Origin of the sequence: Anaerococcus lactolyticus ATCC 51172, assembly GCF_000156575.1 — a bacterium.
In the GTDB taxonomy this organism is placed as follows: Bacteria; Bacillota; Clostridia; order Tissierellales; family Peptoniphilaceae; genus Anaerococcus; species Anaerococcus lactolyticus.
Window position 1 is genome coordinate 382,487 of the sequence record NZ_GG666044.1, and the last position, 46,715, is coordinate 429,201.

39 protein-coding genes, 1 pseudogene and 1 riboswitch are annotated in these 46,715 nt (G+C 37.8%); of the genes and pseudogenes, 5 read left to right on the plus strand and 35 right to left on the minus strand.

Annotated elements, in window-relative coordinates:
* The 22 genes and pseudogenes from HMPREF0072_RS12125 to argF all read right to left on the minus strand — a co-directional run.
* A pseudogene (locus tag HMPREF0072_RS12125) lies at positions 1–308 on the minus strand (energy-coupling factor transporter transmembrane protein EcfT); the annotation flags it as partial.
* Positions 305–2,014, minus strand: a complete 1,710-nt coding sequence (locus HMPREF0072_RS01770; RefSeq protein ID WP_004827036.1) for an ABC transporter ATP-binding protein — start codon at positions 2,012–2,014, stop codon at positions 305–307. The gene HMPREF0072_RS01770 and the pseudogene HMPREF0072_RS12125, both read right to left, overlap by 4 nt.
* A 5-nt stretch (positions 2,015–2,019) precedes the next feature.
* Positions 2,020–2,571, minus strand: a complete 552-nt coding sequence (locus HMPREF0072_RS01775; protein ID WP_004827038.1) for an ECF-type riboflavin transporter substrate-binding protein — start codon at positions 2,569–2,571, stop codon at positions 2,020–2,022.
* Positions 2,571–3,407, minus strand: a complete 837-nt coding sequence (locus tag HMPREF0072_RS01780) for an SAM hydrolase/SAM-dependent halogenase family protein (protein ID WP_004827040.1) — start codon at positions 3,405–3,407, stop codon at positions 2,571–2,573. The genes HMPREF0072_RS01775 and HMPREF0072_RS01780 overlap by 1 nt, the downstream gene beginning before the upstream one ends.
* Before the next feature lie 88 nt (positions 3,408–3,495).
* Positions 3,496–3,609: riboswitch (SAM riboswitch) on the minus strand.
* A gap of 263 nt (positions 3,610–3,872) precedes the next feature.
* Positions 3,873–5,060: an amidohydrolase gene (locus HMPREF0072_RS01790; RefSeq protein ID WP_248601157.1), complete on the minus strand. Its 1,188-nt coding sequence runs from the start codon at positions 5,058–5,060 to the stop codon at positions 3,873–3,875.
* A gap of 143 nt (positions 5,061–5,203) precedes the next feature.
* The gene (locus HMPREF0072_RS01795; RefSeq protein ID WP_004827045.1) at positions 5,204–7,354 is read right to left on the minus strand and encodes an ABC transporter substrate-binding protein; all 2,151 of its coding nucleotides are present in this window, start codon (positions 7,352–7,354) and stop codon (positions 5,204–5,206) included.
* A 596-nt stretch (positions 7,355–7,950) separates the two neighbouring features.
* A complete protein-coding gene (locus tag HMPREF0072_RS01800; RefSeq protein ID WP_004827048.1) occupies positions 7,951–10,395 on the minus strand; it encodes an ATP-dependent Clp protease ATP-binding subunit in 2,445 nt (814 codons plus the stop codon).
* Complete coding sequence (locus HMPREF0072_RS01805) at positions 10,385–11,362, minus strand: ATP--guanido phosphotransferase (protein ID WP_004827049.1); 978 nt, start codon at positions 11,360–11,362, stop codon at positions 10,385–10,387. Before HMPREF0072_RS01805 ends, HMPREF0072_RS01800 begins: the two co-directional genes overlap by 11 nt.
* On the minus strand, positions 11,359–11,943 hold the full coding sequence (locus tag HMPREF0072_RS01810) for a UvrB/UvrC motif-containing protein (protein WP_004827054.1): 585 nt from the start codon (positions 11,941–11,943) through the stop codon (positions 11,359–11,361). Before HMPREF0072_RS01810 ends, HMPREF0072_RS01805 begins: the two co-directional genes overlap by 4 nt.
* A gap of 1 nt (position 11,944) precedes the next feature.
* A complete protein-coding gene (locus tag HMPREF0072_RS01815) occupies positions 11,945–12,406 on the minus strand; it encodes a CtsR family transcriptional regulator (protein ID WP_004827056.1) in 462 nt (153 codons plus the stop codon).
* Between the two features lie 258 nt (positions 12,407–12,664).
* On the minus strand, positions 12,665–13,366 hold the full coding sequence (locus HMPREF0072_RS01820) for a zinc metallopeptidase (protein ID WP_004827057.1): 702 nt from the start codon (positions 13,364–13,366) through the stop codon (positions 12,665–12,667).
* 556 nt (positions 13,367–13,922) lie between these two features.
* Positions 13,923–14,561 (minus strand): hypothetical protein, encoded by a 639-nt coding sequence (locus HMPREF0072_RS01825; RefSeq protein WP_004827059.1) that lies wholly within the window; start codon positions 14,559–14,561, stop codon positions 13,923–13,925.
* Positions 14,562–14,617: 56 nt separating this feature from the next.
* A complete protein-coding gene (locus tag HMPREF0072_RS01830; protein ID WP_039930953.1) occupies positions 14,618–15,049 on the minus strand; it encodes a GNAT family N-acetyltransferase in 432 nt (143 codons plus the stop codon).
* A gap of 19 nt (positions 15,050–15,068) precedes the next feature.
* Positions 15,069–15,950: a radical SAM protein gene (locus HMPREF0072_RS01835; RefSeq protein WP_004827061.1), complete on the minus strand. Its 882-nt coding sequence runs from the start codon at positions 15,948–15,950 to the stop codon at positions 15,069–15,071.
* 92 nt (positions 15,951–16,042) lie between these two features.
* A complete protein-coding gene (locus HMPREF0072_RS01840) occupies positions 16,043–16,390 on the minus strand; it encodes a hypothetical protein (RefSeq protein WP_004827062.1) in 348 nt (115 codons plus the stop codon).
* A gap of 155 nt (positions 16,391–16,545) precedes the next feature.
* Positions 16,546–17,472: a carbamate kinase gene (arcC, locus tag HMPREF0072_RS01845; RefSeq protein WP_004827063.1), complete on the minus strand. Its 927-nt coding sequence runs from the start codon at positions 17,470–17,472 to the stop codon at positions 16,546–16,548.
* A gap of 21 nt (positions 17,473–17,493) precedes the next feature.
* On the minus strand, positions 17,494–18,588 hold the full coding sequence (locus tag HMPREF0072_RS01850) for a putative NPN-dependent ornithine cyclodeaminase (protein WP_004827064.1): 1,095 nt from the start codon (positions 18,586–18,588) through the stop codon (positions 17,494–17,496).
* Positions 18,588–19,763 carry a putative NPN-dependent ornithine cyclodeaminase gene (locus HMPREF0072_RS01855; protein ID WP_004827066.1) on the minus strand — a complete coding sequence of 392 codons (1,176 nt, stop codon included), beginning with the start codon at positions 19,761–19,763 and terminating at the stop codon, positions 18,588–18,590. Before HMPREF0072_RS01855 ends, HMPREF0072_RS01850 begins: the two co-directional genes overlap by 1 nt.
* A 4-nt stretch (positions 19,764–19,767) precedes the next feature.
* On the minus strand, positions 19,768–22,299 hold the full coding sequence (locus tag HMPREF0072_RS01860) for an ATP-dependent Clp protease ATP-binding subunit (protein WP_004827068.1): 2,532 nt from the start codon (positions 22,297–22,299) through the stop codon (positions 19,768–19,770).
* 6 nt (positions 22,300–22,305) lie between these two features.
* Entirely contained in the window at positions 22,306–23,481 is a 1,176-nt protein-coding gene (locus HMPREF0072_RS01865; RefSeq protein ID WP_004827070.1) for a CD0519/CD1768 family membrane protein, read from the minus strand.
* A 121-nt stretch (positions 23,482–23,602) separates the two neighbouring features.
* Positions 23,603–24,967 carry an alanine/glycine:cation symporter family protein gene (locus HMPREF0072_RS01870; RefSeq protein ID WP_004827072.1) on the minus strand — a complete coding sequence of 455 codons (1,365 nt, stop codon included), beginning with the start codon at positions 24,965–24,967 and terminating at the stop codon, positions 23,603–23,605.
* A gap of 134 nt (positions 24,968–25,101) precedes the next feature.
* Complete coding sequence (gene argF, locus HMPREF0072_RS01875; protein ID WP_039930956.1) at positions 25,102–26,094, minus strand: ornithine carbamoyltransferase; 993 nt, start codon at positions 26,092–26,094, stop codon at positions 25,102–25,104.
* A gap of 271 nt (positions 26,095–26,365) precedes the next feature.
* Between argF and HMPREF0072_RS01880 the strand changes: the two genes are divergently transcribed.
* Positions 26,366–27,622, plus strand: coding sequence for an AraC family transcriptional regulator (locus HMPREF0072_RS01880; protein WP_004827079.1), 1,257 nt, complete (start codon positions 26,366–26,368; stop codon positions 27,620–27,622).
* 60 nt (positions 27,623–27,682) lie between these two features.
* Here the strand turns inward: HMPREF0072_RS01880 and HMPREF0072_RS01885 are convergent, their stop codons facing one another.
* From HMPREF0072_RS01885 to HMPREF0072_RS01920, 8 genes are all read right to left on the minus strand, one after another.
* Positions 27,683–28,303 carry an ABC transporter ATP-binding protein gene (locus HMPREF0072_RS01885; RefSeq protein ID WP_004827081.1) on the minus strand — a complete coding sequence of 207 codons (621 nt, stop codon included), beginning with the start codon at positions 28,301–28,303 and terminating at the stop codon, positions 27,683–27,685.
* Positions 28,297–29,100 carry an ATP-binding cassette domain-containing protein gene (locus HMPREF0072_RS01890; protein ID WP_004827082.1) on the minus strand — a complete coding sequence of 268 codons (804 nt, stop codon included), beginning with the start codon at positions 29,098–29,100 and terminating at the stop codon, positions 28,297–28,299. Before HMPREF0072_RS01890 ends, HMPREF0072_RS01885 begins: the two co-directional genes overlap by 7 nt.
* Positions 29,101–29,104: 4 nt before the next feature.
* Positions 29,105–29,992, minus strand: a complete 888-nt coding sequence (locus HMPREF0072_RS01895; protein WP_004827084.1) for an ABC transporter permease — start codon at positions 29,990–29,992, stop codon at positions 29,105–29,107.
* Positions 29,976–30,959, minus strand: a complete 984-nt coding sequence (locus HMPREF0072_RS01900) for an ABC transporter permease (protein ID WP_004827087.1) — start codon at positions 30,957–30,959, stop codon at positions 29,976–29,978. Before HMPREF0072_RS01900 ends, HMPREF0072_RS01895 begins: the two co-directional genes overlap by 17 nt.
* A complete protein-coding gene (locus HMPREF0072_RS01905) occupies positions 30,960–32,633 on the minus strand; it encodes an ABC transporter substrate-binding protein (protein ID WP_004827090.1) in 1,674 nt (557 codons plus the stop codon). It lies immediately after the preceding gene.
* Positions 32,634–32,831: 198 nt separating this feature from the next.
* Entirely contained in the window at positions 32,832–33,236 is a 405-nt protein-coding gene (locus HMPREF0072_RS01910) for a DUF3842 family protein (protein WP_004827091.1), read from the minus strand.
* A gap of 333 nt (positions 33,237–33,569) precedes the next feature.
* Positions 33,570–34,229, minus strand: coding sequence for a potassium channel family protein (locus HMPREF0072_RS01915; protein WP_004827095.1), 660 nt, complete (start codon positions 34,227–34,229; stop codon positions 33,570–33,572).
* 9 nt (positions 34,230–34,238) lie between these two features.
* Positions 34,239–35,585, minus strand: coding sequence for a TrkH family potassium uptake protein (locus HMPREF0072_RS01920; protein ID WP_004827096.1), 1,347 nt, complete (start codon positions 35,583–35,585; stop codon positions 34,239–34,241).
* Between the two features lie 137 nt (positions 35,586–35,722).
* Here HMPREF0072_RS01920 and HMPREF0072_RS01925 point away from each other — a divergent pair, with 137 nt between their 5' ends.
* Complete coding sequence (locus HMPREF0072_RS01925) at positions 35,723–37,426, plus strand: DUF2207 family protein (RefSeq protein WP_004827099.1); 1,704 nt, start codon at positions 35,723–35,725, stop codon at positions 37,424–37,426.
* 1,079 nt (positions 37,427–38,505) lie between these two features.
* Here HMPREF0072_RS01925 and HMPREF0072_RS01935 read toward each other — a convergent pair.
* Positions 38,506–40,032 carry an AbgT family transporter gene (locus HMPREF0072_RS01935; RefSeq protein ID WP_004827105.1) on the minus strand — a complete coding sequence of 509 codons (1,527 nt, stop codon included), beginning with the start codon at positions 40,030–40,032 and terminating at the stop codon, positions 38,506–38,508.
* Between the two features lie 228 nt (positions 40,033–40,260).
* On the opposite strand from HMPREF0072_RS01935, the gene HMPREF0072_RS01940 reads away from it, so the two are divergent.
* Together HMPREF0072_RS01940 and HMPREF0072_RS01945 are read left to right on the plus strand one after the other, a co-directional pair.
* The gene (locus HMPREF0072_RS01940) at positions 40,261–40,701 is read left to right on the plus strand and encodes a LytTR family DNA-binding domain-containing protein (RefSeq protein WP_004827106.1); all 441 of its coding nucleotides are present in this window, start codon (positions 40,261–40,263) and stop codon (positions 40,699–40,701) included.
* Between the two features lie 9 nt (positions 40,702–40,710).
* Positions 40,711–41,136, plus strand: a complete 426-nt coding sequence (locus HMPREF0072_RS01945) for a DUF3021 domain-containing protein (RefSeq protein ID WP_004827108.1) — start codon at positions 40,711–40,713, stop codon at positions 41,134–41,136.
* A 36-nt stretch (positions 41,137–41,172) separates the two neighbouring features.
* On the opposite strand, the gene HMPREF0072_RS01950 is transcribed toward HMPREF0072_RS01945, so the two are convergent.
* The 4 genes from HMPREF0072_RS01950 to HMPREF0072_RS01965 form a co-directional block, all read right to left on the minus strand.
* Positions 41,173–41,790, minus strand: a complete 618-nt coding sequence (locus HMPREF0072_RS01950; RefSeq protein WP_004827109.1) for an ABC-2 transporter permease — start codon at positions 41,788–41,790, stop codon at positions 41,173–41,175.
* Entirely contained in the window at positions 41,771–42,637 is an 867-nt protein-coding gene (locus HMPREF0072_RS01955) for an ABC transporter ATP-binding protein (RefSeq protein ID WP_004827111.1), read from the minus strand. Before HMPREF0072_RS01955 ends, HMPREF0072_RS01950 begins: the two co-directional genes overlap by 20 nt.
* On the minus strand, positions 42,630–43,007 hold the full coding sequence (locus HMPREF0072_RS01960) for a GntR family transcriptional regulator (protein WP_004827114.1): 378 nt from the start codon (positions 43,005–43,007) through the stop codon (positions 42,630–42,632). The genes HMPREF0072_RS01955 and HMPREF0072_RS01960 overlap by 8 nt, the downstream gene beginning before the upstream one ends.
* A gap of 144 nt (positions 43,008–43,151) precedes the next feature.
* Positions 43,152–44,384: an aminopeptidase gene (locus HMPREF0072_RS01965; protein WP_004827115.1), complete on the minus strand. Its 1,233-nt coding sequence runs from the start codon at positions 44,382–44,384 to the stop codon at positions 43,152–43,154.
* Between the two features lie 530 nt (positions 44,385–44,914).
* On the opposite strand from HMPREF0072_RS01965, the gene pepF reads away from it, so the two are divergent.
* Positions 44,915–46,714: an oligoendopeptidase F gene (gene pepF / locus HMPREF0072_RS01970; RefSeq protein WP_004827117.1), complete on the plus strand. Its 1,800-nt coding sequence runs from the start codon at positions 44,915–44,917 to the stop codon at positions 46,712–46,714.
* Position 46,715: the final 1 nt, after the last annotated feature.

A 46,715-nucleotide genomic window follows, 5' to 3' on the forward strand; every position in this document is an offset into this window, starting at 1 on the left:
CCAGTGCCTAAAATAAGTGTCCTTGACCCATAGAGTCCCACTCCATAGGCTGGCTCAAAAATATAAATTGCAAGGATATTGATTAGGGAAAAGACTGCGACAATTTTTATCAAAAATGCCACATCTTCCCAATGAATTTCTGCAATTTTCATTGCCAATAGCGATAGGCCCATAACGAGGATTAGAAATCTTGTATCATAGCTAGTCATGACTATTACAGAAAGGAGGATAAAAGCAAGTAGTTTTGTTGTGCCAGAAAGTCCGTGAATAAATGTATCGTTCTTGATATATCCGAGGGTCTTATTCATCTCTTGCTCCTTTCATAACCAATAAAGGTTTCTATAAAGTCAAGGGCATCCATACTTTTAAGCCTCTGACCAAGTTTAAAAAGCGATGTCTCGGCAAGATTTGCCCTGTCAATTAATTCACTTTGACTAAAAAGCTCAGCTGGAGTAGTATCAGCTAGGATTTTCTTATCACCGATTACAAGCGCCCTATCTGTATATTCCTCAATTAGGTGCATATCATGGCTAATCATTAGGATGGTTAGGTCATATTCTTTGTTGATTTTCCTTATAAATTCCATCATTTTTGTATAGTGGTGGAAGTCTTGACCGGCTGTCGGCTCATCCATAATAATCACTTCTGGGTCCAAAACTAAAATCGAAGCTATAGTGACCCTTCGTCTTTGCCCGTAAGAAAGAGCGGAAATCGGCCACTTCCTAAAGGAATATAGGCCACAAATCTCAAGAGCATCGTGAACTTTCTTCTCGATTACATCTTCGGCTACTCCCCTCACCCTCAAACCAAAAGCGACTTCATCAAAAATCATAGTCTTTGAAATCATAGCGTTTGGATTTTGGAGGATGAAGCCAACCTTATCGGCAATTTCTTTTATAGATAGGTCTTTCGAATCCTTCCCTGCAAGGATTATTTTCCCAGAATCTGGTCTTAAGAACCCACACATAAGCTTGGCGAGTGTTGATTTTCCTGCTCCATTTGGACCTAGAATCGAAATTATTTCCCCCTTATCAATCTCTAGGGAAAGATTTTCCAAAATATTTTCCTTTTCATAGGAGAAGGTCAGATTCTCTATTTTAATCACTTCTTCGTTAGTTTTTTTGATTTCTTTGCCAACCTGCCCCTTAGCCCATCCTTCTATCTTGGCTAGGTCACTTGGGGATATTTCAACTTCATCAAAGTCTCCAAGCTTTTCGTAGCCAGAAATATCTATGCCAGCGTATTTCATAGCATCGATATAAAGAGGTCTTCTAATACCGATTTTCTCCAAAATATCTGACTTTAAAAGGTCAGTCGGACTCATATCCGCAAGAATTTTCCCACCATCAACAGCAATTATCCTATCGGGATCAAGTAAAAGGGCCTCTTCAAGCCTATGTTCAATTACAATAACTGTATAACCAAGCTTATCAGCGAGCCTTTTTAATAACTCCATAGTCTTTCTGCCAGACTTTGGATCAAGATTTGCCAGAGGTTCATCAAGTAATAAAATCGGCACATCTGAAACCAAGACCCCGGCTATGGAGACCGATTGCTTTTGTCCTCCCGAAAGCTCTCCAGGTTTCATTTCTAAAAGCTTAGAAAGATTCAATTCTTTCGCCCACTTCTCAACGATTTTTTTCATCTCTTCCTGGTCTACATTGTCATTTTCTAGAGAGAAGGCAATGTCTTCGGCAACAGTAAGGCCTACGAATTGACCGTCTGTATCTTGAAGAACTGTGCCTACCGATAGGGATAGGTCAAAAATAGACGAATCAAGTAAATCTTTTCCATCAATTAGACAAGAGCCTGTTATATCCCCAGGAAAGGTGTTTGGAATCTGTCCATTTAGGCTTTTGGCAAGGGTGGACTTGCCAGAGCCAGATGGGCCCACAATTATTATTTTCTCGCCCTTTTTCACTTTTAAATCTATGTCAAAAAGCGAAGGTTCGACCTGGGACTTGTATTTAAAATTGTACTTGTCAAAAACTACCAGGTCCTGTCTATTTCCCATATATCCTAATCTCTTTTTAGTGAATTATCTGCTGTTCTTGTCTTAGCATAAGCTGCGATTAAAATTGTACCTAAGATACCAACTGCTACTGAATTTAAGCCTGCTGATACAAAACCTTGGGCAAAAACCTTGTTAGCTGGTTCTGAATAGATTAAAATATCTAAAATTGGTGCAATGATTCCCCAGCAAAGAACATTTACAATTATTTGGCCAACATTGAATTTAACCATATCTTTTTTTGTAAAAGTGCCTTGAGAAATGTCAAGTTTAGAACCGACTAGGCCATAACCAAAGCCTGTGATGCCTGATGTTACAACCCATGACCACCATAGACCATAAGTTAGAAGGTCCTTAATAGCATGGCCAATAAGACCGATTAGACCGCCTGCTACTGGTCCAAAAAGAACTGACATCAAAGCCAAGAATGGATAGGTTGTTTCAACTGATGTGTTTGGTATAAAGCCAACTGGTATAGATAAATACCTACCTAGGATAAAAAATACAGCAGCGCCAATACCGATAGCTACAATTGTAGTAATAGAATTATTCTTTTTCATTATTGCTCCTTTTTAATAAAAATACTCCAATCTGCCCCTGTACCGATTTGGTAGGTAGCAGAAAATGACGCTTGGTTAATTGCGATACCAAGATTGATTAACGAATTGATATAGGCTACGGTTTCACCCAAACCTACATCTGCAAAGGAATGGCCAAAGGTCATCTGATTTTCATATTTTTTGATGCCCTTATAGTAGATAATGACCTTAATCATATCCCCTTGTTTGATACCAGCTTCGTTTAGCATATCGAGGCTGATATTTGTCCATAAAGATCCAAACCTAATATCTAATATGTCAACAGTGCCTTCTATGACTCCATCAGTGATTTTTGCATCTTTTATGGTTTCATAGCAAAGCTCATCTAGACTAAGCTCATCTAGAAAATCATAATAAGAAATATCACCGGCAAGTTTTGCCCCGTTGTAGGCATAGACATCTCTACCATGGAAGGTGTGAGAATTTTCGGAAAAAGGAAGTCTATCCTTTATCTCGTCTATAATCCTTGCAGACTCAAGGCCTATATATTTTGCCACATGAGAAATGGTGCCATTATCTGGTGTGACTATATAGTGACCTGACTTGGTTTTTACCACTATAGAATGGCGACTAGAGCCAACCCCTGGGTCAACTACTGATACAAAAACTGTGCCCTCTGGCCAATACTTGATAGTTTGTAAAAGCCTATAAGACGCTTCAAAAATATTGTAGGGCATAATTTCATGAGTCAAGTCATCTATGGTTAAGTCTGGATTTACCATAAAACTTACTCCGTGCATAGCGGAAACTGCTCCGTCTCCTAAACCGAAATCTGATTGAAAAACTAATGTGTTCATATAAATTCCTTTCAAATTATTACTAGGATATTATATCAACATAATTCTATCAGTCAATTTCCATAAATAAATTTTAGGCACGAAAAAACACCCATCGCCCTGATGGATGTGAAAAAACTCCATCAGCCAAGCTTTAGCACCTTACAAAAAGTAGGTTGCTGAAGGATCACAGAGCTTGTCTCTCCCCTTCTCTTTATGGTAGTTTTATTATACTGTTTTTTATGGAATTTGCTATTTTTAATTAAATAAAGTCTTATCTTATATTTATAGGATTCCTCGTTAACTCCTTCGGAGTTTTTGTCGGAATGACAAGATAAATAAATATTATATAAAAGGAAAAAGACAGGAGTTAGTCTGACCTCCTGTCTTTTTTGTCTTCCCATTGGGAATACTATCTTTCTAGTCGTTTCTATTATACATCCAAACGGATAAAATCAACCTATACTAGGTTTAGCCAATCATATTTCATTCTTCCCCTAAATACTTCACAACAACAGCCGCCATTGACTTGGCGCAGATTTTCATAGCATCTTCTCTGATATCAAATTTTGGGTGGTGGTGTGGATATGGGGCGTCTTCCTTCTTTGCTCCTACATAGAAAAAGCAAGATGGCCTTTCTTTTGCATAGTAGGAAAAGTCTTCAGATGGTGGTTGAGGACCACAGTCTATTATATCGGTTACTTCCCCAATTTTGGCTTCTTTAACAGCGTCCACAACCAGCTGGGTCATCTCAGGGTCGTTGTATAAAACTGGATAATCATCAGTGTATTCTATTTCAACTCCTACCTTAAAAGTTTCCCCAATTCCCTTAGCTATGGTCTTGATTTCTTCTTCGATAGTTTTCTTAGTCTCATCTGCCATGGCCCTAACGTCACCTTCAACAGTTACAGAATCCTTGATAATATTAAAGGTACCCTTGCCGTCAAAAGAACCAATGGTTACAACTCCAACCTCGTATGGAGAAAGTCTACGGCTTACGACAGTTTGAACAGCTGTCACAAAATGACTTGCGGCAACAATTGAGTCGTTTGATAAGTGAGGCATAGATCCATGGCCACCCTTGCCTTGGAATTTTATCTTAAACATGGCCCTGCCCGTCTGGGTGTTGCCCTTGTGGTATTGGATAGTGCCATAATCCATGGCACTCATGACGTGGATACCAAAAACATTATCAACCCCCTCGAGGACTCCTGCCTCAATCATCCCCTTGGCACCTCCAGGTGGGACTTCTTCTGCATGTTGGTGGATTATCACAATTTTACCAGCAAGCTTATCTTTTTTCTCACGGAGAATATCTGCAAGCACCATGAGATAGGCTGTATGGGCATCGTGGCCACAAGCGTGCATGACACCCTCGTTTTTGGAAGCAAAGGAAAGCCCTGTTTCTTCCTTGATAGGAAGGGCATCAAAGTCAGCCCTAAGTCCAATAGTCTTGCCAGGCCTACCTGTATCAATTACCACCCTAAGTCCATTGCCACCCATGTGACTCGTTATCTTAACATCCTTATCCTTATAAAAATCCTCAACAAAATCAGCAGTCTCCACTTCCTTGAAAGAAAGCTCAGCATTTTGGTGAATATGCCTACGACAAGCAACCATCTCATCAAAATGATTGTCTATTTCACTAAATATTTCTTCTAATAATTCATTCACTAAACTCACCTCTGATATAATTTTACCCAAAAATTTAAGAGGAAATAAAAATTAAATGAATTTTATCGCTCGGGACATAGAAAAAAAGGCGATGGCAGAATAGCCTTGACTATTCTTAATCATCACCTTATATTAATTCAATTCTATTTTTCAAGTGTCATTGCGTTTATTTGGTCGCAGGCTTGCCATACTGGCGTAATTACATCAAAGCCTTTAATCCTGTTTGAATATCCTGTGTGGAATACATTTGAATATAGTGGGATTTCTGGTAGGTAGTCATTATACCATTTTTGGAATTCTTCCCATTTATCTAGGTAGCCTTCTTTATCAGAAGGATCTGTTTTTCTTAAGTTTGCTGTAACTTCATCAGCCTTTGGATCTTTTACCTTGCTTCTGTTGAATGGTCCTTGAGATGAATAGTAGAACCATGGGTCAAATGGAGTTGAAAAGTCTGAAGCCATTGAAAAAGCAGTATATTGTGCGTCTTCTTTTGGGAAACTTAAATAATCCATTAGGGTTGAGAAGGAACCGGCTGTGACATTATATTCCATACCTGCTTGTTTAGCATTTGGAGGGAGTTGGTTTGATATTAGGCTTGTGATTGGAGATTGTTCTGCTCCATATTGGTTGACAACAAGCTTATTTCCCTTATCATCATACCTATAATAGTCAAAGACTTCTTGGTTTTTGTTAAATTCATCAAGAGCCTTCGCCTTATCCCATGGTGTTTTGCCATCTTTTTCAAACTTATAAGGAGTCTTGTCTAATAAGTCATTTGCCTTATCAATATTAAAAACCCAGTTTGTAAGTTTTTCTTGTAGGTCTGCCCCTCTTTCCTTATACATCCATTGGCTTTGGCCGTACATACCATTTGTCACAACACCATAACCACCTAGAAAGGCTTGGACAAATTCATTTCTATCCATTAGGCTTGCTATAGCTTGTCTTACTTCCTTGTACTTGGTAGCTCCCCTGTCTGTTAAAAAGATTATATTTCCATAACCATTTCTTTCATAAGAAGATAATTGGATTTTTCCTGCTTCTTCAGCTTTTTTGAGTTGGTCAATTTTTGCGCCGTCAGTTTCTCCTTCCCAAATATCGATGTCTCCATTTTCTAGAAGGTCTGGTCCTATATTTCTATTTACCAATTGGATGATTATGTGAGGAATGCTTGCTTTTTGGCCCTTGAAATTACCTTGGTAATTCTCGTTAAGGTCAAGAACCACCATGTTATTTTCAAATTTGTTAAACTTATATGGTCCACAAGTCACAGCAGGATTAAACCTATAATCACTAGTTTCTTTTATCATTGCTTCTTCAATTAGAAGTCTTGTTGGATCCACATCACCATTTTTGCGAGCTTCTAAATCTTTTGCTTTTTTGTCTAATTCTTCCTTAGCTTTTTTGTAATCTTCGCTTCCCTTATCCTCTCCTTCGTTGTCCTTTTCAAAGTTTTCTTTTAGGAGGGCAATTTGGTTATCTATAGATTTTTTGTAATTTTCCTTATCTTTGTCTGTCACCTGATAACCATCTTTTACAACAAGTTTCTTGCCGTCTTTTGCTAGCCCTAGATTTTCTCCAATATAATGAAGTGGAGTAGGACCTGCATTTGATAAGGCTTGAACTTCAAAGTATGGCAATTGAGATGCATCGACTGTAAGAGAGAAAGTATAATCATCAATCTTATCAAGACCTTCAAACGAATCTGTATCCCCCTTCTTAAAGGCCTCGTAACCCTTTAAAGAATCTGCACCTACATTTAAAGATCCTGTAAGCGTATTAAAATCCTTATCAGATTCTAGAAGGATTCCAAAAAGATAATCATCAGCTGTAATAGGCTTACCATCTGACCATTTCAAATCTTTTTTGATGGTAAATTTAGTAGTTCTAGACCCATCTTTATTCATAATAACTTCTGGATCTTTATCAAGGGCTGCAGTGTTTGCTTGAAACTTACCAAACTCATCAATTACATAGCAAGAATAGCCGTTGTTTCCTTCAATACCCATAAACCTTCTAGCATTTACATCGTTGGCGTCATTATTGTAACCTTGGATGAAGTCTCCATTAATAGTGCTTACACCCAAAACGATGGTGTCATCAGCTGTTTGCTTTTGAAAATCATCAAGATTGTCTCCTTGATCACCTTTAGAAGAACTAGCTTCTTTGTTTTCTTCCTGTCCGCTTGTTTGGCTTCCCTTATTTCCTGTAGAATCTGTATTAGATCCACAAGCCGAAAGACTCAGAACTAAAGCCAAAGCCATTAGGGATGAGTAAATTTTTTTGTTTTTCATACTAACCTTCCTTTTCTATATGTATATTTTTAAAAATATTTTAAACTCTACCCCCATTATTCATCCCGGTCAAAGATTTTTGTATATATATTAATTTCCTTTTTTCAGTTTTGTAGATTTCTAAGTGTGGTAATATCAAGCTAAAGGACTTTGTACCCCAAAGTTTTTCATTTCCTAAAGTGTTTTTATTCATAAATTATTCGCAAATTATTCGCATTAACATAATGGCAAAAAAGCCAAACCCAAGAAAATCCAGACACCTTTTCCCATTTATTAGAGGATTTAAAATCCCTAGCTACCGTTTAAAAAATTGATTGTCTGAGCGTAGCGAGTTATCAATTTTTAGGTAGCTAGGGATTTTAAATCATTTAGGAAATAATCAATCTTAAACAAAGGGCTAAACCATATCTAAAAAAGCTTGCCGAAAGGCAAGCTTCATTATCCGCACTCCGCTTAAGGAGCCGCTCGGGGGGTGTAGCCGAGAGGGGTCTAAGGGGAGGCGAGTGAGGGACCCTGCGGAAGGTCCCTTGGGCCTCCCCTTAATACGGAGCAGTCATGTAAATGACTAAGATTTTTTTAATATTTAATTAAATGAATTATTTAACATTAACCTCTTGCCTAGCTTCTTTAGAAGCTTTCCTACCCTTAGTAATGTTTCTAAAACATAATTTATCGTTTTGAACGTAAAGCCTAATAGTCATTTCCTTATCAAGCTTATTATCCAAAATATCTTCGGCTAGCCTATCGTCTATCATCTTTGTGATGTGGCGTTCTAGTGGCCTTGCCCCGTATTCGGAGTTGAAACCTTCCTTTGCAAGTAAGTTTACTACCCTTTCATCAAAGGCGATTTCTATGCCGATTTCATTAAGTCTATCCCTAGTTTTTTCAAGCATAAGACCGGTTATTTCCTTGATATCAGCTTCGCTTAGGGAATTAAACATAATTGTTTCATCAAGTCTGTTTAAAAATTCTGGTGCAAAGGAATCTTTTATGGCCTTGGTAATTATTTCTTTGTTGCGTTCGTTGTCAGCCTCTTGCTTATCTTCTGCTAGATCAAAACCAATTGATGTGGCCTTGGCTAGACTTGATACGCCAACATTTGAAGTCATGATTATAATTGTATTTTTAAAATCAATAGTCCTGCCCTGGCCATCTGTGAGCCTACCGTCATCTAAGATTTGAAGAAGGAGGTTGAAGACGTCTGGATGGGCCTTTTCGATTTCATCAAAGAGAATTACAGAATATGGATTTGTTCTTACTGCTTCAGTAAGTTGACCACCTTCCTCATAGCCTACATAGCCTGGAGGAGAGCCTACCATACGGCTTACGGCAAATTTTTCCATATATTCACTCATGTCCATCCTAATCAACCTATCTTCTGAACCAAATAGGGATTTTGCCAAACTTTTGGCAAGGTAGGTCTTGCCTACACCTGTAGGTCCTACAAAAATGAAGGACCCGATTGGTTTTTTAGGATCTTTAAGGCCAACCCTCGCTCTTTTGATAGCGTGGGCAACAGACTTAATCGCTTCGTTTTGGCCTATAACAGTGCCAGCTAAAATCTTATCAAGCTTAGCATACTTGGCCTTTTCATCTTCGGTAAGTCTTTCAACTGGGACTTTGGACCAAGATGCTACAATATTTGCTATATCGTCATAAGTTATAGCTAGCTTATAGCCTTCGCTTTCTTCTTCCTTTTCTTCTTCAAGGTCAAATTTCTTTTGGTTTATGATGTCACGAAGTTTTGCTGCCTTTTCAAAGTCTTGGTCAAGGACTGCCTGGTCTTTTTCCGCCTTCAATTTTTCCAAGATGTCCTCGTGGGTATCTATATCCTCTTGCTCATCATCAAAGGCCAAAATCCTTAGCTTTGATGATGCTTCATCAATAAGGTCTATTGCCTTATCTGGCAAGTACCTATCAGTGATATACCTATCAGATAGGTCCACAGCTGCATTTATGGCTTCTTCTGTTATTCTTACCTTATGGTGGTCTTCGTACATGGACTTGAGGCCTTCAATTATTTTTTTAGAATCCTCAAGACTTGGTTCATCGACCATCACTTCCTGCATACGACGGGCAAGAGCAGAGTCCTTTTCTACGTGTTTTCTGTATTCATCAATGGTTGTAGCGCCAATTATCTGTATGTCTCCCTTGGCTAGGATTGGCTTTAGGATATTGGCCGCATCCATAGAACCTTCGGCGGCACCAGCTCCTAAAACCATGTGGAACTCATCTATAAACAAAATCAAATCATCACGATTAGAGGCTTCTTCAAATAACTTCTTAAGTCTGTCTTCAAAATCTCCCCTATACTTGGTGCCGGCTATCATTGATGCCAGATCAAGGCTCAAAATTGTTTTGCCCTTCATAATGGCAGGAAGGTTGCCTTTTACAATCTCGCTTGCAAGTCCTTCTGCAATGGCAGTTTTACCAACGCCTGGTTCACCAATTAGGATTGGATTATTTTTTGTCCTTCTCATTAGGATTTGGATTATCCTTTTGATCTCATCTTCCCTGCCAATTACTGGGTCAATTTTTCCCGCTTCGGCTAAGTCATTGAGGTTTGTGCAATAATTTGTGATATTTTCGCTAAATTTAGAATTTGCGACTCCCTCTGACTTTTCTTGCCTCACCATAGATAGGAGTTGTTTTTTAATATTTTCTTTTTCCACTCCTGAGAGCAAGAACATTATATTTGTGAAGGAATCTTCGTCGTTTATGATAGCTAGAAGGACATCTTCTTCGCTAGTTGCAAGGGCACGCCTGTTGTTGGCATAAAACCTCGCAGTTTCCAAAATTTTCCTTACTTTTTTGCTATATTCTGTAGCAGGTCTCACTGCTGTGCCCCTGCCAATGTTGTTTATGACAATGGACCTCAAAAGCTCATAATTTGCTCCTGCCGCCTCCAGGGCCTTTGTCGCTTTTGACCCTGTTTTCATGAGGGCAAGAAGCAAGTGTTCGGTGCCTATATAGTCATGGTTTAGACTATAGGACTCACGCCTAGCCTGTTGGGTCAATTTATTTAATCTATTATTCTCCATGGCTTTCCCCCATTTCTTTCATCAAAAATTCATACCTTCCGGCATCGAAATTTTCCTTATACTTGTGTGAAGAAAGATTTTTAATCAAATCGTTAATTTCTTCTTCACTAAACTTTGTCTTAAAGCCTAGAATCTGGTATTTTTTTAGCCTGTAAAGAGCCTTCATCATCTTATCTAGACTCTTAACCATCCCTGTTTCTAAGCTTTTTTCTATCAAATCTATCTCTTCTTCAATTTCCCTATCATCAATATTGTTTATAATCCTATAATCTCTCCTAAATCTCTTTTCGTTTTTTACTAGGGTTTCTAGATTTTTTTCTACCTTTTTAAGGTAGGCTTCAGGATTTTGCCTATAGTTACCGTAATTTTTTAACAAATAAAGGTCATCTGCATAAGACTTAAGACCTTTTGGCACAAATTTCTGTGGGTAAAGGCCCGCATAAACCATCGCCTGCTCAAAGCCAGCATAGGTTTTTGGATTATCAATTAAACCAAATAAAAATAACTTCATCCAAACTTCTAGGCCACCTCCTACATTTCTTGCCCCACTTGTGAGATATCCATATTCACTAGAAAAGGCAAAATCCAAGTGGTCATCAAGGATTTTTTCAATTTCGGTTGCCTTTTTATAAGCACCTATCAGATTCAAACCGAAATTTGAAATATTGATGGATAGGTGGTCTCTATCGTTAATTACAAGAGTGGTGTCACCCTCAAAAATAATGCCGACCTGGGCAAGTTTACCTGGAGCATCAGGACTTAAAACCATTTCGGAAATTAATTTATCAATAGTTCCATCATCCAAATCAGAAAGTAAAACCAGCCTGTCTCCAAAAATATCCCTTGCCATATCCATCACAACCAAACTCTCATCATAGGTCATAGTTGTCGGAAAATCATAACCCTTTATGTTTCGTCTTAAAGATAGGTTTGTAGAGATTAAAACATCTTTTGCATAATCTATCAATTTTTCACCTGCATATTTAATTTATCAATTTTTTCCTTAAGGTCTGCTGCCAACTCATAATCCTCTGTTTCTACAGATTCGTTGAGTCTTTGAGATAGGTTTTTTATCTCGTCAGCCACTTCCTTAAATTCTCTTTCTGCCCTTGGGTAAGCACCCTTGTACTCACTAAGGTTGTTGTAGGTCTTTAAAACCTTATCTGTCAGATTCTTATCGAGCTTATAGCAATAGGCACATCCAAAAACTCCATTTCTTATATTTGACCTTAAATTGCCACAGTAGGGGCAAGATTTTTCGTCAACATTTAAGATATAAGATAGGTCCTTGTTAGCTTGATTATATTTATATTCATAAAATCCATCAATAACTTCCTCAAGGCTAGGAATAAACTTTTGCAAAAGTCCCTCCAAGTCCTTAGGATTAATAGAAATATTTTGTGAACTAATTTTCCCTAGGTCTGAGCCCTCAGGTATATCTGCATATTTCTTCATACAATCCGAACAAAGATTTATATTATGACTGTTGCCATTAAAAATAACCTTCAGGCTTACGCTGGCTTCCTTGCCGCATTTATCACATTTCATACTAACTCCTTGCCAAAATACTCAACAAAAGGCTCTTAACAATCGATGACCTTACGGTGTTTCTCCCCTTGGCTTCTATATCTGCAAGGGTCTTATCACTTGCTGCATACCTTGCCATCAGGTATTCGTTTTTGTTAAAATATTGCCTCTCGTATAAGTCTCTAAAGAGATTATTTGCCCTTGATTCACTCATTTCTTTAGCCAAATTCCTAAGTAAATAGGAAATATAGTCATCTTCTTCAACAATGGTTATTATTTTTATAAACCCATTGCCACCACGTTTGCTCTCAATCAAGTAGCCGTTGTGAGGGGTAAACCTGGTTGAAAGAACGTAATTAATTTGGCTTGGCGAACAATCAAACTGACTCGCCAACTCATTTCTACCGATTTCTAAGGCTCCATCAACGCTATCTTCGAGCATGAGCTTTAGAAATCTTTCTATTTGATTAGTTAAACCTGCCATAATCTCCTGTCTTTCTCTATTTTTAGGTCAAAGCTTACTGACTATCTCTGACCATTGCCTTTAAAATAAAAGAAGCCTCGCTTCCTAAATAAACTATACTGGTTTAGTCGGAATTTACAATACCAATTTGTTTTATAAAAAAGTGCCCTAGAAAATTTCCGGGCACTTGGCTTATAATTTGCATTGATTCAAATTTTTCTAGCTTGTTCTAAATATTACGAGTATAACTACTTGTTTTAAACTTAGATTTAATAAATCCTAGTCACGCCTACTCCTATTGCCAAATAAGAGAAAGAGTCTTAACAATTGAAGGGCTGTGGCAAGGGTAGCTGCCACATAGGTAAGGGCTGCTGAACCAAGCATATCCTTAGCTCCCGGGATTTCACTTTCATCTAGGATATGAGTCTTTTCAAGGGCAAGGATAGCTCTTCTTGACGCATCAAATTCCACAGGTAAAGTTACGATTTGAAATAAAAGTGTGAGTGAAAATAGGGCAAGACCTATGGTTACTAGCTTAGGTTGGGATAAAAATACCCCTACCAAAAGAATTGGAAAAGATAATCTTGATCCAAAATTAACTGCTGGCACAATAAAAGATTTAACCCTAAGAGGGATATAGCCTTCCTTAAATTGGATAACGTGGCCAATCTCATGGAGAGCCACAGCCAAAGAAGCAATTGAGCTATCCTCAAAAGAAGTAGCAGAAAGGGCGACTTCCTTGGTCATAGGATTAAAATAATCTGACAAGGACCCACCTACCCTCTTGATAGAAATATCCCTGTAATTGTTGTAATCAAGCACCATCTGGGCAGCCTCAGCCCCAGTCAACCCACGTTTAGACCTGATTTTTCTGTATTTATTAAATTTTGCATTTATATTAGCCTGGGCAAACATTGAAATCACAAGGCCTATCAAGACTAAAAAATAAGTTCTATCAAAATAAAATCCGTATGGATACATAATCTTCCTCGTTTCTATTTTCAAAAAATTGGTATTAAATCTATTATATTCAGGTTTTCTCAAAAGTCAAAGAAGGTCAGTTTTTCACTAGTGAGTCTATTATTCCAGGAATATTTTCTTTCAGCTTTAGTTTTAAATTTATTTTTATCTTATATTATTTCTTAGTCATTTACATGACCACTCCGTAAAAAGGGGACCCCAGGGGAACGTTCCGCACGTTCCCCCATCGGGTCCCCTTAAACCCCTTCCGTTACCCCCTCCGAGCGGCCCCTCTCGGGGGACAATGTGTTTACCTTCGGCAAACTGTTGGTAATAAGAATACCTTGTTTTAGTTAGTTTATATCCTTACTGATTTCTAATCATCAGGTTGCTAAAAATCGCAAACTCGCTTACGCTCAAACATGCGATTTTTTAACGCAACCCTTGATTAGAAATCTTTACCCGATAAAGGAGAGAATTAGTCTCGGGGTTCCAGAATTTGCCTGGCTAATTTGGCTTTGCCAGGCTTTGCTTATATTAGTTTTCTTCTTTGGTTTTTATTTTTCCAATTTTTTATCTATTTATATTTGATATAGGTATCAAAAGTAGGGTCGAATTTTTCTAGAAATTTATTCTTAAGCTTTGTGGCCAAAGGGTCTGTGTTGTCGGCTTCGAAGAAAATTTCTTTGTATTTTCCAAATAAATAAATTAACAAGTCATTTATAAAGTCATCTGCAAGTTTTTCCTCAAAACCTGCTAGGTAGGCGATTTCTTCGTTTTCTTGAAAGGCCGCCAGTATCATTTCTCCATTTTTTTCATAATAGAAAGCTTGATCTGGGAGGATTTCTTTGAATTTTTCATATTCTACAGTCAGAGGGCTTACTTGTTCGTGGGTTTTTTTGTAGTATCTAAAAACCAAGTTGCTTGCCTTTTCATAAGCCATTTCTCCCTTGTTTGTTAGCTTTGTTTCAAATCTTTTTGGCCCTAGGGGATTTTTCAAATCTTCTCTGCTTACTTCTACCTCGTAACATTTTCTTTTAAGGATAAAACCAGCCTTTTTCAAAAGCTCAATTAAGTCTATCTGATTAGAATCAACTCCTATTTGAAGAGGCTTCTCCTTGGCCAAAGCCATAAAATCATCCAAACTCACCTTTTTTATATCATTTATTTTTATATATGTATGCTTGTTGTGAAATTCATTTGTAAAAATTTCCATAATTAACCTCTCATACTCATAATTTTCAAAATGAAATGTAGATATGCACCCCCAAATTATTTTATTTCCAACACCATCTTCACATGTTCAATCCCATCGAGCAAAAAGATCTCAGAGTCTTCCACAAAGCCAGCCTTGGCATATAAATTTTTGGCGTAGGTTTGAGCTTCGATTTTGATTTCCTTGGTATTATAACACTTTTTCGCTGCCTCTATTGCCTCTTTTAAGATCAAACTGCCGAGGCCTTGTCTTCTTTTTTTTGCAATTACCCTGCCTAGATGGATATCGCCAGCTTCCTCATAAAGTCTAGCGTAGGCTAATATTTGACCACCATCCTTAAAGTAAATGTGAATGGCATCAAGGTCTTTGCCGTCTATTTCCTGATATGGGCAAGCTTGTTCTACAACAAAGACATCTACCCTGAGCCTTAGGATTTCGTAAAGATCAAAGGTAGTTAGTTCTCCAAATTTTTTTACAAAAATTTTCATATTAAAATCTCCTCGATTTTTATATGGCCCTACCCTGGTTTTTGCCATCCAAAATATAATCAGGCAAACTTTTAAGGGCATCTTTCAATTTCTCTATCATTTTTTCCTTATTTCTCATGTGGCTTGTGACTTTTACCAAGTTTACGATATGACCAGAGGAATAGAGAACGTCACCAGGGACTTCCAAATTTTCCAAAAGAGTAATTTGCTCTTCAAGATTTTCCCTGTTGGTGGTCTCTGTAAACTCGCTCCTTTCTCGCATTTTGTATAACTTAGACCCGTGCTGGACATCTGTCGACATTATAAAAATCCCCTTGGCAGGATAATAATTTAAAAATTCTGCAGTGGCAAGGGCGTTTTCATAAGATTTACCAGCTCCTTTTATACCCTGCATGACAATGGCAAAGTAATCCATGCCGGCGGCCTTCATCTTATCAAGTCCTTCGTAATAGTCGCCAAGGTCTGCACCCTTATTAATCCAAAAAAGGACCTCCGGGTCCCCTGTCTCAACTCCAAACCAGAGCTCATTGTAGCCCGCTTTTTTTAAGAGCTTCATATCTTCAACCGACTTGTTTTTTAGGTTATAAAAACTAGCGTAGGACGTAATAGTTTTGACTTCTGGCAAGTATTTATGAATTAAATTTGACATTTCTAAAAGCCTTTTTGTAGGTAGGACAAAAGGGTCTCCATTTAGCAAGTAAATCCTCTCAATAGGCATTGGATAAGTCTTGCTTATCTCGATAATGTCGCTTTCTATATGGCGAAGGGGTGAGATGCCAAATCTTGTGTTATGATACATCGTACAAAAAGCACAAGCATTGTGCGAACACCCATAAGTCACCTCAAGTAAGGGAGTGTAGGCTTCGAGAGGAGGCCTATAAACTTCTCCAGTATAATGCATAAAGTCTCCTTTCCTTTTATCTACTATACCTGATAATACTTTTTTACATTATCAAAAAACACACATAAAAATGACCCAAAGGCCGGGTCATTTTATAAATTTATAAGTCCAAAAGTCAAAAACATGAGATATTCTTTAATGAAATCCATGAACGTCTTATCAAATCCAATTCCAATTACTATATAAAATACGTGCACTGCAGCAAATATCACCACGAAGAGCAAAATGAGGTTGTCGTATTTTTTTCTTAAGAAAATCCCAATAATAATCAGCCACAAGGACAGGCTTAGGGGCAAGAGGACTGGGTTTAAAAAAGTATTTTCAAAATCATATCCAAGACCAAAGTCTTCCCCAAGAAAGATAAACAAAACAGTATAAGCGATTACAAGTAGGCTTGCTAGACAATATAGGTTTCGTTTTTTGTCATAATTCTTATCCATATCAGATCCTTTTATTACAAAATTTAATCAGGTTTTCTTATATCTATTATATCACATTTATAACTAAAGTATGTTTTTACATAAAAAGAAGTGGGCATTGTGCCCACCATCTTTTTCAGAAGTCTATTGATTTTTAAATTTTAAGCAATGCTTTCCTAACCAATATAAGTTCCTGTTTCGCCTTTTAGGCCGTCTAGAGCTTTTTCTAGAGATGTTATCAAAGCTTTTGCGCCTTCTTTTGATTTTACAAAGGATAGGGCTGCTTCTATTTTTGGCTTCATTGATCCTTCTGCAAATTCACCGTCTGCTAGGTATTTTTCAGCTTCTTCTACTGATAGGTGACCTAGCCATTCTTGGTTTTCTTCACCAAAGTGGATGGCTACTTTTTCTACTGCTGTGAGGATTACAAGTATGTCTGCTCCTACTAGTTCAGCAACTTTTGCAGATGTGAAGTCTTTGTCGATTACTGCGTCAACACCGATTAGTTTGCCATCTTCTTTGATTACAGGAATTCCACCACCACCTGCTGCTACTACGATCATTCCATCGTTGTAGAGTTTTTCAACTGCTTTTTTCTCAATTATATCGATTGGTTTTGGGCTTGGTACTACTCTTCTGTAGCCCCTGCCTGCGTCTTCTTTGAAGGTGAAGCCTTTAGCTTCTTGTTTTTCTGCTTCTTCTTTAGAATAGAATGATCCAATTGGTTTGGTTGGATTTTGGAATGCTTTGTCTTCTTTGTCTACCAATACTTGGGTTACAAGTGATACTACAGTTTGGTCCATTTCTCTTTTTGCTAGTTCGTTTTCGATAGCGTTTTGAAGATGGTAGCCGATATAGCCTTGGCTCATGGCACCACATTCAGCAAATGGCATTTCAGCTGTTTTTGCTTCTGATTTGCTAGCTGTGTCCATGGCAAGGTTGATCATGCCTACTTGTGGGCCATTGCCGTGAGATATTATTACTTGGTTGCCTTCTGCTACTAAGTCTACGATTGACTTAGCTGTTACTGCTACTGCTTTTTTTTGCTCTTCTGGGCTGTTTCCTAGTGCGTTTCCGCCTAGGGCGAGTACGATTTTTTTCATTGTTTCTCCTTAAGTTTGATTTTAGTTGTTTAAGGCTCTGTCAACGTTTCTGATAAAGTCTTGTACGTTTGTTACCATTGAAACAGCTGTTACTGTTCCCCTGTCTGATAGTTTGTTTACTGCGAATTCTTGGATGTCTATTGTATACATGTAAACTGGTCTTACTACGCCGTCAAATACGTTGTAGGATGGGGTCATATTTCCTGTTGCGATTGTATATAGGATTGCGCCCATCATGATGATTGTAGATGTCTTTCTGGCATGTTTTCTCATTTCGTTTTGAGCATCATATACGTTGTTGATTGTTTCAGGGAGTCCTAGTCTGTCACGGATGGTGCCTGCTATTACTACTGGAACATTCATTTCTACACAGGCTTTCATGAAGCCGTCTTTAACTTTTCCACTTTCTACAAGAGCCTTGGTTGAGCCGTATTTTCTGGCCATATTTATGGTTTTGTAGAGATTTTTTGTTGAGTTTTGTTCTTTTTCAAATTTTTCTTGGCCCCAAGTTGTGCCGAAGATTCCTTTTTCAAGGTCAAAGGCTGCAGTTTCTGTACCACAGAAGATTGCATTTACATAACCATTTCTCACCAATCTTTCAAGCGCTGCTCTTGAGTCTCTGTCTAGGGCAAGAGCTGCTCCTACTATTAGGGTTACATAACCTTTATGAGCTTTTTCATATTTTAGAACTTCATAGAGGTTATCATAGTCGATTGAGAAGGCTGTTTCTCTTGATCTACCAGCTCTAAATGCAAATGTATCTTGGTGAGCATCTCCTTCTAGGAAGCCTTGGGTCCATACATAGATACCTTCTGAAGCATCTTCTGTACGTCCGATTACTACCTTGTCACCTTTTTTAAGGTTTCTAAATTCAACTATATTTACGCTTTCCTCACCTGGAGTGTCGTTTGCTACGCAAACTGTATCCATTCTTGATTGTGCAGCTAGTACCCATTTGCCGTTTATTTTGAAGTATTCTGGATAAACTGAAAGAGCGTGGTAGTTTCTTGGGCTTAGGCCATCTACCTTTACTTCTTCTAGGGTTACATTTGGTGCATTTTTTAGAAAATCTTTTTCAAAATCTGGATGATGGTATTTTGGCATTTCAAATTTCATTATTGTATCTCTCCTTCATTTCTATCAGCTTTTTTATCTGCTTCTACATATTCCATTTCAGGAATTTCCATCTCTCTAGCAAAAGCCTTGTTTGCTGGGCTTATTAGAGCTTTTTCACAGTTTACTACGAAATCTTGTACGTTTGTTACCATTGGCACGTATGCAAGATTTTCCCTAGCTGCTCCTACCTTGTGTACTACGTTTTCTGTTACGTCTACACAGTAGAGGTATACTGGTGAAATTTTTCCGTCTTTTCTAATCCTATAGCTAGATGCCATGTTGGCTACTGATAGGGAGTGGAGCATGGTTGCTATACAAATAATTACTGTTGCCTTATCAAGTTCTTTCTTTGTTTCTGTAAGTGCTCTATCTTCATCGCCTATTACTTCTGGAAGTGGACCGTCATCTCTGATTGATCCTGATAGAACAAATGGTACGTCCATGTCTGATAGGGTTTTGATAATGCCATCTTTTACATTTCCACTTGCGATAAATTCTTTTATAGAACCTGTTGTTCTTACTTCGTTTAGGAGGTCAAGGTGGTTATAGTGGCCCATTGGTTGGTTTTCTTGGGTGTAGATATTTTGGCCAAGAGCTGTATTTAGAAATCCACCTTCAAGGTCGTGGGTTGCCATAGCGTTTCCGCCTAATAGACAGTTGATATAGCCATTTTCTGCTAATTGGTTTAGAGCTTTTCTTGTATCGTAGTCAAATACTACTGAAGGACCTAGTACCCATACTATATAACCATCTTCTGAATCTCTTTCGTGTTGTAAAAGCTCGAATAGATTATCATAGTCTTCAGAGAATGATGTTTCTACAGCCTTGCCTGGTCTAGAATATACATCTTCTGGGAAGGCGTTGTTATAAACAAAGATACCGTCTTCGATTTTGCCGTCTTCGCTTACTACAACTTGTTCACCTTTTTTAAGGTCTCTTATTTCTTCTACTACGATTTTGCCGTCTTTTAGGACTGCTACGCAGTTTAATGATGTATGTTCAGGTAGGATCCACTTTCCATCAACCTTGTAGAAGGTAGGCATATGACGGGTAAGGTAGAAATCATCAGGTGCAACACCGTCTTTTTCTACTTCTTGTAGGCTAATATTTTGTGCTTTCTTGAACTTTTCTTCTGAAAAGTCTGGTGTAACAAATTCTGGTACTTTAAATTCCATTTTTCTACTCCTTATTATTTTTTTCTTTCAACTTGACAGTGAACTTATTTTCACCATCAAAATCCAAGATTAATTCTGAGAATGCTTTTATTTCACTTGTGAGATTCTTCTCACAAATCAAAAAGTAAACATCCTGTTCTATAAGCTTCTTCAAGCTCCTTGCATCAAAGCCCTCATCTTTTGCATATTTGCCGAATTTATCAAAAAATCCACCTGCATAAGATAGGTTTATTTGCCTTTCTGCCAAGGCTTTTTCTAATTCCTTAAAGTTTAAGGAAATAAGCTTATCCAATTTATCATCGTCCAAACGCTTGAGTTTGAAGACATAATCGACATACTTGCCAAAGTCGACGTCGAGTTTCTCTTTGGCACTTTCATCGCCATCTTCCACAGTCATAGTTAAAACTACAATAGAATTTTTAAGGTTGATATCACGTCCCTTATTATCCTTGATAGTTCCATCTTGAACGATTTGTAAAACTAGGTTTTGAACCTCGAAATGTGCGTTTTCAATATTTTCAAAAACCAAAACACTATAAGGCTTTGTCCTTAGTGCCTGGGTCAAAACTCCTCCAAATTCGTAACCAACATAACCTGGTGGCGCTCCAATTAATTTTGTAATTGATGACTTGTCAGTAAATTCGCTCATGTCAAAGCTTAGTAGGGACTTATCACCCTCATAAAGGTAGTCTGCCAAAAGTTTGGCTATATAAGACTTACCCGAAGATGATGGACCTGTAACAATAAAGCTTAAGACTGGCTTACTTCTCTCAAAAAGTCCACCTTCAGCTATGATATAGGTATTGATAATCTTATCAATCATATCATCGCCACCTACGAATTCTTCCTTGAGTTTTTCTCTTACGATATTTATAGAATCAAGTTTGTCGTATTGGAGTTTGGACTTTGGCATCCCACTCATCTTTGAAATAATATCCTTAACCTCAGATACACCGACCTTGGTTCTTAACGGATAAAATTCGCCTTGATTTTCTATTTTCTTTAGTTTTTCGCTTACATTGTCTTTTAGACTTACAAACTTATCAAGATTTTCAAAGTCTCTCTTATCCTTAGCTTCTTCTATCTCAAAGCCTATGATGTCGATTTCTCTTTCAAGCTTGACAATAGTTTCTTGTCTTTCTTTTTCTTTATTATATAAGTCAGTTTTTTTCTCGAGTTCTTTTTCGAGTTCTTTGATTTTTTCTTCTTTTTCCTTAGACCTATGGTTCGATAGGCTGTCTTTTTCGTTCTTTAAGGCGATGTTTTCCATTTCGAGCTGGATAATTTTCCTGTGGAGCTCATCTAACTCTTCTGGCTTTTGATCTCTTGCCATCTTAACCTGGGCACAGGCCTCGTCTATAACGTCAATAGCTACATCTGGGAGTTTTCTTTCTGTCAAAAACCTCTTTGATAACTTCACTGCCTCTGTAAGCGCAGGGTCAGTTATCTTGATCATGTGGTGGTTTTCATACTTAGATTTAATTCCCCTCATGATGGCTATGGTAGTTTCTATACTTGGCTCCTCGATTAATATCTTTTGGAAACGCCTATCAAGAGCCTTGTCCACCTCTATATACTTTCTGTATTCTTCGATGGTTGTAGCACCTATTGTTAAAATATCGCCTCTTGCAAGCATCGGCTTTAGCATATTTGCTGTATCCATAGTCCCACTTGCAGATCCAGAGCCTATTATGTTGTGGATTTCATCTATAAATAGAATTATCCTACCCTTAGAATCCTTAATTATCTCAAGGATTTTCTTAAGTCTCTCCTCAAAATCTCCCCTATATTTAGCACCTGCAACGAGGGATGTCATATCTAGGGAGAAAATTATCTTATCTTTTAAATCATCTGGTACGTCACCAGCTACTATCCTCTGGACAATACCTTCAACTATGGCAGTTTTACCAACCCCCGCATCCCCGATTAAGACCGGATTGTTTTTTATCCTTCTAGATAAAATCCTGATGGCGGTTCTGGTTTCCTCTTCCCTGCCAATAACAGGGTCAAGCCTTCCTTCGATGGCTTCCTTGGTGAGGACTGTCCCGTATTTTTCAAGGTTTATTATAGTTTCTTGGTCGACGCCCTTTAGTAGGTATTCATTAAATTTCTTAGCAACAAGTTCATTGAAATTTTTATAAGTAAGCCCATGAGTCGCTGCAAGTTTTGCAGTCGGCATATCAGCTTCTCTCAAAAGAGCGAGCATCAGGTGTTCAGTCTTAATTTTTTCTTCAAACTGGTTTCTAGAAATTTCTTCTGCTATCAAAAGGGCTCTTTGGTAGGACCTAGATGTGTAAAGGGATGAAATCCCCTTGGCTGACCTCAGTTTGGTCAGAGCATTTTCTGTATCATCCAAAACATCTTGGTAGATTACCTTCAATTCCTTGAAATATGTCCTTATTAATTTTTCCTCTAAGGTCAAAATCGCATAGAAAATGTGAAGGTCAGATACCTCTACGTTATTTTTTCTGATGGCAACCTTATTGGCTTCTTTAATAATTTCCACAGAAGATTGTGAATACTTACTTATATCCATATTTACCTATCCTAACACCATATATATTAGGTGGGCAGCAATACCTGCTCCGAGTCCTCCTATAGTATGGCACAAAATTGCATTACCTGTCATTTCTTTTGTCTCTAGGGCATCCATCATGGCTATGTGAGTTGATAAATAGCCTGACCAGCACATACAAATTGATGTAAATACTGCTATGTCGTTTGCTGTCACTATGCCTCTGCCAGACATATCTGCTACAATACCAATGGCTGCTCCAGCTGAGCCTAGGGCTGTGATTGGTACAGCTATGGCTTCTGGTGAGTTAAAACCAAAAAGTGGGTTGATGAGGAAGGCAAGTTTTTCGCCTATCATTGGTAATATTGCAATTCCTTGGTTGGCTTCGCCTGTATAACCGTTAGCTCCTGCTCCATTTGTAAGCATGACTACTATGGTACAAATAAGGCAAACGCCTGGGATTATTGCAACACCCATGTCTACTCCGACCTTACCACCGTCTAGGAAGGCTGTTATAAACCTAGCCCCTGCAGATCCTTCTCTGACTTTTCTATAGCCATCTGGCACATTTGCTGCTCCCTTGGTTTCAACCATTTCTTCTGTGCCGTAATATTTTTTGGTCCTAGAAATCATTAGTCTAACTGATATGATAGAACCAACTACAGCACCAACGAGTCCGACAAGGGCGCCCTTCATAGCATTATCAACAGGTAGGGCCATCATAGATGTAACTGTGATAAGTCCCATACCAAAGGAAGTTCCTAGGTTGGTTAGGGCTGGCATCTGATATTTTTTGAAATATTTTCTAAAGTTATCGTCAGCTGCAAGTGTTAGTATGGCTGGGTTATCAGACATAAAACAATTTAGCATACCAAGAGAAGATGCACCTGGTAGGTCGTATATAGGCTTCATTATCTTTGAAACTAGCCTGTTTACTAGGGCAATAACGCCAAATTCTGAAAATATAGCAGATATACCACCTGCTAAAACTGCAACGGCCATCAAATATAGGCAGACATTCATCAAAAGGTCGTATGATGTGAGCATCATTGTCTTGATCATGTTTGTCCCGCCCATTATAGAACCCATATAGATAAAGAGGCCTAGAAAAGCTGCCAGAAATATAAATACCTCTGGGCCAACATCTTTCTTTATGGTTTTGTCCATTTTTAATTCGTCTCTTATTTCTTCTAATTCTTCCATTTAATCATCCTTAACAAGATAAATCTTTATTTTTTTCAAATGCTTTAACTAAAAATATCCGAAAGAATCGGACATTTTTAGTTTTATGCACCTGTTAATTAAACTTAGTTTAATTTTTTATTTACTTAGCTCCTGGGTAGAATTTAGGATCATTGAAGAATTCATCAACGAGTTCTCTAATTTCACCACTTAAGATAATCATACCAACCATGTTGGTAAATACTACTAATCCTAGGGTTGCATCAAGAAATACTCCTGCGTTATCAAATGATACAAATCCACCTAGAAGGATCATAGCACATGCTATAAATCTAACTATCTTACCTACTGTTGTACCAAATAAGTATTCACCTTGTTTTTCAGCGTAGAATACGATTACTATAATTGTAGAAAGTACAAATAGGAAGAGTGAAACTGCGATTATTGCTGTACCGATTTGACCGAAAGCAGAGTTAAATGCTCTTTCAACTCCGATATCTTTCATGTCTGGGTTTTGCCATAGACCTGTTGTTAATACAACAAGGGCAGATATTGTACAAACTATAACTGTATCAGCGATAACTTCGAAGATACCCCACATACCTTGACGGCATGGATGGTCAGTAACAGCTGTAGCGTGTGCGTATGGAGCAGAACCCATACCAGCTTCGTTAGAGTAGCATCCTCTAGCTGCACCGGCTTTGATTAATGCTGAGATACCTGCACCAGCAACACCACCACCGATAGCTCTTGGGTTAAATGCGCCAACAAAGATTTCTTTGAAAGCTGCTGGAACTTGGTCGATGTGCATGATTATAACAAGAAGACCTGCTATGATATAAACAGCTGCCATTAATGGAACCATTTTTTCTGTTACTTGAGCGATTCTCTTGATACCACCGTAAGCAACTAATACTACTAGAATAGTAATAACAACTGCGCCTACTAGACGGCTTAGACCTAATTGTTCAAGTGGGCCTACTGCTGAAATTGTTTGTAGGGTAATTGATGGAAGAATTTCAATCATGAAGAAGAAAGAAACTAAGAATCCCATTATCTTACCAAGAGTACCACCTATACCTTTTTTGAATGTATAAGATGGACCACCTACGAATTCACCATCAGCGTTTTTCTCACGGTATTTAATACCTAGTACGATTTCTGCAAATTTTGTACCTTGTCCGATAAGAGCTGCTATCCACATCCAGAAAACTGCTCCTGGACCTGCTGTAAAGATAATAGATGGAGCTACTACTATGTTAGCTGCACCTATTGATGAAGCAAGGGCTGCTGATGCTGCTTGGAATGGTGAAACTGAACCTTCGCCGCCAACATCAGATTTAAACATCTTTCCAAACGTTTGCTTAAGTACGAAAGGAAGGTATTTTATTTGAACAAATCCCATTCTGAATGAGATTAAAAGACCACCACCTAATAATACTATAAGGATAGGCCATCCCCAGAACCAACCTGTCAGTTTTGATATAATATCTAATATTGCTTGCATAATAATTCCTTTTTAATTTTATGGAGCCTTGGCCAAAAGGTTTCCTCTTAGACTAAAGAAGATTTTCAAGAATCTAAGTTTACTTCCTAAGGCCAGCCCCATCCTTGTATTTTTTTATAGTCTAGTTTAAAAAACTAGCAAAGGGTTGCATACATAACTGCTTTTATAGTATGCATTCTGTTTTCTGCTTCTTCAAATACTAATGATTGTGCGCTTTCAAATACTTCGTCAGTAACTTCTATTGATTCCATACCATATTTTTCAAATATTTCTTGTCCAACTTTTGTTCCTTTATCGTGGAATGATGGTAAGCAGTGTAGGAAGATAGCTTCTTTATCTGCATTAGCCATAACTTCTTTTGTTACTTGGTATGGTTTAAGAATCTTAATTCTCTTTTCCCATTCTTCTTTTGGTTCACCCATTGATACCCAAACGTCAGTGTAGATTACGTTAGCGTCTTTGCTTGCTGCGTCTACATCTTCAGTAAGTGTAACTGTTGAGAAGTTTTCAGCTGCGATCTTTTCGCATTCTTTAACTAGCCATTCTTCTGGGAATAATTCTTTTGGAGCGCATGCTACAAAGTCAACACCAAGTTTAGCACAAACTACCATTAGAGAGTTTGCCATGTTGTTTCTAGCATCGCCGAAATATACAAATTTGAGTCCTTTTAGACGACCAAAATGTTCTTCGATTGTTAGCATATCAGCTAGCATTTGTGTTGGGTGCCATTGGTCTGTTAGACCGTTCCATACTGGAACACCTGAGTATTTAGCAAGATCTTCAACGTGTTCTTGTTTAAATCCTCTAAATTCGATACCATCATACATTCTACCAAGAACTCTAGCAGTATCAGCTACAGATTCTTTGTGGCCGATTTGAGATCCTGTTGGATCAAGATATGTTACGCCCATACCAAGGTCATAACCTGCTACTTCAAATGAACATCTTGTTCTTGTAGATGTTTTTTCGAATATAATAGCAATATTTTTACCTTCTAGGTATCTATGAGGAACGCCTGCTCTCTTCATGTCTTTGAAGTTTTTAGATAGGTCTAATAAGTATCTAATGTCCTCTGTTGAAAAATCAAGTAATTTTAAAAATGATTTTCCTCTGAAATTTTTTGCCATAATAATCTCTCCTTTATTATTTTTTGTTACCAATAAAATTTTATAGTAACGATTTCACACTTATATAATATCACACATTTTAATAATTGTTGGGACAAATCCAGCCTTATTTTTTGTCAGAAATTTAAAAACGCCAAGACTTTGACTTTTTTTGTCAAGTTTTGACGTTTTTTTGCAAGGCAAACGTTTTTATTCCTGCTTATAAATATTTTTTTAAATATCTTGAAATAAAAATAATAATAAATATTATATAATAAGGAGGATTTTTCTTATGGGAAAAAAATATGTTACACTACAGGATTCGTTTTCATCGTCTATGAACGAATCGAACCTCATCAGTTTTGATATCCAATCTGATGATGGCAAAACTCTGCCACTGATGCATAAACATAGTAGATTTTTATATATCCTAGAGGGTGAAGGCAAAATCAAAATCCAGGATAGGGTCTACAAGATGGCTCCCGGTACAGTTATATCAATCCTTCCTTGGCAAACTTCAGAAATCATCGAGGTAGAAAAGAAAATTTCCTACTACCTTTTAGTATATAATTTCAACCTTATAAATATCTATATTAAAAGCCAACTAAATCTTAACAAAGAAGACGTTGACTTTATTAAATGTCTTTATTCAAACGAGTCTGCCCTCTATGACCTTGAGGCTATCGAAAAAATCGAAGATATTTTTGAGGATATCAGAAATGAAGTAGGTGTTCATTCCTTAAACCTAATCATCCACACCAAACAAAAATTCTCAACTATCTATCTTATGTGCAAGATTACTGAACTATTGATTACCTACATGAGATATGTAGACGACAGCGATACCTTTGGAGAATCAATCGCTGCCAAGCCAGAAAATATTTTTATGTATATGTTTTTAAATTCATCTAAAGACATAAGTCTCGAAGTCTTATCAAAAATTTTTCTTATGTCTGAATCTGCAATAAGCCAGTATATCAAAGATGTCACAAACCTTGGTTTTCTTGATATTCTCCATGAAATCAGGATTTATAAGGCAAAATTTTTACTAATCCATACCTCTATGACCCTCAAAGAAATAGCTAAGGCAGTCCATTATTCAGACCCAGCCCAACTTTCAAAAGTTTTTCAATCCAAACAGTCTATAGGTACCAAAGACTTTAGGAAGCTTAACCAGCTTATAGAAGGTGATGCAACTTTCACCTTTAAGCCTGAGGACTTAAAACTTATCGACTATGTGAACGAAAATTTTGCAAGTGATATAGACATAATGGAGGTCGCAAAGAGTTTTGACCTGACCCCACGAAATATCAACAAAATTTTTGTTTATTTTATGGAGCAAAACTTCTACTCCTACCTCCACCAAGTTAGGGTCCACGCCGCCTGTGACCTTTTAGTAAACACAGACGACCCAATTGCTGATATAGCCATAAATGTCGGCTACAATTCAACAAAGACCCTCCTTAGAAATTTTTTAAAACACGTTGGTATGACCCCATCAGAATTTAGAAGTAACCACCAAGCTGATAAGAAAAACCACACTTATTAAACTTGTAATCCGCCCCTTAACTAGATGATAAAGCACTCAGGGGCGTTTTTTTATTTCAACTTATTCTTTTTCTATTTTGTTTATATCTTTAAGATCAATTATCCTATCTGAAACAACTTCAACTAGGTCCTTATTATGAGAAATAAATAAAATTCCAAGCTTGTGTTTTTTAGCAAAGTGGATTAAAAGGTGGCAAATCTGAGCCTGGGTGATGGAATCAAGCATTGTTGTTACCTCATCTGCAATTAAGTATTTAGTTTCTCTTCCTAATACCCTTGCTAGGCAGACTCTTTGGAGTTCTCCACCAGATAATTCTGTTGGAAACTTCTTCAAAAACGAATCCTCTATCCCAAATTTTTCCTTTACATCTTCGTCAACCTGCCAGCCCTCGTTTAAAATTTTCTCCACCTTCCACCTAATATTTACATTTTTTTCTGGTGCCTGGTGGACCATTTGCACTGGCAAAAATCCCCTAAGATCATTTATATCCTTGCCATCAACTGTGACACTTCCTCTTTGTGCTTTGATATAACCTGCCATTAATTTCCCGAGTGTCGATTTACCATAACCCGATGGAGCCATAAGGCCCAATACTTCTCCAGGATTTAAGTCAAAGCTTATATCTTTTAAAATTTGAACTTTCCCATCGTAGGAAAAGCTTAAGTTTTCTACTTTTAGCATAGCCCCTCTACCTCTTCCTTGCTTAGTAAAGTAAGCCCGTTTTCAGGTAGGGCCTTAATTAACATGCGTGAGTAAGGATTTTTTAAGTCTTCTCCGCCATTTGAAAAAGCTTCTACTGGTGAGACCTCTATAATCCTTCCATCATAAAAAATTGCAATCCTATCTGCTAGGGCTAGGGCCATGTTTATATCGTGGCTTATGATTAAAGATGTCTTGCCAGCCGCCTTTAGGTCTTTGAAATAAGCAATTATCTCATCTGTCGCCTTTTTATCCATGCCTGGTGTTGGCTCGTCAGCAATGATTAGCTCTGCACCAGAAAGAAAAGCATCTGCAACCAAGACCCTTCTTGCCATGCCTCCAGATAATTCAAAGGGATACATCTTGTCAACTTCCTTGCCAAGTCCGAAGTTCCTATAGACTTCTTCTTGCCTCTTATAATCGCTCCTTTTTAAGGTCAACCTCGCCTGTTTGGCAGTTTTTAGGAGGGGGTTAAGGGAATTAATTGTTTGGGGAATAAAGAAAATTTCCTTACCCCTTACTTTTTCCAGGAGGTTTTCGTCTAAAACTTTCCCCTTATAGCAGACCTCCCCCTCATAAAAACCATTATAGGGCAAAAGACCAAGAATGGCGTGAGCGAGGAGGCTCTTACCAGACCCACTCGCTCCAAATACTGCCATTATCTCACCTTTTTTTAAATCTAATTCTAAATTTCTAACCACATCTAGCCTACGTCTTTCAAGGCCCTTTTGGTATTGAAAAAATGAAATATTTAGATTTTTTATTTCTAATATGTTCATAAAATCACCTATGATAAGAATATGGATCGAGCAAGCGACCTAAATTCTCCCCTAGTAAATTTATAGCGTAGACTACCAAACATAGGAGAAGTCCCGGGAAAAACGCTAAGTACCAGTGGCCTTGGAGTAAATATTTCATCGACTCTGATAGGATAATTCCTATAGATGGGGTCGACAAAGACAAACCAAAACCCAAAAAGCTTATGGCAGATTCGTGTAAGATTGCGTGGGGAAATAAAAGTATTAGCCCCACGATCATCTGCCCTGCTATATGAGGTAGGATGTGGTGGATAAAGATAAAAACCTTTGACTTGCCGAGAGTTTTTGATATCTTTATATAATTTTCATTTTTTAATTCTAAGATTTCTCCCCTAAGAAGTCTTGTAAGGCTAGTCCAGTGAGTTAGGGCAATGCCTAGGATGACTCCCTTGGCACCCCTGCCAGTTGATACTGATATTAGAATCAGCAGCATCATGTGGGGGATGGATAAAAATATATCTATGATGAAATTTACCATCTTATCTATGCTTTTATTGCCCAAGCTTAAGGTTAGGGAAAAAATTGAGGCTATTAAGAGAGAAGATAAACTTCCAATAATGCCTATATAAATCGAGTTTGAAAGGCCCTTAATTGTTCTAAGGGCCATGTCCCTCCCACTGGCGTCTGTGCCAAATAAGTGGTCTAGGCTTGGTGCCTTTAACTTATTGGCAAAATCAACCGCCAAGGTGTCATCGTTTATCATAGAGCCTTTTATAAAAATGAAGGAGAGAAAGGCAAGAGCGATAAAGATTAAAAGGAGGGTTTTTTTTCTAAGGCTAAGGCCCCTTTCCTCAACTCTTTGTGAGTGGGACCTGGTAATATTTTTTGTATATAAATTATTTTCGAGTTTCATCCATCCTCCTTAATCTCGGATCAATGACTAGATATAGGATGTCACAAATCCTATTACCCAAGTAAACAAAGACAGAGGAAAATAAAACCAAACCCAACAAAAGTGGTGCATCACCCCTAAGACCTGCTTGTACTGTAAGATTGCCTATGCCAGGATAGTTAAAGACATTTTCAACAAGAACTGTTCCCGAGAAGAGTTCTGAAAATGACGTAAACAAAAGGCTTAGACCTGGTAAAACTAGGTTTTTAAAGGCGAATTTATTGAGAATTTGACTTTTTTTCATACCTCTAGCCTTAGCATAGAGGACGTAATCTGAATTTAAGATGTCAATTACCTTGCTTCTTGTATGTAGGATTAGATTTGAAACTCCAACTAAAATCAAAGTAAGGGCTGGGAGTACTAAGTGTTTTAAGGTATCAACAAAGGTGATATCTGCTTTTAAAACGCCAACAGGCGAGCCCATAGATGATGGAAAAATTTTTAATTTCAAAGAAAATACAATAATTAATAAAATCCCCACCCAAAAACTTGGTGTTGATGCAAAAATAATAGCATAGGCTTTTATAATTTTATCCTTAAGCCTGCCGGCATTTGCCCCTGAAACAATTCCAAGACCAATACCAACTAACCCTTGAAAAATCCATGCTAGGGCCATTAACAAAATAGATCTTGAAAAACCTTCTCTGATTATATCTATAACTGCCCTACCATAAATGTTAGATACACCCAAATCTCCCCTAATTAGATGCTTAACCCAAGAAAAAAACCTAATCATAAGGGGCTGATCTAGCCCCCATTGTTTGATTAATTCTTGTTTTTGACTTGGGCTTAGGCCTATAGACTTAGCCCTTGCAAAACTTGCAACGGGGTCTATAGGCGATAAGTCCAGGAGAAGAAAGGATATAAAACTAACAGCGAGGATTAAGAGAAGAAAAAGAAATAATTCTTTTACAATCCTCTTAGTCATCTATTCCCACTTCCAATTTGATATTGAATCTAAAATTGTGAAGCGAGAGCTGTGAGGTTCTATCTTAGTTTGGCCGATTTCTAGACCGTCTCTTACCATGTAAACGTGATTTTCATTTACAAGCCATACCCATGGACAATCACCTAGGTGAGAAAAACCAGTTTGGCCATCCCATTGGGCTTTCTTGAAATAGTCATAGAAATCATCTAGGTTGCCAGATGACAATCCCTTATCAAAATACTCATCTACTTTTGGATTTGAGTAGAAGTTTGTGTTATAAAAATCATAAGCTCTGTACTTGCTTGAATAAGAATAGTACATATCAAGTGGGTCATAACCACCCCAACCAAATAAAACTGCTTGGTCGTACATGTGTGGCATTACAAAGTCCCAATCACCGAACTTAGTTTCTATTTCAATACCGATTTGACGGGCTTTTTCTGCAAAATAAACTGCAAGATTTTCCCTGTCTTTATAAGCGTAATAAAGATCAAATTTAGCCTTTATACCGTCTTTTTCTCTTATACCATCAGCGCCTTCCTTCCAACCAGCTTCATCAAGCATTTTTTTAGCTCCTTCGATGTCGCCATCGTGAATTTCTGCTGTTTCTTCGTTGTACCAAGGAAGGTTATCTGCGATTGATGTAGCCTTTGTAGCTTCACCATTTAAAACGTCTTTTATTATCTCATTCCTATCCATGGCTATGTTTAGAGCTTTTCTGATAGCTATATCGCATGTTACATTGTTTCCAATAGGAGAGCCTGGTGCGATTGATTTATCATCAGTAACCTTGCCTTCGTTTGGAACATAAGGAAGAGAAATACCTCTATTGTCAATTGTCTTGATACTAATTGGGTGGAAGCCTTCGATTTTCATATCCTTAGCTGTGTAAGGAACTCTGATAAGATCGCAAACTCCCTCGCTTGCTGTAGCAAGAGCTTGGTCATCATCCTTGAAGAATAAGAAGGTGATTTTCTTAAATGGACATTTTGGACCATGGTAATTTTCGTTTGGTTTAACGATCATTTCTTGGCCTTTTTTCCATTCTACAAGCTCGAAAGGTCCACTAGAAAGTGGTTTTTCACCATAAGAATCATTGTAATAATTTTTAGAAACTATACCTAGAGATGCAAGTGTAGATGTGAATGAGATGTCTGGTTTTTCTAGAACTAAATCTATTGTCTTATCATCTACAACTTTAGCTTCTTTAAATCTTTCTAGGTTTATGCCTGCTGCCGCTTCTTTCTTGGCTGTATTATAAGTAAAGGCAACATCTTCTGCTGTAAGTGGTGAACCGTCAGCAAATTTTAGCCCGTCTTTTAATTTAACTGTATAAGTTTTGTTGTCTACTGAAAGCTTATAAGAATCTGCTAGGTCATTTTCTATATGAAGGTTCACGTCACGTTTTAATAAAGCTGAGTGGAAGATCATAGAACTTGAATGTGAAGATTCAAATATTGGGTTAAATCCCTTTTCTGGTTCGTGGCCAATACCCAAAACCAATTCGTCTTTTGGTTTTTCTTTAGTTTTCTCTTCGGTTTTACCTGTCTCTTGACTTTCTGTCTTTACTTCTTCCTTGGCTTCTTCTTTTTTCTCGCCAGACCCACTACCACAAGCAGTTAGGGCGAAAACTAGAGCCATCAGACCAAATAATTTCTTTACTTGTTTGTTCATACATTCTCCTTAATTTTTAATAAGCCACATTCCAACACCTATAAGCTCCCGGGTCTAATTTTCGATACAAAAAAAGGCATAGAAATATCCCTTGGGGAATTTCTATACCTTCATAGTATAATTTAAAATTAAAGCTAGTACCTACTAATCAAGCTATTTCTATAGCCAAGTCGCCTACTGGCAACCCCTGATAAAAGCCTATATATTTTTTTCAAGCTCTTCTAGAGCTAGACTTATTAATTTTTTCATAGAATAATCGCTAACTCCTACAATTACATTATCATCATGAAGGAAGGGTATCAAGATTCTTTTTGCTCTTGATACAGAAACAGCTTCAGCCATTTTACTCGTAATTTCTCCACACATAGAATTTGTAAGTAGGATTCCAATAGGTCCAATAATTATATCAGCCTTGTGCGAATTTACTATAAGGGCGTTTTCACCTGTAGCAGCACGGCTTGCCCCAGCCTTTAGCATGGCAGATGTGGCATGGGAATTTGTCCCTACGCAAGTTATATCTAAATCTTTATGCTTTTCTCTTATAGATCCCACAATTTGCTTGCCAAGACCTCCGCCTTGGGCGTCAATAACCAATACATTCATATTAACCTCTATTCTATTGATACCATTATAACATAAAAACTTTATTTTTAAAAAGAAATTTTTTTACAAATAAATTCTAAGCAAAATTTTAAACACTTTTTGTCCCTTTGTGATTTTTCCAATAGAAAAAGGACCACGCAGGTCCCTTCCCAATAGAAAAGAATAAGTTAGTCCTAGTTTTCATAAGGGAAAACTATAAGGAATTAATAATGAAAAACCTAGCTATTTTATAGCTGCTTATATTATAACACAATTTTCGACTTATGCAAACTATTTCACAGAAAATTATTCTTTTGCATTTTTTGAATATTTTTATATTTTCCTGACGTTTTCCTATTTTTCCTCGTTAGAAACTTTCTCTACATCATCTTTCTTACCAATAATAACTATAAGATCGTTCTTTTCAATTTCGGTGTGTGGACCCGGATTTATTATTGTTTGACCACCTCTTTCAAAGGCAACAACATTTAGATTGTATTTATTTCTAAAATCCAATTCCAATAGGTTTTTGCCTACCCAAGCCTTGTGGACTCTCACTTCTGCAAGAGAAAATTCCTTGGAAAACTCTATAAATTCAAGGAGGTTTGAACCAGCGATTACCCTGGCAAGTCTTTCCCCACTATCAAGTTCTGGGAAAATTATCTTATCAGCTCCAATTTTTTCTAAAATCCTCTCGTGGGTTACGGTTGTAGCCTTGGCGACAACTGAAGTTATGCCTGCATCCTTGCATAGCAAGGTAGCTTCGATACTAGCTTCGATGTTGGAGCCTGTCGCTATTACTGCTATATCAAAATTTTTTATACCCAAATCTCTCATGGCTTCTTCATCTGTCATGTCAGCCTGAGCTGCATAGGTAACTTGGTCTGCTACCCTTTGTACCTTAGTATAGTCCCTATCCACAGCCAATACTTCCACGCCTTTTTCAAATAATTTTTTGGCAAGGGCTGAGCCAAACCTGCCAAGACCAAGTACTAATACATTTTTATTTTTCATATTTTCTCCTTAACCTATACTTATTAAACTTTCTGGATACCTGATTAAGCTCTTCTTAGCCTTCATACCAAAGGCGAAGGCCATGGTCATTGGTCCAAGCCTACCAATATACATACAAAATGTAATTAAAATTTTTCCTAAGCATGATAAATGTGGGGTTATTCCCTTACTTGCTCCAACTGTCGCAAGAGCTGATACAGTTTCGTATAAAATATCTACAAGGGGCGCACTTTCTGTAATTGTAAGCATAAAGCTTACTGATATTACAATCACTATGGAAACCAAAAAGATTGCTAAGGCCTTTCTCACAATTTCTGTGCCTATGTGCCTACCAAAGACAACCGGCTCGCTCTCGCCCCTTACAACTGCGTGAGTTGATAGGAAAAGTACACCGAGTGTTGTTGTCTTAATTCCACCTGCTGTAGATCCAGGAGAACCTCCAACAAACATCAATCCCATGAGCATAAGGGCTGTAGAATCCTTAATTTGCGATAGGTCTACAGAATAAAAACCCGCAGTTCTTGCCACAACTGATTGGAAGAAGGACTCTAAAATCGATCCCTTTAGGCTCTCATATTGGAGAACCCCGTCCTCACTTTCCAAAAATAGGAACATAAGGGTACCTAAAATCAAAAGGAAGGCTGTGATAGAAAGTACAAGCTTAGAGTGGGTAGACATTTTCTTAAATGACCTCCTCCTAAAAAGTTCACTTGTCACTACAAAACCCAAACCTCCCACAATTACAAGGGCAGAAAGGGTGAAATTTACTAACAAATCATCCCTAAAAGGATAGATTGAATCACCCAAAATATCAAAGCCTGCATTACAAAAGGCTGAAATTGAGTGGAAAATCGAGTACCAAAGTCCCGTGCCAACCCCATACAATGGGATAAATTTAAAAGACAAAACCATAGCGCCTAGGATTTCTGTAGCGAAAGTGAAAACCAAAACGTATTTAAAAAGCACAATCATGCCCTCAAGGCTATCAACATTTAGCTGCTCTTTCAAAACTTGTCTGGACTTCATCCCGATTTTCTTACCCAAAATAAGGGGGATAAAAGAAGCCAAACTCATTACCCCCAAGCCTCCAATTTGGATTAGGGTAATGATTAAGACATGGCCGTATGTATTCCAGTGTTCGAGAGTGTTTACTGGTGTAAGACCTGTTACACAAGAAGCGCTCGCTGCTACAAACATAGAATCAACAAGGGCAGTCGCTTCGCCGCTTTTTGTAAAAAATGGTAGGGACAGCAAAATCCCACCTATAGAAATAAGAATAGCAAAACCCAAACTCAAAACCATAGGTGGGTTTAAGCTTATCTTATTGAAAATTTTATTGATAAAACTTTTGTTCATTATGACTCCTATAATTATTACCTGTAGAAAAATCTTACCCTCTTAAATCCTAAGGTCAAAGGCTAAGTGCTAATGAATACCTTTAGGAAGAATTTTTAACAAAATTTTAAAGTATAATATTATTCAAAGGAGAATTTATGAAGAAATTACTAATTACAATGGCAATTATTTTGGGGATTTTTATTCCAAATTTTTCCCATGCAGATGAATTTAAAGAAATATCAATAGATGCAAGCATCGATGAAAAGGGTGTCGGTCACATAGACGAAACTTGGAAAATAGACGAAACCAACGAAGATTATACAGAAAGATACAAAACCATTAACAACCTCAAAGGCTTAAAAATTGAGGACTTTAACCTCACTGCCTTTGGCAAAAAATTTGAACCTATAGAACCTTGGGATACTGACCTTTCTTTTGAAGAAAAGGCCTACAAGAAGGGGATCATAAAGAGAGGCGACGATGAGGTCGAGCTTTGTTGGGGGATTTCAAACTACGCTGACAACGCCTACAAGCTATCCTACAAAATAAATCCTCTAGCAATCGGATTAAAGGATGCTGATATGGTGTTTTATACCTTTGTCGGAGATAATTTTGACCCTGAACCAGAAAAAGTCAAGGTCAAAATCAAGGGTTACAAGCCTTTTAAAGACATAAAATTTTGGGCCTTTGGTCTTAAGGGTGCCATCCACGAGGAAAATGGGGAAATTATCCTAGAATCAACCGGAGATATAAACTACACAACAGTCATGGTCAAATTCCCAAAGGGGACTTTTGCCACTTCCTACAGGGAAAATAAAAATTTCGAAGACTATGCCAACCAAGCAGTTAAGGGATCCAAATGGGAAGAAAATGAAGGAAGAGCTTACAAAATTCCTTTGCCAATCTGGGCTAGAGTCCTAATCGGTCTAGCCACTGCCCTTGGCCTAACCGGAATATTTTCCATAATTAGAGCTATCAAACTAAGCTTTGATCCAAAAGCTCTTGCAAATGCAGACGACCTCCCACTTCCAAAAGATTTTAAAAATAAATATTACAGGGGACTTCCATACGAAGGTCACATAGAAAACCTAGCCTACCTCATCAAACAAATCCCTATCATAGGTAGCGACCTTGGTGCAGCTTACATGAACGCCTTCATCCTAAAATGGGCCATGGAAGGCCATATCGACCTTGGAGATAGTGAGCCAAGATTTTTACAAGCCCAAGCCATAAAAATCATCTCAAGACCAGAAGACATGGGCCCTATAGAGGCAAGTTTATTTGATATGCTTTATAAGGCAAGCCTTAGGAAAAATGACGGAATGCTCACCGACTCCGACTTTTCGAAATATCTAAAAGCAAAGAAGGATGACCTAGATAATATCTACGACAAACTTGAAGATGAATCTATCAAGGCCCTAAAAGCTGAAGCCTACATCGAAGACTACGAATTTGAAAAAACCTTCCTATCTTCCAAGAGAACTGGCAAGGAACTAAGGATTACAAACAAGGGACTTAAACTTTATGAAAATATTTTAGGCTTTAAATCATATTTGAGAGACTATGGCGAAGAGGGAACAAAATCCCCAGAAGAGATAAAAAATTGGAAGAATTATTTAATCTATTCCATCCTTCTAAATGTAGATGAGAATTTCAAAAACTTTGTAGATGAAAACTACAATGGGGAACCATACTTCATCTACCACCCATATTTCTTCACCAATGCAGGGGCTTACTCAAAATCCATCAACCAATCCTATGCAAGTGCCACAGGATTTTCTAACGCAGGATTTGGAGGCCAAACTTCCGTTGGTGGAGGTGGCGGATCCTTCGGTGGAGGTGGAGGAGGAGGAAGGTAAATCTTATCCAAGATAAGTTATTTATTCTCTATCAATCCGAGATTAAATCCATCTTTTAAATAATTAATTTATTTACTATTGAATCTTCGTAAAAAGGGGACCCCTGGGGAACGTTTCGTCGCTCTTGGCCGCTAGGGCAGGATGTTCCCTCATCGGGTCCCCTTTAAAACCCCTTCCGTTACCCCCTCCGGGCGACCACTCTCGTGGGACAAGGAGTTTGTCTTCGGCAAACGTGTTGGTATAGCAGAGCCCTTGTTTTAGTAAATTATTTTCCAAACTTTTTAAAATCCAAAGCCTCCTAAAAATTGCAATCTCGTCTGACTTGTGTTTTTATTTGGAAATTAGTTCACAGTATTTATTGTTTTTTTATATTCGAAAAAAGCTTTCAGTGCAACGCTCTCGGCCGCTAGGGCAGGCTCTTGACGGAGTCTTAGCATTTTAAAATACTCGGCCTTTGGATTTTTGGTTTCTTCGTTTGAAAATAAACGCTAATCTAGCAAAGTTTGGCAAAGCCAAACAAGCCCAGCAAAATCTGGAACTTCGAAACTAATTCTCCCATCTATCGGGCAAAGATTTCTAATAAAAAGCCCCGTCAAGAAAACTGATTGTTTGAGGCGAAGCCGAGTTATCAGTTTTTAGGGGCTTGTATATTAGAAATCTATGGGGATATACGACCACTAATACAATGACGTTCTCTCTACTAAAAAAAGCTTGCCCAAAAGGCAAGCTTCTATATCCGCACTCCGCACAAGGAGCCGCTCGGGGGTGTAGCCGAGAGGGGTTTAAGGGGAGGCGTGTGAGGGACCCTGCGGAAGGTCCCTTGGGCCTCCCCTTTGAACGGAGGGGTCATGTAAATGACCTTAATTATTTTTAAGATACAGTTAATCTCGGATTAACGAAAAAAAGATGATATTCTAGTAATCTTTTTATTACAGACGCTCTTACTCATCGCGTCTTTCATAAAAAATCACATAAGGTTTTTCATAAATTTCTACTGCGGTGCTTTGCACCTTGAGAAATTTTGAAAACCGCAAAAACTTTGCCTACAAAGTTTTTACTACCATTATCTCGGATAGACCCTAAACAAATAGCATTGCTCCTGGACCTAGTGGGATTTTTACTAGCATCCAAATTATTAATAAGATTGTCCAGAAGATTAAGAATGCTATCGAGTATGGTAGCATGGTTGAGATTAGGGTTCCTAGTCCCCTGTCTTTGTCGTATTTTTGCATGAAGATTACTATCATTGCAAAATAATTCATTAGTGGGCTTATGATGTTGGTTGATGAGTCGGCTATCCTGTATGCCATTTGGCTTAGTTCTGGGGAAAGTCCCATGTTCATAAACATTGGCACAAAGATTGGTGCCATGATTGCCCATTTGGCTGAGGCTGATCCTATGAAGAGGTTGATGAAGGCTGATAGGATGATAAAGAGGATTACTAATGGTACTCCTGTTAATTTTATCGATTCTAAAAACTCAGCTCCCTTTACAGATAGGATTGTACCGAGGTTGGTATAGGCGAAAAATGATACGAATTGGGCCGCGAAAAATGCTAGTACCAAAAATCCGCTCATTGATTCCATTGACTTGGTCATGGCTCCTATTAGGTCTTTTGAATCCTTAAATTTGCCTGTTGTCCTTCCGAAAACATAGCCCGGAATTAGGAACATAAATAAGATTGCTCCTACTAAGCCCTTGCCCAAAAAGGCGTCTAAGGTCATCTTGCCTTGGGCATTTGCTTCCCTTAAGATAGCATTTTCTGGTACCATTAAAATCGCCATAACTATAGCAAAGACTAAAAAACCTATTATGGCATTTCTAAGTCCCTTTTTCTCTAGGTCAGTTAGGGGTTTATCTTCGTGGACATAGGCTCCCTTATATTCTCCAAGGTTTGGAATTACAATTTTTTCTGTAACCACGCTTGCTACTAAAGTTAAAACAAAGGTAGAAACTATTAGGAAATACCAGTTGCCTGAAGCATCTACTGTATAGGAAATATTTGCTGCCCTTAGGGCCTCGTTTGTGATTCCACCCAGCATGACATCTGTTGGCCCAAAAATTAGGTTGGCAGAAAATCCACCAGATACACCTGCAAAAGCTGCAGCCAGACCTGCTATTGGATGTTTGCCAGCTGAGGCGAAAATCATTGCCCCGAGAGGTATTACCACAACATAACCCGCATCAGATGCTATATTTGATACGATTCCTGTAAAGACAACAGCTCCTGTAAGGATCATTGGTGGCACATTTGAAAGCATCTTCTTTAGACCAGCATCAAAAAATCCCGCATCTTCAGCCACACCTACACCAAGCATAGCAACTAAAACTACACCGAGAGGTGCGAAGGATGTGAAGTTTGGAACTAGGGATGAAAACATATAACGAATGCCTTCAGCGTTTAAAAGGCTCACAGCCTCTATAGTAGTTTCAGCTTCGGCTTTTGCATCATAGTAGGATACAGAAAGGCCAGCTGATACACATATTTGCGCAATCACAGCGAGGATTGCAATCATTATTACAAAAATTATAGCAGGATGGGGCAGGGCGTTGCCGATTTTTTCAATCTTAGCCAGGATCCCACCTGTTTTTTTATTCTTAGACATAAGTCCTCCTTTTTTATTAAATTCTTATATATTCTAAGTTTTAAAAACTATCTTAAAAAATTAGTACCTTTCTAATATACGATTTTTTTCAATCAAATTCACCTAAAATATTTCAAAACTTATCTAAAACCTTTCTTTACCGACCGTTTGTCGCCGAATTTTGACCTTTTATCCGAAAATGAATGCATTAGTTGGATCTAGGCTTTATAATAAAATCAGGAGGTAGGGATGAAAGTTGACATAATAATTGATGGAACAATCGACGAAACCCAGGTGAAAATATTTGCCAAGGAATATTCAAAAGAAATCGAAACCATAAAGGATTTGCTGGCTGACAGGTTAATTGACAAGCTTGTGGCCTTTCGTGATAAGGAGGTTTTTATCCTCTCTCACGAAGAAATTATAAGAATTTTTGCCCAAGATAAGAGTGTTTTTATAAAAACAAAGAACGGAACTTTTTCATCAAGACTTACTGTTTCTGAATTGGATAAGAGGCTTGATAAGAAAAAATTTATAAGGATATCTCGTTCAGATATTGTAAATCTTGACTTTGTGAAAAAACTCGACCTTTCCTTTACAGGAACAATAGCAGTCGAGCTTACAAATGGTGATGTAGCCTACGTTTCTAGGCGAAATTTAAAAGAATTTAGGAGGGCCTTGGGCCTATAAGGAGGAGTAATGAAAAATTTTAAAGATTTATTAGGTGGATTTTTGGTAGGTGTAGGTATAGGCGCCTTAATCGAGGCAGTTTTATCTATGATAATTAAGGAAAATATAGTTGGGGTTTCTGGATTTGTGGCAAGCCAAGCACCTGGTTATGCAAAAATCATTCAATGCTTGGTCTATGGTGGCTTTGGCATTGTTTCAGTCCTAATGGCGAATATTTTTAAAAACAAGAATAGGGCAACCTATTTAAGTCATTCCATCCACTTTTGTGCAATGATTATCTATTTTATCTGTGCAGGCCTTTACCTAAGGTGGTTTGAATATAATTTAAGCCTAGTAATTTCAATCATCCTCTTTGTTGGAGTTTATTTATTAATCTCTTTCGCTTGTTATATTTACGAAAAAAATATGATAGGCCAAATCAATAAAAAATTATAAGCAGGTAAAAATGGTCCCAAATCCGGGACCATTTTTTTAAAATTCCTTGGCCTTATAGATTCCAGCTGAAATTTTAAAGGAAATAAAACTTAATAAAATTGTTAGAATTAGAAGGCCTAGGGCCAAGATATTTTTATTCAAACTCACACCAAAATTTATCAAGTCTAAAAGTTTCTCTTTGTTTGCCCCAAAATATGAAAAGCTTCCAAAGATTATAAAATAAAATAGGACGAAAATCATCCTGGACTTTTCTTCTCCAAACTTATACATGAGGGGTAGTTGGACTAGGGCTATGAAGTTTGAGAAAAAAAGGACGCTTGCACAGTAAAGGGCGAGGGGCATTTTTACTCTGTAGCCAACAATTAGGCTTATGATAAAGGCAAAGATGGAAAGAATCCAAACAAAGGAATACCTTGATCCGACGATTTTTTCCTTGCCAATCCCTGTTGAAATCAAATACTTATCAATGTGGCTTTCTGCGTCAACTCCAAATAGGATTCCCAAAAGTATGGTTGGAAGCAAGATAAAGGTCAAAGGAAAAAGTGACAGTTGACCTTCCTTATTAAAAATAAAGGCAATGGCAACCATGATTACTGTCATCAGCCCAATTGATGATTTTGTTGTTGTTAAATCCTTATATATCAAGGCTTTCATTGTAGGCCTCCTTTATCATATAGACCATAATGTCTTCTATAGATGGTTTTTGCATTTCTAAACCTGCTGGCATTTTTTCTCTTCTTACCAAACATTCCCTACCAAATTGGTGCTTTCTCACACCTACAAGGGCAGATTTATCTAGGCTTTCAAATTCTTCATCTCCCAAGGAAACAAGGCCATATTTTTCACTTAGGCCGTCTTTTTCTTCGTTAAAAATTAGCTCGCCCTTGTGGATAAAGGCAATGTAGTCGGCAATTTTTTCTAGGTCTGACAAAATATGGGAAGAAATCAAAACTGTGTGGTCCTCATCTTGGATAAAATCTAGGAGGATATCCAGAAAATCATCCCTCACAACTGGATCAAGACCACTTGTAGGCTCATCTAAGATTAGGATTTCTGCCCCATGGCTCATAGCGAGGGCAAGGCCCAATTTCATTTTCATTCCTCTCGAGAAAGTCTTTATAGGAATATTAGTTGGAAGAGCAAATTTTTCTACAAATTCATAAAAAGTTCCTTTTTCCCAATGGTCCTTATAAAGCAATGAGTGCATTTTCTCGATTTCACAGGCCTTCATAGACCCCGGCAAAAATAAGTCATCAAAGACAAAACCGATTTCATACTTATCGTCAACAGACAAGTCTTTTATGTCCTTGCCAAAAATTTCTATTGCCCCACCGTCTCTGCCAATTACATCCAAAATAAGCTTGATGGTGGTAGATTTTCCTGCCCCATTTTCGCCAATAAAACCTGTTATAGTTCCCTTTTTGATCCCTAAATCGACAGGGCCCAGCCTAAAATTGCCGAAAGATTTCACTAGATTTTTTATTTTTATCGCATCAGTCATCACTTTCCTCCAATACATCAACTAGGGCGAGGATCTCTTCCTTGGAAATATCGCCCAACTTGCAAAGCTTGATGACTTCCCTGATATGGTCTTCGATTTTCACCATGAGTTTTTCCTTGACCATTTGAGGGTCCTGGCTTTTGATAAAATTGCCCTTGCCCGGAACAGAATTGATTAATCCGTCCTTTTCTAGTTCGTCATAGGCCCTCTTGGTTGTAATCACGCTCACCCTAAGCTCCTTAGCAAGGAGCCTTATGGAAGGCAGAGGCTTGTCTATATCAAGTTTGTCATCTAAGATTGCATCCCTAATTTGATTTTTGATTTGTAAATATATCGGATCTTTACTCGAGTAATTTATTTTTATGTCCATATATCCTCCATCTGTATATAGTGTATATTAACAGTTATAATTTGTCAAGACTTTTTTATAAACTGATAATTAAAAATACCCCTTTTACTTTAAAATAAGCAAAAGGGGCATCTTATATATTTATCTTTTATGATCAATCTTATTTTAAAACGCCCAATTTCCGTCCTTAAATATTGGATAGGCTTTTTCATTTTTGTAGCCGATTATTTCTAAGTCCTTATCGCCAACCATGAAGTCTTCGTGGATTAGAGAATCATTTATGCCTATAGACTTAACTTCGCTATCGTCAAGGTCGGCCCCACCTTCAACGCAGGTTGGATATGCCTTGCCCAAAGCAAAGTGGCAGGAGGCATTTTCGTCAAAAAGGGTATTGTAAAATAAAATATTTGAATTTGAAATTGGGCTATCATAAGGAACAAGAGCAATTTCGCCAAGATTTTTTGAGCCCTCGTCAGACTCTAACATCTTCTTTAGGGTGTCCTTGCCTTCCTTGGCATCAAAATCAATTACCACCCCATCCTTGAAGGTAAATTCAAAGTGGTTTATAACTACACCGTTGTAAACAAGAGGTTTTGTAGCCACAAGCTTACCGTCAACACCATCGTATTGAGGAGCTGTGAAGACTTCCTCAGTTGGCATATTTGGAATAAACCTGTCGCCCTTTGCGTTTTTAGATCCAGCAGACATCCAAATGTGATTTTTAGGTAATTTCACCTTTAAATCTGTACCATTAGCTGATTTGTAATGAACATATTCAAATTGGTGGCTATTTAAAAATTCTGCCTTATCATCGAGGGTCTTAAGGTGGTCCTCCCAATTTTTCTTAGTTTCTTCCCAAGAATCAGAAACCCTACAAACATCAAGGATAACTTCCCAAAGCCTTTGGCAAGCTTCCTCGCCCTTAAGGTCTGGAAATACTTTTTCTGCCCATTTTACAGATGGAACTGAAATTACAAGCCAAGACACAATATCATTCATAGTATATTTTACAAAGTCCTTTAGCTTTAGGGAGCGAGCCTTAACAGCCTCAGAAATCTTTGTCTCATCAAGTCCCTTAAGTAGATCTGGGTCTTCAGAAACAATAGAAATCCTATTTGACCTCTTCTCAGCGATTTGGTAGCGAGATTTCTCCACAAGCCAGTCAGGCACTTCATTTAAAGTATCCTGGCTCTCATATTCATAAGATAGTCTAGTAAGAGTATCATCAACCCAATTTATAGAAACCTTCCTGGCCCCCTTCTCATAAGCTGCCTTAGTCATAAGTCGAGCTAATTCTGGTGACTCAACAGGAGAAGAAATCAAAACATCTTCGCCCTCTCTAACATTAACACCAAACTCAACAGCAAGTCTGGCAAAATTTTCTATTCTTTTTTGCATATTTCCTCCCAATGTAAAGCATTTATTACATTATACTCTTAATTTTAGGCTAATAGTCTTTTACTAAACATACAAAGTGATATAATAGTTAGTAGTTAAAAGTAAAATTTTAAGAAATGTAATCTTTTTGCTAATAGCGCTCCTTCTCTCGACTAAGCTCGAGATAAAATTCGTCGCGTCACCAGCAAAAAATTACATGAGGTTTTTCATAAATTTCTACTGCGGTGCTTTGCACCTCGAGAAATTTTGAAAACCGTAAAAACTTTGCAAACTGAAGCCCTATCCCGATTTGATGAAATCAGATTGCAGGGAGGGCTGATGTTTTAGTGAAAATTTTATTCAAAATTCACTAAGTGAATTTTGTAAGGAAAGTAATCTTTTTAGAATCAATGCTCCTTTTCGTCGTATCGATTCTAAAAAATTACATAAGGTTCTACACCAATCTATCTTTGCAACTTTCGTTGCTTGATATATTGTGTAGACCATAAATTTTTGCTAACAAAAATTTTATTACCATTAAGGAGGAAAAAATGAAAAAAAGATGTGATGTTGACCCAAAAGAAACTTGGGCCATTGAAGACCTTTACGCTTCTGATGAAGCTTTTTATGCTGATATTGAAAAATTAGCCGGAATGGCTTCTGATTTTAAAGAAAAATATGCTAAACTTGAGACAAGCGAGGATGTTTATAATTCTCTTGAAGCCTATTCAGATATAATTTCTTTAACTGATGGCCTTGGTACTTTTTCAGGTATTTCTAAGGAAACAGATGCCACAGACGATGCCATGGCTAAAAGAGATGCTAAGTTTGGTAGCGAGGCTGCAAAGATTTTTGCAAATCTTTCTTTCTACGAATCTGCCCTTGTCAAAGTTGACAGCAAGATTCTAGATGAAGTTATCAAAAACCACCCTGGTTATGCCTACTACCTCCAAAGAGTAAAAGACAAGGCAAAATATTTACTAGATGAAAAGACCGAAGCAGCCCTAGCTGCCCTTGCACCTACCTTTGACGCTCCATATACCAACTACAATGACATGAGATATGGAGATATGAAATTTGAAAATATCAACCACAATGGCAAGGAAGTTGTCCTTAACCACAACACTTTCGAAGAATTTCTAGAAGGTGAAACTGACACAGAACTAAGAAGAAAAGCCTTTGCTGACTACCACAAGGTTTTAGGAGCTTACCAAAATGCAGATGCTTCTGTTTATAACAACCTTATCCAAAACGAAAAGATAATGGCAGATTTACGTGGCTATGACTCAGTATTTCACTATTTACTAGCTCGCCAAGACGTAGATTTTGATATTTACGAAAACCATATTGACATAATTATGGAAAAACTTGCCCCAATTATGAGAAAATATGCGACCATCATCAGAAACCACTACGGCCTAGACGAAATGACCTACGCTGATTTAAAACTTTCCATTGACCCAGACTATGAACCACAAGTTTCCATAGAAGAAGCAAGAGACTATATAGTTGACGGCCTATCTCCACTCGGAGAAAACTATATCGGCTACATGAAACAAGCCTTTGCTGACAGGTGGATAGACTATTCACAAAATATTGGTAAGAGAACAGGCGCCTTCTGCTCCTCACCTTACCCATCCCACCCATTCATCATGACAACCTACAACCATTCCATGAGCCAAGTCATGACCCTTGCCCACGAACTAGGCCACGCCGGCCAAGGCATCTTGTCAAACGCTAACCAAAACGCCCTCTCATGCGATATGTCCATGTACTTCGTCGAAGCTCCATCAACAGCCAACGAAATCACCATGGAAAGATATCTATTGAAAAAAGCCAAAGATGACAGGGAAAAACTTTGGGTCCTATCAACAATGATTGGCAAAACCTACTACCACAACTTTGTAACCCACTACCTCGAAGCAGCCTTCCAAAGAGAAGTCTATAGAAGAGTCGAAAAAGGCGAAAGCCTCTCAGCAGCAGATTTTAATCAAATCTTCAAAGAAAAACTAGAAAAATTCTGGGGCGACGCTGTAATCTTAAATGAAGGAGCAGAACTCACCTGGATGAGACAACCACACTACTACATGGGACTATATTCCTTCACCTACCAAGCAGGTCTTACAATAGGTACAGCCATCTCAGAAAAAATAGTCCACGGCACAGAAGAAGACAGAAAACAGTGGCTAGAAGTCCTAAAACTAGGCGGATCCATGGGCCCAATAGACTTAGCAAAAGCAGCTGGCGTAGACATGACAAGTACAAAACCAATAGAAGACGCAATAGCCTTCATCGGCCAAATTGTTGATCAAATAGATGAACTTTTGAAAAAACTAAATATGTATAAATAAT

What these genes read in the sequence shown, in the direction of transcription:
- HMPREF0072_RS01770 (WP_004827036.1), bottom strand. Translation starts at nt 2,014, where the DNA reads ATGGGAAATAGACAGGACCTGGTAGTTTTTGACAAGTACAATTTTAAA.
- HMPREF0072_RS01775 (WP_004827038.1), bottom strand. Translation starts at nt 2,571, where the DNA reads ATGAAAAAGAATAATTCTATTACTACAATTGTAGCTATCGGTATTGGC.
- HMPREF0072_RS01780 (WP_004827040.1), bottom strand. Translation starts at nt 3,407, where the DNA reads ATGAACACATTAGTTTTTCAATCAGATTTCGGTTTAGGAGACGGAGCA.
- HMPREF0072_RS01795 (WP_004827045.1), bottom strand. Translation starts at nt 7,354, where the DNA reads ATGAAAAACAAAAAAATTTACTCATCCCTAATGGCTTTGGCTTTAGTT.
- HMPREF0072_RS01800 (WP_004827048.1), bottom strand. Translation starts at nt 10,395, where the DNA reads ATGGAGAATAATAGATTAAATAAATTGACCCAACAGGCTAGGCGTGAG.
- HMPREF0072_RS01810 (WP_004827054.1), bottom strand. Translation starts at nt 11,943, where the DNA reads ATGAAATGTGATAAATGCGGCAAGGAAGCCAGCGTAAGCCTGAAGGTT.
- HMPREF0072_RS01815 (WP_004827056.1), bottom strand. Translation starts at nt 12,406, where the DNA reads ATGGCAGGTTTAACTAATCAAATAGAAAGATTTCTAAAGCTCATGCTC.
- HMPREF0072_RS01820 (WP_004827057.1), bottom strand. Translation starts at nt 13,366, where the DNA reads ATGTATCCATACGGATTTTATTTTGATAGAACTTATTTTTTAGTCTTG.
- HMPREF0072_RS01825 (WP_004827059.1), bottom strand. Translation starts at nt 14,561, where the DNA reads ATGGAAATTTTTACAAATGAATTTCACAACAAGCATACATATATAAAA.
- HMPREF0072_RS01830 (WP_039930953.1), bottom strand. Translation starts at nt 15,049, where the DNA reads ATGAAAATTTTTGTAAAAAAATTTGGAGAACTAACTACCTTTGATCTT.
- HMPREF0072_RS01835 (WP_004827061.1), bottom strand. Translation starts at nt 15,950, where the DNA reads ATGCATTATACTGGAGAAGTTTATAGGCCTCCTCTCGAAGCCTACACT.
- HMPREF0072_RS01840 (WP_004827062.1), bottom strand. Translation starts at nt 16,390, where the DNA reads ATGGATAAGAATTATGACAAAAAACGAAACCTATATTGTCTAGCAAGC.
- arcC (WP_004827063.1), bottom strand. Translation starts at nt 17,472, where the DNA reads ATGAAAAAAATCGTACTCGCCCTAGGCGGAAACGCACTAGGAAACAGC.
- HMPREF0072_RS01850 (WP_004827064.1), bottom strand. Translation starts at nt 18,588, where the DNA reads ATGAAATTTGAAATGCCAAAATACCATCATCCAGATTTTGAAAAAGAT.
- HMPREF0072_RS01855 (WP_004827066.1), bottom strand. Translation starts at nt 19,763, where the DNA reads ATGGAATTTAAAGTACCAGAATTTGTTACACCAGACTTTTCAGAAGAA.
- HMPREF0072_RS01860 (WP_004827068.1), bottom strand. Translation starts at nt 22,299, where the DNA reads ATGGATATAAGTAAGTATTCACAATCTTCTGTGGAAATTATTAAAGAA.
- HMPREF0072_RS01865 (WP_004827070.1), bottom strand. Translation starts at nt 23,481, where the DNA reads ATGGAAGAATTAGAAGAAATAAGAGACGAATTAAAAATGGACAAAACC.
- HMPREF0072_RS01870 (WP_004827072.1), bottom strand. Translation starts at nt 24,967, where the DNA reads ATGCAAGCAATATTAGATATTATATCAAAACTGACAGGTTGGTTCTGG.
- argF (WP_039930956.1), bottom strand. Translation starts at nt 26,094, where the DNA reads ATGGCAAAAAATTTCAGAGGAAAATCATTTTTAAAATTACTTGATTTT.
- HMPREF0072_RS01880 (WP_004827079.1), top strand. Translation starts at nt 26,366, where the DNA reads ATGGGAAAAAAATATGTTACACTACAGGATTCGTTTTCATCGTCTATG.
- HMPREF0072_RS01885 (WP_004827081.1), bottom strand. Translation starts at nt 28,303, where the DNA reads ATGCTAAAAGTAGAAAACTTAAGCTTTTCCTACGATGGGAAAGTTCAA.
- HMPREF0072_RS01890 (WP_004827082.1), bottom strand. Translation starts at nt 29,100, where the DNA reads ATGAACATATTAGAAATAAAAAATCTAAATATTTCATTTTTTCAATAC.
- HMPREF0072_RS01895 (WP_004827084.1), bottom strand. Translation starts at nt 29,992, where the DNA reads ATGAAACTCGAAAATAATTTATATACAAAAAATATTACCAGGTCCCAC.
- HMPREF0072_RS01900 (WP_004827087.1), bottom strand. Translation starts at nt 30,959, where the DNA reads ATGACTAAGAGGATTGTAAAAGAATTATTTCTTTTTCTTCTCTTAATC.
- HMPREF0072_RS01905 (WP_004827090.1), bottom strand. Translation starts at nt 32,633, where the DNA reads ATGAACAAACAAGTAAAGAAATTATTTGGTCTGATGGCTCTAGTTTTC.
- HMPREF0072_RS01910 (WP_004827091.1), bottom strand. Translation starts at nt 33,236, where the DNA reads ATGAATGTATTGGTTATTGACGCCCAAGGCGGAGGTCTTGGCAAGCAA.
- HMPREF0072_RS01915 (WP_004827095.1), bottom strand. Translation starts at nt 34,229, where the DNA reads ATGAAAAATAAAAATGTATTAGTACTTGGTCTTGGCAGGTTTGGCTCA.
- HMPREF0072_RS01920 (WP_004827096.1), bottom strand. Translation starts at nt 35,585, where the DNA reads ATGAACAAAAGTTTTATCAATAAAATTTTCAATAAGATAAGCTTAAAC.
- HMPREF0072_RS01925 (WP_004827099.1), top strand. Translation starts at nt 35,723, where the DNA reads ATGAAGAAATTACTAATTACAATGGCAATTATTTTGGGGATTTTTATT.
- HMPREF0072_RS01935 (WP_004827105.1), bottom strand. Translation starts at nt 40,032, where the DNA reads ATGTCTAAGAATAAAAAAACAGGTGGGATCCTGGCTAAGATTGAAAAA.
- HMPREF0072_RS01940 (WP_004827106.1), top strand. Translation starts at nt 40,261, where the DNA reads ATGAAAGTTGACATAATAATTGATGGAACAATCGACGAAACCCAGGTG.
- HMPREF0072_RS01945 (WP_004827108.1), top strand. Translation starts at nt 40,711, where the DNA reads ATGAAAAATTTTAAAGATTTATTAGGTGGATTTTTGGTAGGTGTAGGT.
- HMPREF0072_RS01950 (WP_004827109.1), bottom strand. Translation starts at nt 41,790, where the DNA reads ATGAAAGCCTTGATATATAAGGATTTAACAACAACAAAATCATCAATT.
- HMPREF0072_RS01955 (WP_004827111.1), bottom strand. Translation starts at nt 42,637, where the DNA reads ATGACTGATGCGATAAAAATAAAAAATCTAGTGAAATCTTTCGGCAAT.
- HMPREF0072_RS01960 (WP_004827114.1), bottom strand. Translation starts at nt 43,007, where the DNA reads ATGGACATAAAAATAAATTACTCGAGTAAAGATCCGATATATTTACAA.
- HMPREF0072_RS01965 (WP_004827115.1), bottom strand. Translation starts at nt 44,384, where the DNA reads ATGCAAAAAAGAATAGAAAATTTTGCCAGACTTGCTGTTGAGTTTGGT.
- pepF (WP_004827117.1), top strand. Translation starts at nt 44,915, where the DNA reads ATGAAAAAAAGATGTGATGTTGACCCAAAAGAAACTTGGGCCATTGAA.